Source organism: Pseudomonas sp. GL93, assembly GCF_003408955.1.
GTDB classification, from domain to species: Bacteria; Pseudomonadota; Gammaproteobacteria; order Pseudomonadales; family Pseudomonadaceae; genus Aquipseudomonas; species Aquipseudomonas paracarnis.
In genome coordinates this window covers 1-57,671 of the sequence record NZ_NKRF01000135.1, presented here as the reverse complement: position 1 = coordinate 57,671, position 57,671 = coordinate 1, and the positions used below count along the sequence as shown (strand labels likewise).

The window sequence follows — 57,671 nt, the reverse complement described above, 5'->3', positions numbered from 1 at the left end:
TCGGGGCAGCCGCTGCCGCGCTCGATAATCGACCGCTGATCCCTGCACTTGCAGACTCCGAAGTTCAGGGCAAGGTGTTGTGCATCGAAGACAACCTCTCCAGCCTGGCACTCATCGAAACCGTGCTGCAACGGCGACCTGGGATAAAACTGCTCTCGAGCATGCAGGGGCAATTGGGGTTGGATCTGGCCGTCCAGCATGCGCCACAGCTCATCCTGCTGGATGTCACGCTGCCCGACATCGACGGGCTGAACGTTCTGCAGCGCTTGCGCCAGTGCGAAATCACCCGATCCACCCCGGTGCTGATGATCACCGCCGACGCCAGCGACCTCACCCGCCTGGCCTTGAGCGACGCGGGCGCGACCGCCGTGCTGACCAAACCGATTCACATTCCTTCGTTCCTTGCCCACCTCGACCAGTACTTTCCGGAGCCCGTGTGAACCCCGACCTGCGCATTCTGATCATCGACGACAAACGCCCCAACCTCGACCTAGTGGAGCAACTGCTGGTGCGTGAGGGGCTGACCAACGTGCTGAGCAGCACCCAACCGTTGCGGACCCTGGAGCTGTTTAACAGCTTCGAGCCGGACCTGGTGATTCTCGACCTGCACATGCCTGAGTTCGACGGTTTTGCCGTGCTGGAACAACTCAACCGACGTATCCCAAGCATTGAATACTTGCCGATCCTGGTGCTCACCGCCGACGCCACCCGCGACACACGCTTGCGCGCCCTCGCCCTGGGAGCCAAGGACTTCATCAGCAAACCACTGGATGCGCTGGAGACCATGCTGCGCGTTTGGAACCTGCTGGAAACCCGTGTGCTTTACAAGACGTTGCGCACCTTGGTACCAGCCGATCAAATTGATCTGCTGCAAAGGCGAGGATCAAAGCCATTACACTGAATAGCCCGGATTGCTGAGTGTTCCGGCGGGCCAGCCAAAAAAGGAAAGTTCCTACATGATGTAGCCGCATTACCTTATAGCGTTAGAACTCAGTGCACACTCGATGCACGACAAAGCCCCTTGGAAATAAAACGATGAAACATACCGTTTTTCTTGCTGCGGCGTGCGTTCGATTGCGTATGTTGCTTGGAGCAGCCCTACTCCCGCTTGCAGGTTGCCAAAGCCATACGCCGGCAGAGGCCGCAGCTATTGCAGCAGCAACTCAACAACAGGAAGACGGCAAATTTACGAGTGATTTTCAAACAGTGCTCTACCGTAACAGCTTGGCCGCCAATGCACTCGGATTGCAGGGAGCTGTGGATATGCAGATGACTGTCGACTCTCAAAACAACGTAGTGGGCTGTTCAGCGCGTAGTAGTCGGTATGAGCAGAGAATAGCTAGTGGACAGGATGACCTCCGAATCGGTCGTTTGATTACCGACATTTGCTGGAACGCTTTATTCCCCGAGGTTCGGCCAGAAGTATTTGTTGATTCGAAAGACACCCAAACAATTATTGCCCCTGTCGTACTCGTGTCTTTGAGGGGCTTGTCGGACAAGCAGAAAGAACACCAGAAAAACAACATCGAGATGTATAAACAAATACGCTTTTTTCGCGAGAACTTAATGACTAAACAAGACATCGACAGTGTCGGTGTCGCCACGTTCCACTTTGTCTCGACTGCCGAGGGGCTAGTACGCGAATGTCTAGTCAACCTTGACCCAAGCGCCTACCGCCCGAAGAAATTCAAGATTGATAACGCCCTACAGCAGCGTCTCAGCACACAGTGCAAGCATTTGAATTTCCAGCAAATGCCCGGATTCAATCCGAATAAAGACGGGTTATTTCAAGGCTATGTCTCCGTTGAGTACAGTCCCTGGATGAACCGCCAGAAGAAACCCTGAACTGTATAAAGATCTTCGGTAACCTACCGGGAGTCAAGGGCGCTCCCCTCGACTCCCAGGCGATAAACCATGACAGATAACCAAAACTCGACTTTTAATTTTTTCCTGAAGTGCTACAAGTTATTCCTTACAAGCCTGCTGATTTTGTCGATCACGATGGCGATTTATTTCACGTTTACCGACCAACTTAAAGATGCCGCTAAAATGGCGCGTAGCGCCTTAATATTTGCAGCCCTGCTTTGGGTTGCAGTAAATTTACGCTGGATTGAAGAACGCATCGGCCCATAATCATTGCACCTCGACTTTTTTGAAGTTGGATTTATGCTAAAGCCGCACCACCTTAAAAAATCAATATAAATTTTTCACAAGCACCATTTTATTTTGTTAATAGAAGATTTCTGCTTACTGCTCCCAGCCCGCCTGAATCGCATGGGTAATTTGATCGACAAACACCCTTGTCTTCGTCGGAACCAACCGCCCCGGGGGCATCACGGCTCTGATCATTTCTGCCTTTCACAGCCCCTGGAGACTCATCCACTTCCTTTCGATGGCGTGTGCACCGAGACTGGATCGCTTTTTTTTGCACCCGTTCAGTAAACCGTCAACCGCAGGGCTTTCTCCCGCATAACCCCATCATGCGCTGGGTGTCTTGAGGCACGAAGACCAGCGGCGCCACGATCTCTTGCACGCCCGAACTGTCGGTCAGCGGTGCGGCGTTGCCCATTGTGATTCGCGACGCGGCCTTCATGACCCACGCGTCGACATTCGCGTCGCCCGAACCTGAGAGCATCGTTACTTTCGGCGTCCCGCTGTCTGACGTGAAGCGATAGGACAGCCGCACGTTCTTCGTTTCACCCGTGGCATTGACCGCTTCGAACACTTCCCGGACAGCAAGCCTGCGAGTCTGCAGCTTGAGAAAACCCGTCAGCCAGATTTGCTGATAACGTTGCATTTGGTCTTCAGTCAGCGGTTGTCCCGCCAAGCGCAGGCGATTCATGGCTTGCCACACTTCGTCGCCACAGTACTGGATTGCGCCCAAATAGAGTGCCAAGGCGCCAGGCAAATCCTGCGGGCCACCCTTGCCTTCTTCCATTAAACGCCCCAGCGCCAGCACGGCATTGTTGCCAGACAGGCGATAGAACTGGCGTGCCTTGGCATAGTCCACGGGTTCGCCCTCGCCGCGTTCGGCCATCTGACCCAGCAGCACATTGGTGGCCGGATTGATCTTGGCGGACTCTACGAACAAGGCACGGGCCTTGCGCAAATCTTGATCGACGCCGTGCCCGCCTTCCTGATACAGCTTGCCCAGCATGGCCATGCAGGTGGCGTTGCCGTAACCGGCGAAGCGTTCGATATAACGCAAGTTGTCTTGGTTGAAGGGCTCTATACCGGCAAGCCCCATGCAGCGAAAGCCAACGTGGAGGGAATCGTAATCAGCAGGTCGAAGCAGGCTCTGACAGCCCGCGAGGGTGAAGAAAAACAAAAGAAGGTAGGCTGGTTTTAGCATGGCGTCCGTGCGTCCTTGCGGTAAAAGCAGGCATTATGCCAGCCATTGACCCCATGCCCAATTCACCGCTCCCCCAGGTCAAGGCGTTTTTGCAGAGCAAAGCGGGCTCCTTTGGCGACCCGATAGCCTCTAAGCGTCGAAAGTCGGGCATGCGTGCGGCGTTATGTCGGTAACCCACGCTTGAATCCAGACCCGCGCAGGCCTACCCTGCACGCGTCGAACAATCACCCAACACGTCAGGGAAGACTTCAAATGTGGGATGGCAGCGTTACCTTTGGCGACTCATGGGCCGGTTACATTGGCCGTGCCGATCAAAACACTGCTCACTCCCATGTCGCCATCCAACTGTGCATTGGCGTAGGCCAACCCGCCACCCTGGAGCTGCCGGGAAAGGTGATCCGTGCGGCAGGCGTGATCATCGGTCCCAACGTCGAACACCGTGCCGTGGCCGAAAGTCATCCGGTGGCATTTTTGTATGTCAGCCCGGACACGGTGTTGGGCCGTGCGCTCAATGCGTTGCTGCAAGACGATGGCATCGCCCTGGCCAGTGATGAATTGCTGGAGTGTTTCCGCCGTAGCACGTCCCTGGCGCACTTTGTCGACGCCCTCTCGCGTTTACTGGCAATTACCCCTCCGATCGACCATAGGCTCCACAAAGCCTTGAATATTCTGCGTCTGGACCGCGACGGCCCAGGTTGTGTCAGTCGCGCTGCCCAGGCGGTGGGGTTGTCCAGCCCGCGCTTGCGCTGCGTCGCCACCCACCAGATGGGTGTTTCCCTCTCCCAGTGGATCATCTGGAACAAATTGGAACGGGCCTCCAAATCCCTGGCCGGGGGTTCGACGTTGTCGGACGCCGCTGCCGACGGCGGTTTCTCCGACCAGGCGCATCTGGCTCGCATGATGCGCCGCATGATTGGCATGACGCCGCGCACCGCCGCCGAGGTTTTGCGCAAGACAAGCGTTTCGTTCAAGACGCGCTGATATCAAAACGCCAATATCAATCGCATCTTATTCGCGACCACGTTAAGCGCTGAGTACCGGCTCCCAGAGCGCCTCAGCGCCACCGAAAGTGAATAGAAGAGTGTTCGCCCGGGGCACCTGTGCCTGCGATTCGGCGAAACGCACCATGAATTCTTTCGATGAATCCGCAGGATGCGCCCTACATGTCAGCACAGCAAAAATTAACCGTCCTTCTCACTGGAGGCTCAGGGGTGCTCGGTGAGTCACTGATCGACTGCCTGGCAGAGGACTTTCACCTGGTCTGCCTGGCGCGCAAAAGCCGTATCCGCCATCCCCGAGTAGAAGTGCTCAAGGGTGATATTTGCAGCGCTGACCTAGGCTTGGCCAGCGACGTTTATGCTGAGTTGCTTGAGCGTGTCGACTGGGTGATCCACGCCGCGGCGGTGACGCGACTGGACGGTGATATCGACCAGATTTTTTCGGTGAACTACCTCGGCACCGAAAACGTCGTGGCCTTTGTGCAGCAAGCCAAGGTGCCGCTGTATCACATCAGCACCGCCTTTACCCACCCTTGCGACTATTACGAAGGCGTGCAAGCAGAAACCCCTTATGAAGTCGCCAAGCGCCAGGCCGAAACGCTGGTGCGCTCGGCCGGCATCGACGTGTCGATCTTTCGTCCGTCCATCATCATCGGCGACGCCAGCACCGGGCATATGCCCAACTTCCAGGGTTTCCATATGACCATGGGGCTGATGATGTCTGGCGTACTGCCTATCGTGCCCTGCCCGCCTGCCGGCTATGTCGACCTGATCGCCCGTGACGTCGCGGCGCGAGCGATTGCCAATGCACTGCACCAGCGTTTGATCGGCGACGACTATTTTCTCACCAGCGGCCCGCAGGCCCTGGATCTGACGGGGCTCCTGGACCTGATGTGCCAGTCCATGGACACCCAGAGACAACCCTTCACACGGCCACGCTGCATGGCGCCGGACATTTATGAACGGTTGATCCGCCCGGTATTTCTACCGGCGCTGAGCGGCAATATCCAGGCCGCCCTGACCCGTGCCACCCAGTTGTGCCGCTATGCCTGCCTGCGCACGCCACTGCCCACCTCATTGCCGCAGTTACTCGGCGAGCCGGCGTTCAGCCAACGCGATGTTGGCCGTGAGTTGCTGCTCTCGCTCAACCACCTGGCGCCCAAGCTCGGGGCTCTGACGCGCATGCTCAAGCAGCCGGTGACAACGTCCACAGAAGCGAGCGTGGCATGAACCACACTGTTATCGAACCTACTCTCGACGCCGCACAGGTCGACCAATACCTGCGCCAGCACGTCAACTCCGGCTACGCACGCCTTGCGTCACTGATGAACCTGCCGATCGAGCAATCCAGCCGTGGCGTCTACATCTACGACGAGCAAGGCCGCCAATACCTGGATGCAGGCGGCTATGGCGTGTTTTTCCTCGGGCACGGCCACCCGGTCGTCGTGGAAGCGGTTACTCGGCAACTGCAGCAAAACGCTTTGGCCAGCAAGTTGTTGCTCAACCCACAACAGGCCTTTGCTGCCCACGCTCTGGCGGCACTGTGCCCGGGTGACCTGGACTATGTGTTCTTTTGCAACTCGGGCGCCGAGGCCACCGAAGCCGGCTTGAAACTCGCCCGCCTCAACGGTTGCCGCCGCACGCTGTCGACGTTCGGAGGCTTCCACGGCAAGACCCTCGGCGCCCTCGCCGTCACTGGCCGCGAGAGCTACCGAGAGCCTTTCAGCGGGTTGCTCAGCAACAGCGAGTTCGTGCCGTTTGGCGACAGCGTCGCGCTGGAGAAGCAACTGCGCGCATCGCCGGACAAGGCCTGTGTGATCCTCGAACCGATCCAGGCCGAAGCGGGGGTGATCCTGCCGCCATCCGGCTACCTCAGGCGCGTGCGCGAACTGTGCGATCAATATGGCGCCGTGCTGATTATCGACGAGATCCAGTCTGGCCTGGGTCGCACCGGCTATTGGTGGGGCTGCGATCAAGAACAGGTGGTGCCCGACATTATGCTGGTGGGTAAAAGCCTGTCCGGCGGCTGCGTACCGGTGAGCGCCATGGTGGCCCGCGCCGAGATCTACGCGCCGTTCAATCGCAACCCTACGGTCCATACCTCGACCTTCGGCGCCAACCCGCTGGCCATGGCGGCTGTGCAGGCCACGTTGCAAGTGATGGTGCAAGAAGACCTGGTCACGCGTGCCCGGCTGCTCGGCCAGGACCTGCACGCCCGCTTCAGCGCGCTGTTGCAGCAACAGGGCTTGGCCGAACGCGTGCAACTGCGCAGCGCCGGTTTGCTGTTGGGCTTTGAATTCGCCGAGGCCTCAATCGCCGCCAACATGGTCATGGCCCTGATCGAGCAACGCATCATTGTGTGCCACTCGCTCAATGACCATCGGGTGCTAAGGCTCACGCCTTCGCCACTGCTGACGGCCCAGGATTGCAACTGGCTGATCGAAGGCTTCGCCCAGGCGCTGACCACTTCGATGCCATCCCTTTAAATGGAGTTTTCCCCCATGCAAGAAGTCAACGTGCAGGCCCATATTCCCCATGCCTGCGCTGATGAAGTATTTGCGGTGATCAGCGATTTCAGCAACTACGTCGAGCTCTGCGAATCGGTGCGCAATATCAGCATCAACAAGGTCAGCGACCAGGTGTCGTTCACGTCCTGGGAGGTCAACTTCCACAGCGGCATTCTCAAGTGGCAGGAGCGTGACACCTTCAATGCCGACACCCGAGAGATTCATTTCGAGCAGATGGCCGGCGACGTCGATCACTTCTCCGGCACCTGGCACGTCTTGCCGGACGGCAAGGACGCGATCATCACCTTTAAATCACGCTTCGACCTGGGCCTGCCAATGCTCGCGGACATGCTCGACCCTGTGGCCAAACAAGCTATCCGGGACAACATCCACTCGATCATCACCGGCCTGTTTCCGGCGAGCTACTTGAAGGCCTGAACCATGTCACTGTCGTTACTCAATCGCTCACGCGATTTGCTTCAACGCTACGCCCCGGGTTTTGACGAGCGTTTGGCGGCCATTCCGAGTGCCCAGCGTGAAACGCCACAGAGCGAGGTCATCGCCCTGTTCAAGCAACATGGTCCGGTGGGGTTGCTGGTCAACCGCGAAGCCGGCGGGCTGGGCGCGAACATCCTCGACGCGGTGCATGTGCAGATCGCCCTGGGCGCCCGCTCGCCCTCGTTGGCGGTGGCCAGCACCATGCACCAATTTTCCGTAGCGAGCTTATTGGCACTCACGCAAAACGGCGGCGGCGCCGAAGGCCTGTTGCTGGCCGCCGTCGCGCAAAACCGCTTGCTGCTGTCTTCGGGGTTTGCCGAGGGCACCTCCGGAGCGGGGATTCTCGACTCGGCCATGCAGGCAGTGCAAACCCCAGAGGGGGTTTTACTCAGCGGCAGCAAGAAGCCCTGCTGCCTCGGGCAGTCGATGGACTTGCTCACCGCCAGCTATATCCGCCAAACCCCTGGCGGCGAAGAGCTGATGGTCGCATTGATTCCGGCCACGGCGCCGGGCATCAGCCGCAACCCCTTCTGGCAGAACAGCGCCCTGGCCGGCGCAGAAAGCATCGAAGTACGCCTCAATGAAGTGCTGGTGCCCGAGCGCATGGTGTTTTCCGCCGGTTACACGCACCAGCTGGGCGACGTGCAAACCGTGGGTTTCATCTGGTTCGAACTGTTGATTTGCGCATCTTATGTGGGTGCCTGCGCCGGCCTGATCGAATCGGTCACAGACGCCGCTCGCTGGACCGCGCATCACCGCGTGGACCTGGCAGCCGACCTGCAACTGGCGATCAGTGCCCTGGAAGGCGCGGCCCTGGATATCGAGCGCAACCCGCAGGACTTGCCTAACGTGTTGGCCCGTCTGCTGCTGGTGCGTTACGGCATTGAGCAACGGCTTGCCCAGCTCTCCGACCAGGCCCACGCCATGTTGGGCGGGATGGCATTCATCACCAGCAACCTGAGTTCCAACGGGCTGATGGCCTGCCGCGGCTTGCAATTTCATCCACCGGCCAGGATCTCGATGGCGACCAACCTTGATACCTACCTGTCCGCATCAACCTTCAGCATGACCGGAGCGCACTCATGAACCTGCTCGGAAAAACCATTGTTATCACCGGTACCGCGCGCGGCCTGGGTTTCGCGGCGGCCAGCAAGCTCAAGCGACTGGGCGCCACCGTGATTGGCCTCGATATCCTCGCACCGCAAGACAGCGGCCTGCTGGACGCGTTTTATCAAGTCGACCTGTGTGACCGCCACGCCGTGGCCAACGTGATCAGCGCTATTAGCACCGATTTCGGCGACATCGACATTCTGGTCAATAACGCCGGCACCCTGACACTGGAACGCGGCGAAACCGGCGTCACCGATGAGGTGACCCGCGCAGTGGACGTCAACCTGTTCGCGCCTTGGCAACTGACTTCGGGGTTCCTGCCGGGGCTACTGCGAAAGCGCGGCAAAGTGGTCAACGTGTCCTCATTGTTCGCGCTGGTGAATGCGCCCTACGTCGCGGCCTATGCCGCGAGCAAACGCGCACTGAGCGCTTATTCGGATGTGCTGCGCATGCAGTATCGCGGGGAGCTTGATGTGGTCACGGTGTACCCGGGGTTCATCGACACAGCGATCCACTTGCCCGCGCAGCGTGTGGGCCTGTCGGTCAAACGCCTGGTGACCTTCAAGTGGGGTGACAAGACCCTGCTGTCCCTGGAAGAAAAACTGGATGCCGCCGCGAACGGCCTGGTGCGCGCCTGCCAGAAAAATGGCCTGCGCAACCGTGGACTGACGTTCATGGGCACGCTGGCCATGTACACCGCGCGCAGCGTGCCGAGCGTGGTCGATGCCTTTATCGCCATGCGCCTGCGTACGCTAACGCGTGGCGGTCATCTGGTGCTCAACCCTGAACTGATCGAGTAAGCCCTCGCTAATGGCCAGCCATCTGCACCCCAAGCCCCAGGTCCGCCTCGACCGTGCTTTGTTCAAGGCTCGACCGAGGGAATCCTTGCTGATCATCGCCTACGCCTTGAGCCTGTACCTGCTGCCACTCGCGCTGTTTGTGTGGGTGGCAACCACAGCCTCCACCCTGTGGGTGCTGGTGTGTTTGCCATTGGTGGTATTGGCGGGATACGGGTTATTTCTGCAAGCGATCCTTGGGCATGAAGGTTTCCACTTCAACCTGAGTGCGAACCCCATGCGCAGTTGCTACCTGGGCATTGCTACCAGTTCGCTGCTGCCGGGGTTCTGTGTGACCGGTTACTTCGTCGACCATTGGCAACACCACCGTTACAGCAACAGCGCGAAAGACCCGGACTACCGGCTCTTTTCGCGTTATCACACACTGGCGAGCCGCATCACCCTGTCGCGCTTGATTGCCACCCTGCGTTATCTGCAGACCACCTGGCGCCTGGCGTTCGGGCCATTGGGTAATCCTTCGGCGCTGCCATTGAGTTCGGTGCAGGTGCAACGGCTGGCCCGCTGCAATATCGCCTGCCAGGTGGTATGGCTCAGCCTGTATGGGCTGGCTATCTGGCTTGTCGACGGACTGTTGTTGGGGTTTTCCTTGAGCCTGGCGGTGGCGTTCCTGCTGTCGGCGGTCAACGCCTATCAGGAGCATGCTTTCGACGCAGGCCATCAGCTGCCGCCGGCGCGTTCACGCACTTCGCGCCTCAACACCTGGTTGCACGCGGGCTCGAACTTTCACCTGGAACATCATTTTTACCCCGCGGTGCCTTGCTGGCGACTGCCCAAGGTACACCGTCAACTGCTGGAAGCGGGATGGTATGAAGGCCGGCAATACCTGCTGGAAAAGCACTTTGTGCGGTCCTTCCGGTACGCCACCGGTCGCCATCCTTATCGTACAAACACGGTAAACGACACACACCCTTAATTTCCGATGGATTTTGGGCCTGACCCTTCAGGCCGCAGGAGCACGCATGCCTTTTGATATCGATAGCCACATTGAAACCGAGCGCGAACAGCTGTTCAGCCACCCATTGTTCGCCAATATCCGCAGCGTAGAAGATGTGCGCACCCTGATGGAGTTTCACGTGTTCGCCGTCTGGGACTTCATGACCTTGCTCAAGCGTATCCAGCGCGACCTCACCTGCGTGGAGTTGCCCTGGGTGCCGCCGGTACACATCACCGCCGCTCGCCTGATCAACGAAATCGTGGTGGGTGAAGAGACCGACGAGCACCCCGACGGCGGTTTTATCAGCCACCTGGACCTGTACCTCGCCGCCATGGATGAAATCGGCGCCGACAGCAGCGTATTCCGCCGCTTCCTGGCCGCCATCCAGGCCAAGGTGCCTCTGGCTAAGGCGCTCAACGACGCGCAGATTCCGACGGCCGCCAAAGTGTTCATGTGCCAGACCCTCGATGTTGCGCAACACGGCAGCACCGAAGCGGTCCTGGCGTACTTCTTCTTCGGGCGTGAAGACATCATCCCCGACATGTTTGGTCGCCTGCTGTCGCAATGGTCGGTCAGTGAACGCGATGTACCGATGCTCACGTATTACTTGAAGCGCCACATCGAGATGGATGGTGACGATCACGGCCCGGCGGCCAAACGCATCATCGCCGAAATCGTCACCAGCCCCGCGCAACACCTGCACATGGTCGAGAGTGCGAAAACCGCAATCAACTCACGGATTGACCTGTGGAATGGCGTGCATCAGTTCCTGCTGGACAAGGCTCAGCCGACGGTGGGTCGCCCTGCGCGGGAGGTCCACACCGTTTCTGAGCCTGCTTGACCTCAACGCGCATCGACAGGGAGTACCACATGACCAAAGGCAAGTTGATAAAACTGACGCTGTGCGGCGTCGTGGTCGGCGGGTTGCTGATACTGGGCTGGCAGCGCTGGCAGTATTCCAGCACCTACGTGAGTACCGACAACGCCGAGCTCGACGGGGTGATCATCCCGGTACGGGCCAAGCTTTCGGGCGTGGTGATCAGTGTGCCGGTGGTGGACAACGTCAGGGTACAAAGCGGCGACCTGCTGTTTCAGATCCGCGACAGCGAGTACCGCTACCAGTTGCAGCAGCGCGAAGCACAGTGGCAAGCGCTGCTCGCCGCCGCCGGGCGCGCAGGCGTGCCGGGCGCGCTGGACAGTCAGGTGCTCGGTGCGGTGGCCATGCGCGAGGCCGCGCAGGCGGCCCTGGCTCAAGCAAGCGCCAACCTTGAGCAAGCGCGCAACGACTACCAGCGTGCCCGTCGCCTCGGCGCCCAAGGCGTGCTGAGCACCCAGGACCTGGAGGTGGCCAAGGCGCGTTTCGACGCCCTCAGCCACGCCCAGGGAGTGGCGCGCAGCAACGCCCAGGCCGCCGCTCAAAGCACCTTGGCCAACAAAGCCGAACTCAAGGTGCAGGACTATCGGATCGCGGCCGCGCAAGCGGAGCTGGAACAATCCAGGATCCAGCTCAACGACACCCGCCAGACCGCGCCGATGCGCAGCATTGTCTCGAAAAAAGAGGTGGAACCCGGCCAGTTTGTGGTCGCTGGCCAAAAGCTCATGAGCCTGATCGCCACCGACGCACTGTGGATTACCGCCAACTTCAAGGAGACCCAAGTGGGCCGCGTGCGCGTGGGCCAGAATGCCCGCGTCACCGTGGACGCCTTCCCCGGGCACGCCTTCGACGGCGTCGTCGAAAGCCTGGCACCGGCCACCGGAGCCAAGTTCTCATTGCTGCCCCAGGAGAATGCCACGGGCAACTTCACCAAGGTGGTGCAGCGCGTGCAGGTGCGCATCGCGCTCAACGATGTGCCAGATGACTACAAGTCGCTATTGAGCCCGGGCATGAGCGCGTTTGTCGAAGTGGCCGCACCTGACGACGCCGGCCACACGCTATGAAGTCGCCTTACCTGATTGCGCTGACCGTCACGCTGGTCTCGATGATGGAGTTGCTCGATGTCACCATCGTCAACGTAGCGATTCCCAGCCTGATGGGCACCTACGGTGCGTCGGTGGATGAAATCTCCTGGGTCTCCACCGGTTATGTGGTGGCCAACGTGGTGATTCTTCCGGTCAGTGGCTGGCTGTCGGCGTGGTTCGGCCGGCGGACTTATTACTTGGTCTCTACCGCGCTGTTCGTGCTGGCATCATTGGGCTGCGCGATGTCTGCCGAACTTTGGCAACTGGTCGCGTTCCGGGTGCTGCAAGGCCTGGCGGGCGGCGGGTTGCTGGGGATTTCCCAGGCAATCATCTACGACGTGTTCCCCAAGGAAAAGGTCAGCAGCGGCATGGCGCTGTACGGCGTGGGCGTAATGATGGGGCCCACCTTGGGTCCGACCGTCGGCGGCTACCTGATCGACACGTTGTCGTGGCATTGGATCTTCTTGATCAACTTGCCGATTGGTGCCGTGGCCTTGTTGTTGTGCTGGCTGTGTATCAACGACTCGCCCAACGAACAAAAGCCTTCCAGTGTCGACTACAGCGGCTTTTGTTTGCTGGCCCTGGGCGTGGGCAGCCTGCAGATCCTGTTGGAGCGCGGCGAGCACTGGGACTGGATGGCGTCCAACTGGACCGTGGCCTGCCTGTTGCTCAGCAGCTTCAGCCTGGTGGGTTTCTTCTGGTGGGAGCGGCGTGTGGCCAACCCGATCGTCAACGTCGCGCTGTTCCAGAACCGCGAGTTCCTGATGGGTTGCATCTGCGCGTTTTGCGTGGGCTTCGGGCTGTACAGCACGTTGTTCATGGTGCCGCTGTTCTTGCAGACCCTGCTGGCGCAGAGCGCTTACCAGAGCGGCTTGGTGATTTTCCCCGGGGCGGTGGCCAGCGCCATCAGCACCTTGGTGATCGGCAAACTGTCCCAGGAAAACAAGATCGACGAGCGTGTGTTCGTCACCCTGGGCATTGTCATGTACTGCTATGCGATGTTCCTGCACACCCAGTTCACCCTCGACAGCAACCCCGACTCGCTGTACTGGCCCTTGGTGATCCGCGGCCTGGGCCTGGGCATGATCTTCGTGCCGCTGACCAACCTGGCGATGCGCCGCCTGCCGCTGACATTGATCTCCGGCGCCTCAGGCGTACTCAACCTGATGCGCCAGTTGGGGGGCAGCGTTGGCATCGCCATCGCAGCCACCTTGCTCACACGGTTCTCGTGGGAACGCTACCGCCTGCTTTCCGAGCATGTCACCGAATCGAGCCTGGTGGCCAGTGGCTGGGGAGGTGTGGAAACCGACCCGTTGTTTCTTTCCCTGGGCCTGGCGAGCCATCAACAAGCCCTGGCCCTGATGCCTTACCTGCAAGCGCGCGAACAAGGGCAAATGCTGGCGTTCAGCATGCTGTTCGGCACCTTGGGAGCGGTGATGGCCATCGGGATTCCCATGGTGCTGATGATGCGCAAAAGCCACCTCAGTCGATAAATCTTTCAGTGGAGCACACCCCTTGCGTATTCCAGGCCTGCATCTGAACACCACCCCGCTGCTCATGCCGCTGTATTGGCTGGCACTCGCCTGCGCGCCCACTCAGGTATTGGCAGATGACTTGTACCACCTGTACCAGAAGGCGCTGACCCACGACATGCAGTTCGCGGCCGCACAGGCCCAGCAATTGGCCACGGCAGAAAAGGAACCGCAAAGCCGTGCCAATCTGCTGCCGGACCTGTCTGTCACCGGCGGCGCGGCCTGGGTCGATGCCGAGGATTCGTCCGACTATCACCGCAATCGCAATAACACCAACGCCTACGCCGTGGTCCTCACACAGCCGCTGCTGCGTTGGCAGAACGTAATCGCCCACGACCAAAGCAAACTGTTGATCAGCGCCAGTGAACTGCACACCGAACAGGCGCGCCAAGCGCTGATGCTGCGCGTCGCCCGCGCTTATTTCGACGTGCTGCTCAATCAGGAACTGTTGAACACCCGCACGCAACAGCTACAAACCCTGCGCGAGAGCCAGACGCGCAGCCAGCGACTGCTGGCCGACGGCGCCACCACCGCTAATGCGCTCGCCCAGGTGCAGGCCAAGTACGACCAGGCCTTCGCCGAACAGGTGGCCGCCCGTGGCGCACTGGACATAGCCAACGAAACACTCACCCAATTGACCGCCGCGCAGGCGGGCCCGTGGTCAGGCAAAGAGCCGCAGTTCAGTGCCCCGGTGCCCGCTGCCATCGATGATTGGGCCACGACCGCGCAACAAGGCAACCTTGCCGTACAGGCGGCGCAGATTGCCCAGCGCCTGGCCGAAATGGACATCGACAAAGAACGGGCCGGGCATTTGCCGACCCTGGATCTGATCGCCGCCCATGGCCGCTTCGCCTCTGTCGGCGGTGATGTCTACGATGTGACGTTGCCGGAAAACCGCTATAACCAGACCGTGGTCGGGGTCAAACTGAGCGTTCCGCTGTACAGCGGTGGCCGCACCAGCAGCCGCGTGCGCGAAGCCCATGCACTGCAAAGCAAGGCGGCGGACGAAGTCGAAGATGCACGCCGCAACGCCGGGCTGAAGGCGCGCCAGGCCTACCTGCAAGTCACCAACGGCATGAGCCAATACCAGGCACTCAAGCAGGCCTTGAACTCCAGCCAGATCAACCTCGCCGCTGTGACCCACGGCTTCGAAGCCGGCTCGCGTATCAACACCGATGTACTGGATGCCCAACAGAAAGTCACCGATACCCAGCAACGCCTGGCCCAACAACGCTATGCGATCCTGATGGCCCAGTTGCACCTGTTGGCATCCACCGGCAACCTGAGCGACGCGCGCCTGCGCGAAATCAGCCACACGCTGAACTGACGCGCTGGTGAATAATGCGCTGACATTCGCTCAACGTGAGGGCTGAGTTGGATTAAGCTTGGGCATCTCAAAAATGGAACGGTGCCCATGTTCGACCTCAACGAACTCTTCCTCTACGCCAAGGTGGTCGAGCACGGCGGTTTTGCGGCGGCGGGCCGTGCGCTGAACCTGCCCAAATCGACCTTGAGCCGCAGAGTCAGCCAGCTTGAAGCCAGGCTGGGGGCACGGCTGATACAGCGCTCGACGCGCCAGTTCCAGGTCACCGATATCGGCCAGGCCTACTATCGCCATTGCGTGGCGATGATTGCCGAAGCCGAGTCGGCCGAAGATGTGATTGCCTTCAACAAATCAGAGCCGCGCGGCGTGATCCGCTTGAGCTGCACCACTGCGCTGCTCAACTATTGGGTGGCGCCGATGCTTGCCCAATTCATGGCGCAATGCGCCAGCGTCGAACTGAATGTGAAGAGTTTCAACCGCAAGGTCGACATCATCAGCGAAGGCTATGACATGGCCTTGAACCTGTGTTTCCCCCCGCTGGAAAGCAGTGAACTGGTCATGAAATTGCTCGGTAAGAGCCCGCAGGTGTTGGTAGCAAGCGCGGCTTTTTTGCAGGGTGCTCCCCTGCCCTCGCTACCGGCTGACCTTGCCGGGCTGGCGACTATCCATTGGGGCAACCCGTTGCTTCAATACCTGTGGGACCTGACCGGGCCGGACGGCGCGACGGCCCAGGTCGCGCACACGCCACGCCTGGTCAGCGATGACATGTCGACCCTGAAAAACGCAGCACTGGCGGGCGTGGGCATCGCCAACCTGCCGCAGGTAGTCGTGAAAGACGAACTGGCCGACGGACGCTTGATTGCCGTATTGCCTGAATGGCAACCCGCTGAAGGCGTGATCACCGCCGTGTTCCCCTCCAGGCGTGGGCTGATGCCGTCGGTGCGGTCCTTGATCGACTTTCTGGGCGATGCGTTTGAGGCGCCGTGATGCACCCATGCCTAACTGCAAAAGTTCCTTACACCCTCAGCAACAGTCTTTTGTCATCAATCACATTGATAGCTCCCTAACAAAACCCCCATGCTAGAGGGCTGACTCCGCGCTTATATCATTCCGAATGATAGTTACCTTTGCTTCATTCGATTCGTGACATAGCACCTCCCCGCGCATGATCCGCCCATCTCAAATACATTGGCGGATGCACCTCATGGAACAGTCACTCAAACATTTGCGCTTCCCCTTGGCGATCTTGGCCGTAGTGGTGATGAGCGCGTGCGGCAAGACCCCGGAACAAGCGGCCGCCATGCCTCCTGCCAAGGTCAGCGTGGCCAAGGTGCTGGAACAACCGGTCAACGAGTGGGACGAGTTCACCGGGCGCCTTGAAGCGCCGGAAACCGTGCAGATTCGTCCGCGGGTGTCCGGCCAGATTGACCAGGTGGCGTTCACCGAAGGCGCGCTGGTGAAGAAAGGCGACCTGCTGTTCCAGATCGACCCGCGCCCGTTCCAGGCCGAAGTGCGCCGCCTGGAGGCCCAACTGGCTCAGACCAAAGCCGCCGCCACCCGCAGCGAAAACGAAGCGCAACGCGGTGAACGCCTGCGCCAGAGCAATGCGATCTCTGCCGAACTGGCCGACTCGCGCACCACCGCCGCCCAGGAAGCCCGTGCCGCGATGGCCGGGATCCAGGCGCAGTTGGACCTGGCCAAGCTGAACCTGAGTTTTACGCGCGTGACCTCGCCCATCAGTGGCCGCGTCAGCCGTGCCGAAATCACCGCCGGCAACCTGGTGACCGCCGATACCACTGCGCTTACCAGCGTGGTCTCCACCGACAAGGTCTACGCCTACTTCGACGCCGATGAGCGTGTATTCCTCAAGTACACCGAACTGGCCCGTGAAGGCCGGCGTGGCGCAACCACCCCTGTGTACCTGGGCCTGTCCAACGAAACCGGCAACCCGCACCTGGGCCAGATGAACTTCGTCGACAACCAGGTCAACCCGGCTACCGGCACCATCCGTGGCCGTGCAGTGTTCGACAACAGCAAGGGCGAATACACCCCTGGCCTGTATGCGCGCTTGAAACTGGTCGGCAGCGGTACCTATTCGGCGGTGTTGATCAATGACGAAGCCGTCGGCACCGACCTGGGCAAGAAATTCGTACTGGTGATGGACGGCGACAAGCCGGCTTATCGCGCGGTGGAACTGGGGCCGAAAATCGAAGGCCTGCGCATCGTGCGCAGCGGCCTGACCAAGGACGACACCGTAATCGTCAAGGGCCTGCAGCGTGTTCGCCCAGGCTCACCGGTCGCACCAGAAACCATCCCGATGGCCAGCAAGGAAACCCTCGCCGCCTTGGCCCAACAACGACAAGCGCTTGAAGCCAGCAACCTGGAGCAAGTAGCGCCGCAAACCGCAGCGCCCAAGCTCGCCAGCGCTGCGACTCCACGCGGTTAAGGGATACCTAAGATGAATTTTTCCAAGTTCTTCATTTCACGGCCGATCTTCGCAGCGGTGCTGTCGCTGTTGATCCTGATCGCCGGCGCGATCTCGTTGTTCCAACTGCCGATCAGCGAATACCCGGAAGTGGTACCGCCGACCGTGGTGGTGCGCGCCAACTTCCCGGGTGCCAACCCCAAAGTCATCGGTGAAACCGTGGCCGCGCCGTTGGAGCAAGCCATCACGGGTGTCGAGAACATGCTGTATATGTCCTCGCAATCCACCGCTGACGGCAAGCTGACCCTGACCATCACCTTCGCCCTGGGCACCGACCTGGACAACGCGCAGGTGCAGGTGCAAAACCGTGTGACGCGCACCCAGCCCAAGCTGCCAGAGGAAGTGACGCGCATCGGCATTACCGTGGACAAGGCCTCCCCCGACCTGACCATGGTGGTGCACTTGACCTCCCCGGATCAGCGTTACGACATGCTGTACCTGTCCAACTACGCGATCCTCAATATCAAGGATGAACTGGCACGCCTGGGCGGCGTCGGTGACGTGCAGTTGTTCGGCATGGGCGACTACTCCCTGCGCGTGTGGCTCGACCCGAACAAAACCGCTTCGCGCAACCTGACCGCCACCGATGTGGTCACGGCGATCCGCGAGCAGAACCGCCAGGTGGCAGCCGGTGCCCTGGGCGCCCAGCCTGCGCCGAGTGACACCAGCTTCCAGTTGTCGGTCAATACCCAGGGCCGCCTGGTCACTGAAGAAGAGTTCGAGAACATCGTGATTCGCGCCGGCGCCAACGGTGAAATCACGCGCCTCAAGGACATCGCCCGGGTCGAGCTGGGCTCCAGCCAATACGCGCTGCGCTCGCTGATCGATAACCAGCCGGCCGTTGCGATTCCGATTTTCCAGCGTCCCGGCTCCAATGCCATCGACATCTCCAACGATGTGCGCAGCAAGATGGCCGAGCTGAAAAAGAGCTTTCCGGCGGGCATGGATTACCGCATCGCCTATGACCCGACCATCTTTGTACGCGGTTCCATCGAAGCGGTGGTGCATACCCTGTTTGAAGCATTGATCCTCGTGGTATTGGTGGTGATCCTGTTCCTGCAGACCTGGCGCGCCTCGATTATCCCGTTGGTGGCGGTGCCGGTTTCGTTGATCGGTACGTTTGCGGTGATGCACCTGTTCGGGTTCTCGCTGAACGCCCTGTCATTGTTCGGCCTGGTACTGGCCATCGGTATTGTGGTGGACGACGCCATTGTGGTGGTGGAGAACGTTGAGCGTAATATCGAGCTGGGCCTTGAGCCGTTCCCAGCGACCGAAAAAGCCATGAGTGAAGTGACCGGCCCCATCATCGCCACGGCGCTGGTGCTGTGTGCGGTGTTCATTCCGGCCGCCTTTATCAGTGGCTTGACCGGGCAGTTCTACAAGCAGTTCGCCTTGACCATCGCGATCTCAACCGTGATCTCAGCGTTCAACTCCCTGACCCTGTCTCCTGCACTGGCCGCTGTGTTGCTGCGCGGTCACGACGCGCCGAAGGATCGGTTCTCGAAGTTCCTCGACAAGATCTTCGGTGGCTGGCTGTTCCGTCCCTTCAACCGCTTTTTCGAAAAGGCCAGCCATGGCTATGTAGGCACCGTGCGCCGAGTGATTCGCGGCAGCGGTATTGCCTTGTTCGTCTACGCAGGCTTGATGGTGCTGACGTTCTTCGGGTTTGCCCACACGCCGACCGGTTTCGTCCCGGCCCAGGACAAGCAATACCTGGTGGCCTTCGCCCAACTGCCCGACGCCGCAAGCCTGGACCGCACCGAAAACGTGATGAAGCGCATGTCGGAGATCGCCCTGAAACAACCCGGCGTGGAAGCTGCAATTGCCTTCCCGGGCCTGTCGATCAACGGGTTCACCAACAGCCCGAACAGCGGCATCGTGTTCGTGACCTTGAAGCCCTTCGATGAGCGTAAAGACCCAAGCATGTCTGCCGGTGCGATTGCCGGTGCACTGAACGGCCAATACGCCAATATCGAAGAAGCCTACATGGCGATCTTCCCGCCGCCGCCGGTACAAGGCCTGGGCACCATCGGGGGCTTCCGTCTGCAGATCGAAGACCGTGGCAACCTCGGCTATGACGAGCTGTATAAAGAAGTGCAGAACGTGATTGCCAAGAGCCACAGCGTGCCTGAACTGTTCGGCCTGTTCACCAGCTACACGGTCAACGTGCCGCAAGTGGACGCGGCTATCGACCGCGAAAAGGCCAAGACCCACGGCGTGGCGATCAGTGACATCTTCGACACCCTGCAGGTCTACCTGGGTTCGTTGTATGCCAACGACTTTAACCGCTTCGGGCGTACCTATCAGGTCAACGTGCAGGCCGAGCAGCAGTTCCGCCAAGACTCCGACCAGATCGGCCAATTGAAAGTGCGCAATAACAGAGGCGAGATGATCCCGCTGGCGACCTTTATCAAGGTCAGCGATACCTCGGGCCCGGACCGTGTGATGCACTACAACGGCTTCATCACCGCCGAAATCAACGGCAACGCCGCGCCGGGCTACAGCTCTGGCCAGGCCCAGGCCGCGATTGAAAAACTGCTCAAAGATGAACTGCCCAACGGCATGACCTACGAGTGGACCGACCTGACCTATCAGCAAATCCTTTCGGGCAATACCGCGCTGTTCGTGTTCCCGCTCTGCGTGCTGCTGGCGTTCCTGGTACTGGCCGCCCAATACGAAAGCTGGAGCCTGCCGCTGGCGGTGATCCTGATCGTACCGATGACACTGCTGTCGGCCATCACCGGGGTGATCATCTCAGGCGGCGACAACAACATCTTCACCCAGATCGGCCTGATCGTACTGGTGGGCCTGGCGTGCAAGAACGCGATTCTGATCGTCGAGTTCGCCAAGGATAAACAGCAGGAAGGCCTCGACCCGCTCGCCGCAGTACTGGAAGCCTGCCGCCTGCGTCTGCGGCCGATCCTGATGACCTCGTTCGCGTTCATCATGGGTGTGGTGCCACTGGTGCTGTCCAGCGGTGCCGGTGCCGAGATGCGCCATGCCATGGGCGTGGCAGTGTTCTCCGGGATGATCGGTGTGACCTTCTTCGGTCTGTTGCTGACGCCAGTGTTCTACGTACTGATCCGTCGCTATGTCGAGCGCAGTGAAGCGCGCAAAGCGGCCAAGGCCTTGAAGCTGGAGACACAGCAATGAGTGTGAAAGTATTCCTGCCGAGCCTGTTGGTGCTGGCGCTCGCCGCCTGTGCCGTAGGCCCGGACTATAAGACCCAGCAACTGGAGGCGGCCAACATCACGGCCGCCGCCGACAGCAAAAGCTACGACCATGCCAAGTACGAAGGCATCTGGTGGCAGCAGTTCGACGACCCGACCCTCAACCAGCTGGTGACCCAGTCCCTGAGCGGCAACCGCGACCTGCGCGTGGCCTTCGCCCGTCTGCGGGCGGCACGGGCCATCCGTGATGATGCGGCCAACGACATCATGCCGGTGGTCACCTCCCGCGCCAGCAGCGATGTGGGCAAGGGCCAGATTCCAGGCCAGACTACCAAACGCGTCAACAGCGAGCGCTACGACCTGGGCCTGGACATGGCCTGGGAAGTGGATTTGTTCGGGCGCATCCGCCGCAACCTGGAAGCCAGCGACGCTGACCAACAGGTGGCCGAAGCCGACCTGTACCAACTGCAAGTCACCATGATTGCCGAACTGGTGGATGCTTACGGCCAACTGCGTGGCGCGCAACTGCGTGAACGCATCGCCCTGGACAACCTGAAGAACCAGCAGGAGTCGCGCACCATCACCGTCAGCCTGCGGGATGCCGGCGTAGGTGATCAGCTCGACGTCGAACGCGCCGATGCGCGCCTGGCGGCGGTTGAAGCCAGCGTGCCGCAACTGCAGGCCGAACAAGTGCGCGAGCGCAACCGCATCGCCACCCTCCTCGGCCAGCGCCCCGACAAGCTGAGCGTGGACCTGAGCCCGAAAGACCTGCCAGCGATTGCCAAGGCGTTGCCGATTGGCGACCCGGGGCAACTGCTGCAACGGCGCCCGGACATTCTCAGCGCCGAACGCAAATTGGCCGCCGCCACCGCACGTATTGGCGTGGCCAAGGCCGACCTGTTCCCACGGGTGAGCCTCAGCGGTTTCCTCGGCTTCACCGCCGGGCGTGGTTCGCAGATCGGCTCGGCCGCCGCGAATGCCTGGTCTTTGGGCCCGAGCATCACCTGGGCAGCGTTTGACCTGGGCAGCGTGCGTGCTCGTCTGCGTGGCGCGAATGCCGAAGCCGATGGCGCGTTGGCAACCTACGAACAGCAAGTGCTGCTGGCCCTGGAAGAGTCCGAGAACGCCTTCAGCGATTACGGCAAGCGCCAGCAACGCCTGGTCTCGCTGATCCGCCAAAGCGAATCCAGCCGCGCCGCCGCCGACCTCGCCGCGATCCGCTACCGCGAAGGCACCGTGGACTTCCTGGTACTGCTCGACGCCCAGCGCGAACGCCTGGCCGCCGAAGACTCCCAGGCCCAGGCCGAAGTGGACCTGTATCGCGGCATTGTGGCGATCTACAAGGCCTTGGGTGGTGGCTGGCAGCCGGATACGGTGGTTGCCAGCAGCAAGTGAGGTAAAGAGCTCCTTTGGTTGGTCGCATCCAGCCAATTTTTAGCCCTGCGGTCCATTCGGTCGCGGGGCTTTTTTTTGTCAGGACTTCCTAAAATGTTGAAAGTTATTTCTGTAAGCCAATTAAGAAGTCCTTCGTAGGTAATTTCCTAGTACTGCGCTATACCTGGCTTCCAGGTTTAAATACTTCAGAAACAACAGTGCATTTTCATGTAGGCAAGCGGTACACCCACGTTAAAGTAATTGGCGCACGTGTCGACAACCAAGTGCCACTTACTAACGGAGGAAGGCGACATGGCTATCATGTTGACTGCTGAGCAGATGAGGCATACCAAGGCAACCAACGCTTACGTTATTAAAAATCCTGACCAAATAACGAATGAATTCACGATCACTGAGGAGTCCGTAGCAGCTGACACACTAAATCTTGGTGAAACAAAAAAAATCGCCGACCTGAAAGAATATTTAAAGGGCTTTGACATGACAGCCATAAGCTCAGATGACCTCAGAAAAGTAGCGCGACGATTATTCGACAATGAAATGATAGATATACATGCATTTGTAATATTCGCCGAAGGCAATTTGGCGAGTGGTGCAGATGGTCTTCCTACAGAAACAGACGTTAAATTCAACGCCATTGCTTTGTTTAATGAGCGGCTTGAGGACTACAATGATTTCCTTGAAAATAATCCTGCAGACGTGAAAGAAGATACGTTGAGGTGGCGGCGGGGGATGATAGATGCCAATCACGCGATAGGCGCATTGACCTACTTCGTCAATTCTTCCAGAAGTGATTTAAAGATTCATGAGCAAGCTTGAATCCAAGTCGTTTGGGCAGTGCGCTAAGGAGGATCTTAACGCACTGCCATTGCAGGCCTTCAGCGGCCGTATTTGGCGGTGCCTGAGTAGGATTTCACATCAGGGTCGGAATTGAACATAGCGACTCGATAGGTACCAAACGATCCAGAGTATGAAGCGCTGCTCCCAAAGCTTGTCGCAACAGATTGCCAAGAGGCTCCCAACTGCTTTTGGATAATCAACTGTGGCGCCCGCCCTCCTCCCGTGGAAGCTGAGGCATCAATAGTCGCACCCGCACATCCATTCGCGGAAGTTATTGTGAACGGGCCATACACTGTCGTTTCGACACCAGGTGGCAAAAGCCCGCTATAGCTATCACTTATATACAGACACAAGGCCGACACCTGAGCAGACAAAAGCATTAACGCGAGACACGGCAACGCAATAAGACCTTTCATGATCTCACCTCAAATCAGCAAATAGTAAATAAATACCCACTCGATATATCTGATCTTTTATTTCCCCATAAGCGCACCTCGCAGTTAAGCAACGGCTGCCAGCACATGACACTCGATATCAACCCAGCAGATATCAAGCACCCACTAATGCGGGTAGGAACACGTTGCTTACGGTGCACGAAATCAAGCGCTAAATATGCCAGCCACGTCCTAAAATATCGAAGGAGCGTTCTGTCATACTTGGGTGAAGGAATAAGTGAGAATTGTCCTAATCCCGCACGACGGAAGTTAGAGTCGACTCGACTCGTTCAAAATCAAACTTCGATAATGCCCGGGATTCGATCCAGACCACTTACGAAACGCCTTATAAAACGAACTCGCATCGGCAAACCCCAACCGCGTGGCGATTTCGGCAAAACTGATCTGGGGTTCGGCCAACCACACAATCGCCAGTTCTTTGCGCACGCTGTCCTTGAGGCCCTGATAGGTCTGCCCCTCTTCCGCCAGGCGGCGGCGTAGTGTGGACGCAGAAATACACAACCTGGCGGCAAGCCCCTCGGTTTCCGGCCAGGTGTCGGGAGGCATCTGCCGAAGGTCGTGCTTGATGCGCGTGGCGAGGCTTTCCGGGTCGCGGTATTTGACCAAGATGTTAGCCGGTGCATGAGCGAGAAAACGTTGGAGCTCCTGCGGGCTGCGCTTGATCGGCAGGTCCAGGCAGTCGGCTGAAAAGATCATGCGGGTGCGTGGTCGATCAAAGCGCAGGTTGTCAGAAAACATCACCTGATAATCGTCACAGAAGTCCGGCTGTGCGCAACGCAGTTCAATGGCGAGGATCGGGATGCGCCGCCCCGCCAGCCAGCAGGCGACACCGTGGACGATCATCCAGTAGGTGAAGTAGGTAAACGCACGCTTGGGTTCATGCTCAGGTTCGAGCAGGACGATCTCCGCCAGGCTCTGTTGGCGCACCAGCTGGGCCGGAAGGTGCTCCAGCATCAGCGAGAGAAACCCCAAGCCGGTTTCCAGGCCCGCAGCCAGGCTGGGTTGCGCCATGGCGGCGCGACACAGAAACGCCAGGCTGCCGGACTTGAGTGGGCGTGGGTCCATGCCAAAAAACTCATCGCCCCTGCGCCGCGCCAGCAAGCGCCACAGGCGTGCATAGGCCGTGGCCGCCACGCGAGCGTCGGGCTGCTCAAGCAACGCCGGATCAATCCCGACTTTGCTCAATGCCTCAACGGTGGCCGCTCCCGGCGCGCAACTCTGCAACAGCGCTTCGCGCACGAGGTGAATGGAGATGGTGTCTTTTTCCGACATGGGGCGTTGAGCTATCCGGCTGCGGTCTGATTGGCCCGCATCATAAAGGCGGTTGCGCTTCGCCACCACTGTTCAGCCCACGTTCAGCAAAGGTCAATATTTCTTGTTTGGCAATGAGTATCATTATGTTACAACTTAGCTCCCTAACTAGTTGTGCCCGGGTGCCCGATGCTTGTTCCTTTTTTAATCATGCTGCGCGAAGGCATTGAAGCGGCATTGATCGTTGGCATTATCGCCAGTTACCTGCAACAGACCGGGCGTGGCCAGTGGATGCCTGCGGTGTGGATCGGCGTTTTCCTTGCGGCGGCGCTGGCGCTGCTGGTGGGCGGCGGCCTGGAATTGGTCAGTGCGGAATTCCCGCAAAAGCAGCAGGAATTGTTTGAAGGTGTCGTCGGCCTGGTCGCCGTGGGTATTCTCAGTTCCATGGTGTTCTGGATGCGCAAAGTAGCGCGCTCGATTAAACACTCGCTGCATGAATCCCTCGACCATGCGTTGGCCGGTTCCAGTCATCAGGTGTTCGCCCTGATCGCCATGGTGTTTTTTGCCGTGGCCCGCGAAGGGCTGGAGACGGTGTTCTTTCTGTTAGCCGTGTTTCAGCAAAGCGAAGGCCCGGGCGCTCCGGTGGGCGCCCTGCTCGGCCTGGTCCTGGCCATTGTCGTGGGTTTCCTGATCTATTCCGGCAGCATGCGCCTGAACCTCAGCGCGTTTTTCCGCTGGACTGGCCTGTTCATCCTGGTGGTCGCGGCCGGCATTCTCGCCAACTCGGTGCAAGCCTTGCACGAAGCCGGCGTGTGGAACCACTGGCAGACCGTGCTGTTCGATTTCAGCGCTGCATTACCCATGGACAGCCCGCTCGGCTCGGTACTGGCCGGCATGTTCGGCTACCAGGAGGCGCCGACCGTCAGCACCCTGGGCGCCTATCTGATTTACCTGGTGGTGGCCCTGGTGATGTTCTTCCTGCCCTCGGCCCCCGCCAAGCCTGTCGCCACGACTTCTTCCGTTTCCAGCCAGTAAGGACCGTCTCTTGTCCAACCCAACCCCTCAATCGGCCCCGCCATCCCGCGCCTTGCGCTGGGGTGTGGCCGGCTCGGTGGTGGTGATGATCGCCGCCGGTGGCCTGTTCTACTACGCCTCGCAATTGGCCGCGACCAAACGCCAGACCAACCACAATGAAATCGCAGTCACGATTCACAGCCACGCCTGCGAGCCCAACGCCCTCACCGTGCCGGCCGGGCGCGCAAGCTTTCGTATCATCAACCGCTCCGACCGTGCGGTGGAGTGGGAAATCCTCGACGGCGTGCTGGTGGTCGAAGAACGGGAAAATATTGCCCCGGGCCTGAGCCAGGTGATCAATGCCAACCTGTTACCCGGCGACTACGCCATTACCTGTGGCTTGTTGAGCAACCCGCGTGGCACCTTGCATGTCACGCCCACGGCAGAGTCCGACGCCCAGGCTAAGGCCAAGCCGTCGATGGTGGCGTTTATCGGCCCGTTGTCGGAGTTCCGTGTGTACTTGAGCGGCCAGAGCGGTGCGCTGATCAAGGCGGTGACGGCGCTGCAACAGGCTATCGACGCCGGTGATCTGGCCCAGGCGCAGGCCATGTATGTGCCGGCCCGTGAGGCGTATCAGCGCCTGGCGCCTGCCTCTCAACGCCTGGCCGAATTGGATAACGCGATCAACGCCCGCGCCGACTACTTTGAAAAGCGCGAGCAAGACCCCGCCTTCAGCGGCTTCCACCGCCTCGAATACAGCCTGTTCCAGCAGCACAGCCTCGATGGCCTGGCGCCGGTCGCCCAACGACTGGTGGCCGACGTCACCACGCTCAAGCAACAGTTACTGGCCCAGTCTCTGCCACCGGAGCAACTGGTGAGCATTGTGGTGCGCAACCTCAACAGCCTGGCAGACGTTCGCGCGGCGAGCGGTGAAGAGGAACGCTACAGCCACATCGACTTGAACGGCTTTGCCGCCAATCTGCAGGTCGCGCACAAAATCGTCGACCTGATGCGTCCATTGCTGGGCAAGTCCGCCGCCGACCTGTTACCCACTATCGACAGCGCGCTCAGCGCCTTCGACACCGAACTCAACGGGCTCAAGGTGAATGACCGCTACCCCAGCTACGACAAGGTTACAGCTGATCAGCGCAAGCAGATCGCCGACAAGGCCAAGGCACTGGCCGTTGCACTCGATGGAATCGACCCCGCCCTTGGCCTTTCCGGCCTGCAGTGAAGACGACCGCATACATGAGTGATAAAGAACAGTTTGACCTCCAACGTCGCCGCGTCCTGTTGGGCATGGCGGCCACCGGCGCTGCGATTGCCGGCAGCAGCCTGTCCTGCCCGGCGATGGCAGCAGTGGCCGAGCAAGTCACCACGGCCCCGCGCAGCGACAAGACCCAGGACCACCAGGCGTTTTTCGGCAAGCACCAAAGCGGCATCGTCACCCCGCGCCCGGCCTGCGGCATGGTCGTGGCGTTCGATGTACTGGCCAGCGACCGCGAAGACCTGGAACGCCTGTTTCGCACCCTGAATGAGCGCATCGCGTTCCTGATGACGGGCGGCACCGTGCCCCAGGTCGACCCGAAATTGCCGCCCACCGATTCCGGTATCCTCGGCCCGGTGGTCACGCCGGATAACCTGACCATCACCGTGTCAGTCGGCGAGTCGTTGTTCGACGAACGCTTCGGCCTCGCGGCGGCCAAACCCAAGCGCTTGAGTCGCATGGTCGGTTTTCCCAATGATGCGCTGGAACCGGCGCAGTGCCACGGCGACCTGAGCCTGCAGTTCAGCTCCAACACGCCGGACACCAATATCCACGCCCTGCGCGACATCGTCAAAAACCTGCCCGACCTGTTGCTGGTGCGCTGGAAGCAAGAAGGCAGCGTGCCGCCCCAGGCACCGTCCAAGCCCGGCGAACCGGCGCAGAGTGCGCGCAACTTCCTGGGCTTTCGCGATGGCTCGGCCAACCCCAACTCCAACGATGACAAGGCCATGGACCAGATCGTCTGGGTACAACCCACCAGCGACGAACCGGCCTGGACCGCCCATGGCAGCTACCAGGCCGTGCGCATCATCCGTAACTTTGTCGAGCGCTGGGATCGCACCCCGTTGCAAGAACAGGAAAGCATCATCGGCCGTGTCAAACCCACGGGCGCGCCCATGGACGGCCAGCATGAAACCCAGGTCCCGGACTACAGCAAGGACCCTGAAGGCAAGTTGACCAAGCTCGATGCCCACATCCGCCTGGCCAACCCGCGCACCCCGCAGACCCAGGCCAACCTGATCCTGCGGCGGCCGTTCAACTACTCCAACGGCGTCAACAAAAACGGTCAACTGGACATGGGCTTGTTGTTCATCTGCTACCAGGCTGACCTGGAGAAAGGCTTTATCAGCGTGCAAACCCGGCTCAACGGTGAACCATTGGAGGAGTATCTCAAGCCGGTGGGCGGCGGGTATTTCTTCACCTTGCCAGGGGTCACCGGGCCCAAGGATTTCATCGGGCGCACGCTGCTCGCGGCAACGCACCCTCACGAACCTGCCAAGACCTAAAACACACCAGAGCGGAATGTCTCCCATGAAGAAGTCGTCTATCGCGTTGTTGTTACTCAGCCTTTCGCCACTGGCAAGCTTCGCCGCTACTGCGCCGTTGGACCTGGTGGGCCCGGTGTCGGATTACAAGATCTACGTCACCGAAGAAATCGGCGAACTGGTCACCCAGACCCAGGCGTTCACCGACGCCATCAATAAAGGCGACCTGGCCACCGCCAAGAAGCTCTATGCGCCAACCCGCGTGCACTATGAGTCCATTGAGCCGATCGCCGAGCTGTTCAGCGACCTCGACGCGTCCATCGATTCGCGTGTCGACGACCATGAAAAAGGCGTGACGGCCGAAGATTTCACGGGCTTCCACCGGATCGAATACGCGCTGTTCTCGCAGAACTCGACCCAGGGCCTGCAAGCGCTGACCGCCAAGCTCAACGCGGACGTGAATGACCTCAAGACCCGCGTCGACGGCCTGACCTTCCCGCCGGAGAAAGTCGTCGGTGGTGCCGCTGCCTTGCTCGAAGAAGTCGCGGCCACCAAGATCTCCGGTGAAGAAGACCGCTACAGCCACACCGACCTGTACGACTTTCAGGGCAACATCGACGGCGCGAAGAAAATCGTCGACCTGTTCCGTGGCCAGATCGGGCAGCAAGACCAGGCCTTCCTGGCCAAGGTCGACAAGAACTTTGCCAGCGTCGACAAGATCCTGGCCAAGTACAAAACCAAGGACGGCGGCTTTGAGACCTATGACAAGGTCAAGGACAACGACCGCAAGGCCCTGGTCGGCCCGGTCAACACCTTGGCCGAAGACCTCTCGACCCTGCGCGGCAAGCTGGGCTTGAACTAACTGCCGCACACAGAAAAACACCCAGTCCCTGTCGAGGGGCCTGGGTGTTTTTTTGCCAGCCAGTTGCTCGGCTAGAGGATGCGGTACAGCAAGCGCTCGATCCGCACCCGGCTGACACGCCGCAGGAATTTGCCGACGGCGGGCGGGTAATCCACCAGCGTCTGCAATTGCTGGTAACCCTGGATACGCGTGGTGTGCTGGAAAATATTCGCAAGCTCAGCGCCTCGCGGCTCTAGCCATTGGCCTTGAGGGTCGTCGATCAGCAAGCCGTTTTCCAAGTCGAGGCGAAACGCCCGCGGGTTGAGGTTGTTGCCGGTGAGCAAGGTGTAGCGCTCGTCCACCCACATGCCCTTGAGGTGATAGGTGTTATCGCCGTCGCGCCATAAGTGCAGGTTCAACTGGCCGCTGTTGATCATCGGCTGGTGCCGCTTGGCAAAGCGCCGCAGGCTGATCTCGTACAGGTACGGCAACGCCGCAATCACCTTGAAGGGTTCAGTGGGCGGGATATAGAAGTCGTTGGCGGTCTTGTCACCCACCACGATGTCGATCTTCACACCGCGTGCCAGGGCGCGGTTGATCTCGCGGGTCACCGGCAATGGCAGGTTGAAATACGGCGTGCAGATAGTCAGTTGCTGCTGGGCGCTGGCGATCAGTTCGAGGATCACCCGGCTCAACGGGTTGTTCTTGCCGACGCCCAGCAAGGGGCTGACCGACAGATGGCCATTGGGCAACTGCCCGGCGGTGGTGTCGTAGGTCGCATGCTTGAGACGGCTGCGCAGGTCGCCGATATCGTTGCGCAGGCTGCGGGTGGTGGGCGGGTTTGGCAGGTCCAGCCGATGCACTGCCTTGGATGCCACCAGGCCGTGTTCCACCAGGTGCTGCATCGAATCGGCCAAGGGTTGGCTATGGATCAGGTGATAACGGTCGAAGCGGTATTTGTCGAATTTGTGCAGGTACACATTGTTCAGGCTGGCGCCGCTGTACAGCACGCTGTCATCGATCACGAAACCCTTGAGGTGTAACACGCCGAACAGCTCGCGGGTTTGCACCGGCACGCCGTACACCGGTACTTCGCTGGCGTGGCGCTGGGTCATCGCCTGGTACCAGGCGCTGTTGCCCGGTTGCTTGCCCGCGCCGATCAACCCGCGCTGGGCGCGCAGCCAATCAACCATCACCACGATATCCAGTTCGGGCCGTGCGGCTTTGGCGGCGTGCAAAGCGTCGTAGATTTCCTGCCCCGCCTCGTCCTGCTGCAAGTACAAGGCAACGATGTAGATACGCCGGGTCGCCTGGGCGATTTTCTCCAACAGGCAGCGACGATAGGCGTCGGCGCTGGGCAGCACCTCAAGGGCCTCGGTGGACAGCGCAAAACCGCGCAGCTTGGGCAACAGGGAGCGTTTGAAGAACGACGGCATAGGGCTCGCAATGGGTCGAATCCGAAGAGGCCCAAAGCTTACACCATGAGGCTGCTCAGGTCTCGTAACGGGCAATCGAAAAAAGACTGTTGACCATGAAGAACGATCGTTCTACTGTGCTTGACATGAACGATATAACCCAGAATGAAACCCGCGACATTATCCTCGACGTCACCGAGAAGTTGATCTATCGCCACGGCATCGCTGCCACCGGCATGGACTTACTGGTGAAAACCGCCGGTGTGTCGAGAAAAAGTATCTACCGCTACTTCGCCAACAAGGATGAGTTGGTGGTGGCCGCCCTGCAACGCCGCGACGAGCGCTGGATGCAATGGCTGCGCAGCGAAGTGGAACGCAGCGCCGACAGCGGCGAGCGCCTGCTGGGGCTGTTCAGCGCGCTCAAAGGCTGGTTCGGCTCGGCAGACTTTCGTGGCTGCGCCTTTATCAACACCAGTGGTGAAACCGGCGATGCCCAAGACCCGGTGCGCCTGTTGGCCAAGGCCCATAAACGCAAACTGTTCGAGTACGCACTTGAACTGTGCCAAGCACATGGCACCCCCGACCCGGAGCAGCAGGCCGCGCAACTGCTGATCCTGATCGATGGCGCCATTACCGTTGCCCTGGTCATGGGTGATTCAACAGCTGCCGATAATGCGCAATGCATGGCGCGGACCTTACTGCAACTTTGAACCCACAGCCCAGGCAACTTTCGACCCAACCTTTATTGCATTGAGGAGTCGCCCATGTCAGCCCAAGAAGAAGTCCGCCCGCCCCTGCCGCCGTTTAGCCGCACGTCTGCCATCGAAAAAGTCCGCCTGGCCGAAGATGGCTGGAACTCCCGCGACCCGCAGCGTGTATCCCTGGCCTACACCCTGGACACGAACTGGCGTAACCGCGCCGAATTTGCCCATAACCGCGAAGAAGCCAAGCAGTTCCTGAGCCGTAAATGGGCCAAGGAACTGGATTATCGACTGATCAAGGAATTGTGGGCCTTTACTGATAACCGCATCGCCGTGCGCTACGCCTATGAATGGCACGATGATTCGGGTAACTGGTTTCGCTCGTACGGCAATGAGAACTGGGAGTTCGATGAGAACGGCTTGATGGCCAACCGCTTTGCCTGCATCAACGATATGCCGATCAAGGAAAGCGAACGCAAGTTTCATTGGCCGCTGGGACGGCGCCCGGATGAGCATCCGGGCCTGACTGAGCTGGGGCTATAACCCCGACTCTGCAGACAGAATGAGATCCAATGTGGGAGCTGGCTTGCCTGCGAAGACGGTGTATCAGTCGCTGCATCTGTTACTGAACCACCGCCTTCGCAGGCAAGCCAGCTCCCACAGTTGGATCGCGGGGCATCAATTAGATCTGCGTCTGCTGTCAGCCCCCTCCCACACGTTTAGTCCTGATTCAGCCCAACCCGGTACAACACACCATCATCCTCATCGGTCAGCACATACAGAAAGCCATCCGGCCCCTGCCGTACATCGCGGATCCGCGCTTTCAATTCGCCCAACAAGCGTTCCTCGTGGACCACCTTGTCGCCCTCGAACTGCAACCGAATCAGCTCCTGACTCACCAGCGCACCGACAAACACGTTGTGCTGCCATGCCTTGAACCGGTCGCCGTCATAGAACGCCATGCCACTGACGCCCGGCGACTTCTCCCACACATGATGGGGCGCCACAGTGCCCTCTGCCGTTTTGCCCTTGGCTTCGGGAATCGGCAGCAGGGAATAGTTGATGCCATGGGTCGCCAACGGCCAGCCGTAGTTCTTGCCGCGCTCGATGATATTGACTTCATCACCGCCACGGGGCCCGTGTTCATTTTCCCAGATCGTGCCGCTCCAGGGGTTCAGGGCCAGCCCTTGCGGGTTACGCTGCCCATAGGACCAGATCTCGGGACGCACGCCGGGTTGACCGACAAAAGGGTTGTCGTCCGGCACGCGCCCATCCGGGTAGATGCGCACTACTTTGCCTTGCAACTTGTCCAGGTCTTGGGCCGTGGGGCGGTCGTTGTTCTCGCCCAGGGTCACGAACAGATAGCCGTCCCGGTCGAAGGCCAGGCGCGAACCGAAGTGGTTGCCGGTAGACAGCTTGGGCTCCTGGCGCAGGATCACGTTGAAGTCCTCCAGGCCACTCAAGTCAGCTGCCAAGCGCCCACGCCCTACGGCTGTGCCGGCCTTGCCGCCCTCGCCACCGCCTTCGGCGTACGACAGGTACACCAGGCGGTCCTGCTTGAAGTCTGGCGACAGCACCACATCCAGCAACCCGCCCTGCCCTTTGGCCCATACCTGCGGCACGCCCTTCAAGGGCGCAGACAGCTTGCCGTCCGGGCTGACAAACCGCAGGTTTCCAGGCCGTTCGGTCACCAGGAAACCTTGCTGGTCGGGCAAAAACGCCAGCGCCCACGGATGGTCCAGGCCCTTGGCGACTGGCGTGGCGGTGATGCTGCCTTGCTCACTGGGGAATTGTTGACTATCGGCGGCATACACCGCGCTCAACGGCAGCAACGCGGTGGCGCACAGGGCGGCTAGCAGGGTTTTACGTACAAACATAAGGCGAAATCCTCAGCGGCGATTGCCGTTGGCATCATAGGTGGGCGCTTTGGGTGCGGTGGCCGGGCGGCTGGGGGCCGCCTCCTGCTTGGGGTAGCGGTTGCCGATGCCGCCGTTTTCCAGCGTCGGCCGCGGGTTGGCCGGGACGGGCTGGATACTGCGAACCTCCGGTGCATTGGGCTGGGTGCCCTGCATGCTATTGGGGTTGGCCCGGTGAATAGGGCCGTGGTCGCTACGCCCTGGCAAGTTTTGCGCCTGGGCCAACGGCGCAAGGGCCAGGCCCAGCGCCAGTGCTGCAAGATGACGTACACAACGGTTCATGGCCAACCTCTCTATGCCAAGCACTACGTGCTTTCGATAACACGCTACGCCGTGGGTTCGCGTTGTGACACTAAATAGTTTCTGATCAGGTGTAACACGATCTGTCCGAGCATCTATCCGCCGAAACTTTTGCCCTGCCCTGCGAGTCACCAGCACACAGGCTCTTCGTTGAGGAATCACACCTATGCCACGGGCAATCTGGAAAGGCGCCATCAGTTTCGGCTTGGTTCACATCCCGGTATCGCTGGTCTCGGCGACCTCTTCACAGGGCGTCGACTTTGACTGGCTGGACAAGCGCAGCATGGACCCGGTGGGCTATAAGCGCATCAACAAAACCACCGGCAAGGAAGTCACCAAGGAAAATATCGTCAAGGGCGTGGCCTTTGAAAAAGGACGCTACGTGGTGCTCAGCGAAGACGAAATTCGCTCGGCCCACCCCAAGTCCACCCAGACCATCGAAATCATCGCCTTCGTCGCCAGCGACCAGATCCCCCTGCAAAACATCGATACACCCTACTTCCTCGCTCCGGATAAACGCGGCGGCAAGGTCTATGCACTGCTGCGCGAAGCGCTGAAAAAAACCGGCAAGGTCGCCCTGGCCAATGTGGTGCTGCACACCAAGCAACACCTGGCCGCATTGATGCCGCTGGAGTCGGCCCTGGTGCTGGTCATGCTGCGCTGGCCCTTAGAGGTGCGCAGCCTGGATGAGTTGGAACTGGGCAGCGATGTGACAAAGCCGACCCTGGCCAAAGGTGAATTGGACATGGCCAAGCGCCTGGTGCAAGACATGAGCGCCGATTGGCAGCCCGATGAATACCGTGACAGCTTCCAGGACAAGATCAGGGCGCTGGTGGCGAAGAAGGCCAAGGCCGGCAAGATCGAAGATGTGGAAACGGTCGAAGGCGGCGAAGAGCGCAAATCCGCGGATGTCATCGACCTGACCGAACTGCTCAAACGCAGCCTGGCGGGTAAACCTGCGGCGAAAAAAAGCGCCGCGAAAAAGTCCAATAACAAGGCCTCTTGAGCCTGCCATTGACGGGAGAACGACATGGCAAAGCCCCTGAGTGAGTACAACCGCAAGCGCGATTTCAAGATCACCGCCGAACCCGCCGGCAGCTCACCCGCCAGCAAGCGGAACGTCTCGGCCCTGAGCTTTGTGATTCAAAAGCACGATGCGCGCAACCTGCATTACGACTTTCGCCTGGAACTCGATGGCGTGCTGCTGAGTTGGGCGGTGCCCAAGGGCCCAAGCCTGGACCCGAGCCAGAAACGTCTGGCGGTGCATGTTGAAGACCACCCACTGAGCTACGGCAGTTTCGAGGGCAGCATTCCCGCCGGCCAATACGGTGCGGGGGATGTGATCGTGTGGGACCGAGGCATCTGGCAGCCCCACGATGACCCGCGCAAAGCCTACGCGGCGGGCAAACTCAAATTCACCCTGGTGGGTGAGAAACTCTCCGGTGACTGGGCCCTGGTACGAACCCGGCTCAAGGGCAGCGGCGACAAGGAGCAATGGCTGTTGATCAAGGAAAACGATCAGCAGGCGCGCCCAGCCTCTGAGTTCGATATCGTCCAGGCCGAGCCCGCCAGCGTGCTCAGCGATGCGGTGGTGGGTAAGCCAAAGGCCAAGGCGAAGGCCAAACCCAAGGCCGCGCCAACAGCCAAAGCGCCCAAGCGCAACGCTGTCCTGCCGGATGAGTTCGCCCCCCAATTGGCAACCTTGGTGGACCGGGCGCCCGAAGGTGATTGGCGCTACGAGATCAAGTTCGACGGCTACCGCATTATGGCGCGCATTCGTGACGGTCAAGTGCGCCTGTTCACCCGCAACGGCCACGACTGGACCGAGCGCCTGCCGCGTCAGTGCAAAGCCTTGCAAGCCCTCAAGCTCAAGGACAGTTGGCTGGATGGCGAAGTGGTCAGCCTCAATGGCGACGGGCTGCCGGATTTCCAGGCGCTGCAAAACGCGTTCGATATCGGCCGCAGTTTGGATATCGTCTATTACCTGTTCGATGCACCGTTTTTGAACGGCCGCGACCAACGTGAAGACCCGGTCGAAGACCGTCGGGCCGCGCTTAAATCTGCACTGTCCGGCAGCCGAAGCAAACTGCTGCGCTTCTCCGAAGCCTTTGCCGCCAGCCAACGCGATATTTTCGAGAGCGCCTGTGACCTGGCGCTCGAAGGCGTGATCGGCAAACGTGCCGGCAGCCCCTACGTGTCGCGGCGTAGTGACAATTGGATCAAGCTCAAATGCCGCCTGCGCCAGGAATTCGTGATTGTGGGCTACACCCGCCCCCAAGGTTCGCGCAGCGGCTTTGGTGCGCTGCTGCTGGCGGTCAACGATGAGGCGGGCCTGGTGTATGCCGGGCGCGTGGGCACGGGCTTTGACCAGGCCGCGCTGAAAAGTATCTATGCCCAGCTCACCCCGCTTGAGCGCAAGGACTCGCCACTGCAAAAGCCATTGACCAGTGCCCAGGCCCGTGGCGTGCACTGGGTTGAGCCGAGCCTGGTCGGTGAGGTGCAATTTGCCGAATGGACCCGTGAAGGCGTGGTGCGCCAGGCAGCGTTTGTGGGCCTGCGCACCGACAAGCCAGCGTCGCAGATCATTCATGAACAGCCGCGTGCGGCCAAGTCGGTCAAGGCATCCGGGGCATCGAAAGCCGGTAAAGCCCAGGCAACGGTGAAGAACGTGAAAATCACTCACCCCGATCGCATTATCGACAAGCACAGCGGCACGCAAAAACAGCAACTGGCGCAGTTCTACACCGATATCAGTGAATGGATACTGCCCTTCCTGCGTGGACGTGCCGTGTCATTGTTGCGGGCGCCGGAAGGGATCGAAGGTGAGCAGTTCTTCCAGAAGCACTCAGAGCGTATGGCCATCCCACACATCAAGCAATTGGACCCGGCGCTGGACCCAGGCCATGCGCGCCTGATGGAAATAGACAGCGTGGACGCACTGGTCGGTGCCGTGCAAATGGGTACGGTCGAGTTTCACACCTGGGGCGCTACCGCAGACAAGATTGAAACGCCCGACCTGTTCATCCTTGATCTCGACCCGGACCCGGCCCTGCCCTGGAAAGCCATGCTGGAAGCCGCCCAACTGACCCTGTCAGTACTCGATGAGCTGGGCTTGCAAGCTTTCGTCAAAACCAGCGGCGGCAAGGGCCTGCATTTGATCGTGCCGTTGGCCCGGCGCGACGGCTGGGACACCGTGAAGGCGTTCGCCAAAGCTATTGCCCAATTCATGACCCGGCAACTGCCCGAACGCTTTACCGCCACCAGTGGCCCCAAGAACCGCGTGGGCAAGATCTTTATCGATTACCTGCGCAACGCCCGTGGCGCCAGCACCGTGGCGGCGTATTCAGTGCGGGCACGCCCAGGCCTGCCAGTGTCGGTGCCGGTGAGTCGAGAGGAGTTGAAAGGATTGCGTGGCGCCCAGCAGTGGACAGTGGCGAACCTGCACCAGCGGCTGCAGGCGTTGAAGGATGACCCCTGGGCGGGGTATGCCAATCGACAGAAGATCAGCAAAAAGATGTGGGACAAGTTGGGCGCGCAACCCCCTGGGTGATCCGCGCCCTGAGCCAGGTCAGATAAGAATGAAGATCAGCGCCAGACCGGCAAAGATCGCCCACTTTTCCAGGTAGTAGCGCGTGCGATTGCGCTTCTTGAGCTCTTTGCCACGCAGGCGAATCTTATACAGACGGGTGAAGGCACGGTTGAGGCCGCCGGTCTTGTCGCCCTCATCGTTGGGCGAACCCGCGGCCGCCATCACATTGCGGCTGAACCAACGGTTGAACGCTGCTGCCCAGCGGTACTTCATCGGCCGTTCGATGTCGCAGAACAGAATGATGCGGTTCTGTTGGGTGGTGTTTTCCGCGTAGTGAATGTAAGTCTCGTCAAACATCACCGGCTCACCGTCGCGCCAGTAATAGTTTTCACCATCCACGTTGATATAGCAGCCTGGGTCATTAGGCGTATCCAGCCCCAGGTGATAACGGTAGGAGCCTGCATACGGGTCTCGGTGACGCACCAGCTTGGAGCCCGGAGGCAGCTCGGCGAACATCGCCGCCTTGATCGAGCCGATGCTCTGCACCAGCTCGGTGGTGCGCGGGCACAACTTCATCGCCGACGGATGACTGTCGCCGTACCACTTGAGGTAGAAACGCTTCCAGCCGGTCTTGAAAAACGAGTTGAAACCTACGTCGTTGTATTGCTCCGAGCGCTTGATCTCCCCCGCCCGCATCAGATTCTGGCCTTCTTCGCGGATCTCTTCCCAGTGCTCCTGCAATGGGCTCAGGTCTGGGAAGTCGCTGGGCGAGAGAAAGGGACGGCTGGGCTGCTTGGAGAACAGGTACAGGAAACAGTTGATCGGCGCCAGGAACGTCGAGTGATCGCTAAGCTGGCGACCCAGCTTGTGTCGCACCCGACCGCGCAGGTGTACATACGCAATGGAAGCAACGTAGAGAGCAACAATGATGAGTTTCAAGGGATTCGTCACACGTCAGGGAGAGAACAGGCTGCTCCTGCGGGCCCACAACGGCCGAGGATGGATAAGCAGCACCTGAAATCACAATTCACATACAGGCGACACGGCCGGCGGGATAACCGCCTGCGTGCGTCCATTGGCAGTTATTTAGCCACACTTTGTAACCAAAGGTTAACTAAGAATTGTGAAAAGCTGTCTACTGAGTGTGCTGGGGGTAGGAGCAGGCAGGCCCATGAGCCTGCCTGTTTGAGGGCGTTTGAAGGGTTACAGCGGGGTGTCTTTATCGTCGCGGCGATCCCCTAATGCCGTATAGGGAACGGCCTGGGTGCGGCTGCGAACGAAGTAGCGGATCAGCGCAATCATCAGGCCCAGCAACAGGCCGCCGACGAGGCTCAACGCGATGACCAGCGGTTTTTTCGGCTTGATCGGCGACAGAGGCTCCTGGGCTCGACGGTCAATCGTCACCAGCTTGAGGTTGCTCATGTCGATGTTCAAACCACGCAACCTGGCGACTTCAGCCCGAAGCGGCTCGACGTCCTGCAAGAAGATGTCTTCATTGCCACGCTTGCGCAGCACCTCAACCTCGCGGTTGCTTTCCAGCAGTTGCAGCTCTTTGCCGATCTCGGCAATGCGCGGGTTGGTAAAGTCATCGCTGGTACGCTGCTGCAATGCAGCGCGCTCGGCTTCCAACGCCTCGGTCCCCATGAAATACAGCGGGATCTTCTGGTTGTTCACCTCGGTACGCATGACCTGGCTCGAACCCGTGCGGGTGGAGTCAGCCATAGAGGACGGCGTTGTCGGCGTACGGATGCCCATGGACTTGGCAATGCTGATCGCTTCGGCCAATTCGGCCAGGCGGTTGGTGCGCTCCATCTTCATCTGCAAGCGCAAAGCGCTGAGCTCGTCCTGCAGTTGGGCACGCTTGAGCCGGTCAGCTTCCAGCAGCTTGGCGATTTTCGATTCTTTATCGGTATCGTAGTTGGCGCGGGCGGCGTCGATCTTGCCCTTGAGCTCGCTCAAGCGGTTATTGACGATCACCTTGAGGTCGGCCCCCACTTGCTGACGCTCGGCGGCAATGGCGTAGTCCACAAAACCGTTGAGGATCGCGACACCATCGACGTCGGTCGGGTATTGCAGCTCCAGACGGATGTAGCTGCTCAACGAATCGGATTTCTTGGGGTCGGGCAAAATCAGATTGACGGAATTACGGTTGAACGCCTCAAAGCTCTGCTCAAGGGTTTGCCCCGGTTTCTTGAACGCCTTGAACAGCTCCTCATGATCTTTGAAGAATCCCAGACGCGCATCATAAGAGTCCAACTGCGCGCCCACTTTGAGCAACGCATCGGCAGGCGGCAATTTATACACTTCCGAACGGTTCAAGGCGTCTAGCTCGTTGATTGCCGCAGGCCGTAACACACTGCTGACTTCATACGTCTTGGGTGCCAGGAAGGCATAACCTGCGCCTAATACCCCGGCCAGAAGCGTACACCCGACCACCAGCTTTTTTTGTCGCCAGATGGCGTGAAACAATTCAAATAAATCAATTTCATCAGACGCTGCGGAAGGCGGAAGCGGGGAAGTACGATTCAAAATAAGAACACCTTAAAATAATACTAAAAGGCCATCATTCTCAGAAGTCTGAATGACTTCAAAAATCAGGGGCAACGCCCTGGATACGGCAGACCAATGGCGATGTGACCACTCAGTCCCCTGAAATATCCCACAGACTTAGGGATTATTTCGGTTTCATTTCGGTGAGTAAGTCAAATGACACAGCCATGTCAGACTGATCTGGTTGCAAGCGTAGTCAATACAACATGAAAAAGCTGTCAAATACCTGTCTTATAAAGAAAAAAATTTCGCCTACAGGTGGGACAGTGTCAGCCTCAATACAATTGAACATTTTTTTGAACAGCAATAAGGAGTTTGCATGTCACCGCTTTCAGCCTCGGACTTTCACGCACTGCAAGGCACTTGGGAACAAACAGCTCTTGAAGACGGTGGCGTGCTCAACCCCGTGGATGCCCACAGCGCGCCGGGAGCGACGACGACAATTGCGGGGGATCGCTTCGAAGTGACCACGGTCAGTGGCGAAGTATTATTGGCGGGACGCTTCGTACTGGACGCCAGTACCACGCCCAAAAGCATTACCTGGACGGACGACATGGGTGATGATGCAGGCAAACAGCTCCCCGCCAGTTACCGGCTCGACGGCGATGATTTCGTATTTATCGCAGCGGATGAAGGCATGCCCAGGCCCACCGTGTTCACCGCCGGCCCAGGGCAAACCATGCGCACCTTCGTACGGCGCTCTTGATCAAATGTGGGAGCTGGCTTGCCTGCGATAGCGGTGGGTCAGATCAACTAACCTGTCACTGATACACCGCTATCGCAGGCAAGCCAGCTCCCACATGTTGGAACGCGGGGCGTCAGGCAGATAGGCGGTGGCTGGCAGGCCGTTACGGGAGCAAGCTCCCTCGCCACAGGTGGACACATAAGACGTGATTATCCGATTTGATCACGGCATTTTCACAAGGCCTTCACTTTTCAACCTATAAGGTCAGCCCTACCTACTCCAGTGAATCACTTGGCCCGCCCTCTCCTCGCGGGCCTTTTTTTGCGTGCGCAAACCTTGATCAGCCATCACGCCTGATCGCGGTCATGGTAAAGCACAGGGGCAGTTGCGCGGCCTGATGCTCATATTGATCGTAGAGTTCTTCTCGGTTGGAATGCGGGTATTCCTGCAAATCAGCGATCTGCAACTGCGCTGCGATAGCCCCGCTGACCACACTGCCCAGGGTATGTACATACCAATAGGAGGTCGGCCCGGGCCGCTCATCCTTCCCTTCATAGACAATTGCCTCCTGCAGCACAAAGGGTTCGCGCTGGAAGTAAGAACTGGCAGGCAGCATCGGGTTGGCCCCACAGGGGTCAAACATCTCGAGAAAGGGATGGGTTTCGTACATGACCAACGTACCGCCGGGCTTCAGCACACTGGCAACCTGCTGCATGAACAACGCCACATCCGGCATCCAACCCAGCACGCCAATGGTCACCAGGGCAATATCGAACCGTGCCTGCAAACGCTCGGGCAAATGGTGGATATCGGCCTCAATAAACTCAGGGCTGTGTGGCGAGACCTCGGCCAACTCCCGCGCCTGTTCAAGAAACGCCCGGGATTGATCAACCCCCACCACCGAACGGGCGCCCAAGCCATACAACGAAAGGCTTTCGCGCCCGTTGTTGCAGCACAATTGCACCACGTCCTTGCCCACCACGCCCACCTCTTGCAGCAAGGTGGTGATGGTCGGGTCAAGGCAGGAAAAATCAGGCTCTGCTACCGAGGCCAGCAGTGCCGCCCAGGTCGCGGTATCTTTGTGCAACCCGGCGGATTCGTCCCAGGCATTTCTATTGCTGGCGATCGCCTCTTGCGCTGAGGGCATGTCCATTGCTTCTCCAAAAATTCATTACAGTGGGCTTTGGAAAGTAAATTAAATGCGCGCAGGAGGAAACCCTGGCCCACCGCGAAACTTATCACCCAGCCCACCGGTCATTAACTCAACGCGCGCTCAGCCCCTGAACGCCGCTCTTGAAGGTCGCCTCGTGGCCCGTCATTCAGACCTGCGCATCGCTCTATCGCTGGACAGCTTGAACTTCTTTCTCGCCGATGTGCGCGACGGTCTCGGACCGTACCTGGCGATCTACCTGCTGGCCGTGCATCAATGGGAGCCGGCCAGCATTGGTGTGGTCATGACCCTGGCAGGCATCGCTGCCTTGCTGACCCAAGGCCCTGCGGGTGCGCTGATCGACCGCACTCGCAGCAAACGCGCGGTGGTTGCCATTGCCGCGCTGTTGGTAACGGGCAGTTGCCTGATGCTGCCCTTCGTCAGTTCGTTTGGCTGGGTAGCGTTGACCCAGGCTGCCAGCGCCGTAGCCGCCTCTGTCTTTGCCCCGGCCATTTCCGCGATTTCGCTGGGGATCACCGGGCCGCGCGCCTTCACCCGGCGTACCGGGCGCAACGAGACCTTCAACCACGCCGGCAATGCCGTGGCCGCGTTGCTGGCCGGCGGGCTGGCCTACCTGTTCGGACCGGTGGTGGTGTTCTACCTGATGGCGTTCATGGCCGTCGCCAGTGTCATTGCGGTCAGTTGCGTGCCGGCCAAGGCAATTGACCATGAGGTCGCCCGTGGTTTCGATCCGGCCCATCACAACGACCATGAACAGCCCTCGGGCCTGAAAGCATTGCTGGCCAACCAACCGCTGCTACTGTTCGCCATCTGCTGCGCACTGTTTCACCTGGCCAATGCCGCGATGCTGCCGCTGGTCAGCCAGAAACTGGCGCAGATCAATCTGCAGATGGCCACCCCGCTGACGTCAGCCTGCATTGTCGCCGCCCAATTGGTGATGGTGCCGATGGCCTGGCTGGTCGGGCTCAAGGCCGATATCTGGGGGCGCAAGCCGCTGTTGCTTGCCGGTTTCCTGATACTGCCACTGCGTGGCGTGCTCTATACCCTGTCCAGCGACCCCTACTGGCTGGTGGCCGTGCAGATGCTCGACGGTATCGGTGCCGGCATATTCGGCGCCCTCTTCCCGGTAATCGTCAAAGACCTGACCCAAGGCACCGGGCGCTTCAACGTCAGCCTGGGGGCCCTCTCCACCGTATTCGGCCTCGGCGCGGCGCTCAGTAGCAGCCTGGCCGGTTTCGTGGTGCAGCAAGCTGGCTACAACGCGGCCTTCCTGACGTTGGCGGCGGTTGCAGCCGTTGCCTTGATGCTGTTGTGGCTGGCCATGCCGGAGACATTGGCAAAACCATCCTTCGCTCGCCATACAACTGTCGCCTGACATATGCGACAATGCGCGCCAAATTCCAACACACATCCCAAATTTTGTGCTCAGCGACCGGGTTTCGCGCCTTGATGTCGCTGTTGACGCACGCCTGAAGGCACCTGCCGTCACGCTCGCAACCCATTGATAGGTAAAGTAATTGATCTCCACAGCTAACATCACCATGCAGTTCGGCGCCAAGCCGCTCTTCGAGAACGTCTCGGTCAAGTTCGGCGCCGGCAACCGCTATGGCTTGATCGGTGCCAACGGTTGCGGCAAGTCGACCTTCATGAAAATCCTCGGTGGCGACCTCGACCCGTCCGGCGGCCAGGTAATGCTGGAGCCGAATGTGCGCCTGGGTAAACTGCGCCAGGACCAGTTCGCCTACGAAGAATTCACCGTACTCGACACCGTGATCATGGGCCACGAGGAGCTGTGGAAGGTCAAGGCTGAGCGCGACCGCATCTACTCGCTGCCGGAAATGAGCGAAGAAGATGGCATGGCCGTGGCCGAACTGGAAACCGAGTTCGCCGAGATGGACGGCTACACCGCCGAATCCCGCGCCGGTGAGCTGCTGCTGGGCCTGGGTATTCCCCTGGAGCAGCATTTCGGCCCGATGAGTGAAGTGTCCCCCGGCTGGAAACTGCGCGTACTGCTGGCCCAGGCGCTGTTCTCCGACCCGGAAGTGCTGTTGCTCGACGAACCGACCAACCACTTGGACATCAACACCATCCGCTGGCTGGAAAACATCCTGACCCAGCGCTCCAGCCTGATGATCATCATCTCTCACGACCGTCACTTCCTGAACAGCGTGTGCACCCACATGGCTGACCTGGACTACGGCGAACTACGCCTGTTCCCGGGCAACTACGACGAGTACATGACCGTGGCGACCCAGTCCCGCGAGCAGTTGCTGTCGGACAACGCCAAGAAGAAAGCGCAGATCTCCGAACTGCAATCCTTCGTCAGCCGCTTCTCGGCCAACGCCTCGAAAGCCAAGCAGGCGACCTCCCGTGCCAAGGCGATCGACAAGATCCAGTTGGCCGAAGTCAAACCGTCGAGCCGTGTGAGCCCGTTCATCCGTTTCGAGCAGAACAAAAAGCTGCACCGCCAGGCGGTCATGGTCGAAAAAATGGCCAAAGGTTTCGACGGCAAGCCGCTGTTCAAGGACTTCAGCTTCCAGGTTGAAGCGGGCGAACGCGTGGCGATCATCGGCCCGAACGGTATCGGCAAGACCACCCTGCTGCGCACCCTGGTCAACGAACTGACCCCGGACGCCGGCAGCATCAAGTGGACCGACGCCGCCGAGCTGGGCTACTACGCCCAGGACCACGCCCACGACTTCGAAGACGACGTGAGCCTGTTCGACTGGATGGGCCAATGGACCCAAGGCGAGCAAATGATTCGCGGCACCCTGGGCCGTATGTTGTTCTCCAACGACGAGATCCAGAAGTCGGTCAAAGTAATCTCCGGTGGTGAACAAGGTCGCATGCTGTTCGGCAAGCTGATCCTGCAAAAGCCCAACGTGCTGATCATGGACGAACCGACCAACCACTTGGACATGGAATCCATCGAAGCGCTGAACCTGGCGCTGGAGAACTACCCGGGCACGCTGATCTTCGTCAGCCACGACCGTGAGTTCGTATCGTCCCTGGCCACCCGCATTATCGAGTTGAGCCCTAGCGGCGTGATCGACTTCAGCGGCACCTATGACGACTACCTGCGCAGCCAGGGTGTGGTGTTCTAAGAGCCGCACTTAGCTGCAAGCTACAAGCTGCAAGAAAAAGCCCTGTCCCTGTGACAGGGCTTTTTGCATCCGCACTGTGCCGGGCGCTGATTTTATGGGCGATGCACGAACAGTGTGGGAGCTGGTTTGCCTGCGATAGCGGTGGTTCAGTTAAAGATGCAGTGACTGACACACCGCCTTCGCGGGCAAGCCCGCTCCCACAGGGAATCGGTGCCAGACGCTGATTTTATAGGCAATACATAACCAGTGTGGGAGCTGGTTTGCCTGCGATAGCGGTGGTTCAGTTAAAGATGCAGTGACTGACACACCGCCTTCGCGGGCAAGCCCGCTCCCACAGGGGTCTCTGTAGGCGCCCCCTCGCTCCTACAGGCAGGCGGGATATGCCATGATGCTGTACCGCCCGCCAGCGATTGACTATTCATGCCTGCCGCCCCCTCCTCCCTGTCGATCACCCTGCAGATCGTTTCCATCGTCTTCTACACCTTCATAGCCTTTATCTGCATCGGCCTGCCGATTGCGGTGATTCCAGGCTATGTGCACGAGCAACTGGGCTTCAGCGCCGTGGTGGCCGGGGTGACCATCGGTTCTCAGTACCTGGCTACACTGCTCAGCCGTCCGATGGCTGGGCGGATGTCGGATAACGTCGGTACCAAACGTGCGATCGTGCTGGGCCTGGCCGGTATTCTGATCAGCGGTGTACTGACCTTTATCGCCACACTGCTGGAAAGTCTGCCCAGCTTGAGCCTGGGTATTCTGATCGCCGGTCGCCTATTGCTGGGCGTGGCCCAGGGCCTGATTGGCGTGGGGACCATCAGTTGGTGCATGGGCGCGGTGGGCGCCGAGCACACCGCACGCTCGATTTCCTGGAATGGCATCGCCTCCTATGGCGCCATTGCCATTGGTGCGCCACTGGGTGTGGTGATGGTGGCTGATTATGGCTACGCCAGCCTGGGTATTGCCCTGGCGGTGCTGGCGGCGTTGGGCCTGGTGCTGATCCGCAATAAACCGTCGGTGCCGGTGGTGCGCGGAGAACGGCTGCCGTTCTGGGCGGTGTTCGGGCGAATCGCACCATTCGGCGCCAGCCTGTGCCTGGCCTCGATTGGCTACGGCACGCTGACGACCTTCATCACCCTGTATTACCTGAATCGTGGCTGGGCCGGTGCAGCGTATTGCCTGACGGTATTTGGCGTGTGTTTTATTCTCTCGCGCCTGGTGTTTATCTCAGCCATCAGCCGGTTTGGCGGGTTCACCGCTGCCATCGCCTGCATGCTCATCGAAACCCTGGGCCTGACGCTGTTGTGGCTGGCGCCGTCTACCGGCGTGGCCTTGATCGGCGCAGGGTTGACCGGTTTTGGTTTGTCGCTGGTTTACCCGGCACTCGGCGTGGAAGCTATCAAGCAAGTGCCGGACAGCAGCCGCGGCGCGGGGCTGAGTGCGTATGCGGTGTTTTTCGACCTGGCACTGGCGATTGCCGGGCCGTTGATGGGCGCCGTGGCATTGAACCTCGGCTATGGCTGGATCTTCTTCTGCGCGGCGTTGCTGTCGGTCAGCGCGCTCGGCCTGACCGTACTGCTCAAGCGCCGAGCCTACTGATCAGCGGTCTGCAAGCCGGCGCGCGTGGCCTCGCCCAGGGTATGGCTGAAAAAACGCCCGGCCTCAGAGACCAGATCGCGGTGGATGCCTTCGCGGTCGACGCCATCGGCATCCGTGCAAATGGCTGGCATGCTCGCCAGTTGATCGCTGTCACACGGCGCCATGAACACGAAGTGCCCGGCCCCGGCCAACAGTTTGAAATCCGGTGGCTGCGGCAGCTTGCGCGCCAGGGCGGCGGCGTTCTTGTCCACGGCCACCAACTGGTCGCCATCGCCACTGTAGAGCAGCACCGGCACATGCACGTCCGCCAGGGTGTGGCGGCCGAACATCAAGCTCAGCGGCGCCATCAGCATTAACGCATGGATGCGCGGGTCGGCCTGGGGTTGCAGGTCTTCGCGATCGACCACCAACTCGCCCTTGGTGGTGCACGCGTCGCGGTCTTCGGGGCGTTCGTGGCAGTAGCGACGCAGACGTTCGAAATCCGGCTTGGCGCCCGCCAGAATCAATGCTGTCTCGCCACCGGCGGAATAACCGATGACGCCGATCTGATCGATATCGACAAAGGGCGACAGCATCGGCTCGGCCAAGGCGGCGGTGATCGCCTGGGAGATCTGGATCGGCCGCCCATATAAATTGCTCACGGTGCCCAGGCGGCTGTGGTCCTTGTAGTTGTCACCGGGATGCAGCACCGCCACCACCACAAAGCCCTTGCGCGCCAAGGCGGTGGCCAGGTCATGCAGGGCCAGCGGCGTGCCGGTATTGCCGTGGGACAACATCAACATCGGGAAACGCCCGATCGCCACCTTGGCATCTTCGCCGGCCGCCACATGGTAGGCGCCCAGCGCGGTGGTGCGCTCGGCATCGGTGGAGGGGTAAAACGCGATGGCTTTCATCGGCTGCGCATCCAGCGGGTCGAGAAAACTCATGCGATGAAACCCCACACTCCAATGCGGGTGCGGTGCCGGCGCGGCGTGCACTGAAACCAGGCCGCCCAACAGCGAAAGAACCAAAACAGCACAAAGACGCATCATGGGGATGTCCACCTTTGCTGCACAAAAACCGGCCTGTCGAATAAAAAGTCCAGGGTATCGAATGGATGTCTGCATAACCTGGGCCACAACGAAAAAACTCCGTACTCCGCTCGCGTTCAGGCGATCAGAATACAGAGTTTAGGCGCTCGGTTTCAGAATGAAACCGAGGACAGGGCAAATTTACATAAGCCTTACGCAGCGGCGAACAGTTGCTCGTTGATGCGCACGTTGGCGTCGCTCATGGCTTTGCTGCGCACTTCATCACCGTAGGCCAGGCCTTCAGCACGAACAATCTCAATGTCGGTGATGCCCAGGAAGCCGAACAGCAGCTTCAAGTAACCTTCGTGGGCTGCGCCCGAGGCTTGGTCGGCATGCAGGCCACCGGCGGTGGAAACAATAATGACTTTCTTGTTGCCGCACAGGCCTTCAGGGCCTGCTTCGGAATAACGGAAGGTCTGGCCGGCGACTGCGATGCGGTCGATCCAGGCTTTCAATTGGGTTGGGATGGTGAAGTTGTACATCGGCGCACCCACCACCACAGCATCGGCGGCGAGAAACTCAGCCAGCGACGATGCACTCAGTTCAGCCTCGTGCTTTTGCGCCGCATCGCGCAGTTCAGCGGCAGTGCCCAATGCACCCAGAGTAGCGCCGGAGAAATGGTTGATGCTTTCGCTGGCGAGGTCGCGGTAGGTCACTTCCACACCCGGCTGGGCGGCCTGCCAAGCCTTGACCACACCGGCGCTGAGCTGACGGGAGGCCGAGTTGTCGCCGAGGATGCTGGAATCGATGTGCAAGAGTTTCATGGGGGATCTCCAAGTGAGGATCGCCACCGGGCGATCAAGTAGGGTTAATCCTACAGATAGAACCAATGCTCGATTAGACGGTTAAAATGTGATTATTCGTCCTATTAATGGGACGAACACAGTCGAGTGGTCCTCATCGCTCATTCAAGGCTCCCGTTTTGCGCAGTGGCCGTGGCGCCCTCAGCCAGAAAAATCTGCTGCGGCAAGGTGAAGTTGCGCAGCGCCAGCAAGGCCAGCGGCCCGGTGCTCATTTCGGTGCGCAAGTTCCAGGTCAGGTCCAGGCCATCCGGGGCCTTGAGCACCATGCGAAAGCGGCTGTCGCCGTCGTCCAGCGGGGTGAGCGTGGCTTTTTCCAACAGGCGGATCAGGCCCCAGGTGCCTTCGAAATCCCCGAACAGGCGCTCGCCACTCTGCACGCTGGTCCAGCTCAAACTCGCCCCCGGGTCGTCGCTGAAGCCCGGCCAGTTGAAGCGCTGCCACGCCTGGCGCTGGTTGAAGTACTGGTGCTCTTCGCCATTGAGAATGAAGTTGGTCTGCACCACGTTGCGCGACGGTCGGCCTTGCAATTCGAAGCTCATGCCCATGCCGCCGTCGGTGTACATCACGTCGGCCAACTGGCTGAGCTGGTTGATCGCCGCCAGAAATTGCGGGTTGAAGCGCAGCCCCTGACTGTGGCGCGGGTCGGCCACCCAGCGGCTGCCTTCCTTGCGCAGCACGCCGCCCAGTTGGTTCTGCAAAAACTGCTCGATGCGCCCGGAGTCGGCGCGGATCATCTGCCCCAGCATCGGCAGCGAGGCGTCGCTGGTGGTGTTGGCGAACGGATAACGCCCGGCAAACGCGCCCTGCCAGTCGGTGACGATTGCCCGCCGCCACTGGTTGTTGAGCCCTGCCGCCGAAGGTTGCAGCACCCGCTGCCAGGCTTGCGCCAGCGGCTGCACGAACAGCGTCTGGCCAACCACGCCCCACTCCGCACCCAGGCTGGCGGCGATCAGGCTGCCGTAGGACTGGGTGTCGGTGAGGTCGACGCTCTTGCCCTGGAACACCGTCTGCGCCAGGGCCTGGGTCATTTCCCGTGGGTCGGAGGCGCTGCTCACTTGTTGCAGTTTCAGGCGCACCCGCGTCACGCGGGTAAGGAAGGCTTGCAGGCTCAGGCGCTCGCTGTCGGCCTGGCCTTCGGCGTCCTTGCCAAGCAGGGTCAGCAGCGGCCCGAAGGTGCCGTCCAATGGACTGCGCGGTACCTGGCTCTGCTGGTCGATCAACGGCACCTTGTCCTGGTCGAGCAAGTCTTTGGCCGACTTCATCAGAGAATCGGCCAATGCTTGCGTGCGCGTGCCGGCCTGGCCCTGGTAAGCCAGGGTGTTCATCAGCGCGATCAATGGCGACTGGCGCACGTCGGTCATCAGGGTCAGCTGGTCGATCACATCGCCCATGCCCTCGGCCTTGCGCCAGCGCAGGCTGTTGAGAAAGTCCAGCCAGGCACTGGCGTAGTCCTGGAAGTAACGTTCGGTGAGTTGCTCCTTGAGCATCTGCGGGGTCAGCTCGCTGGCGATGTCGGTCTGACTGTCGCTGAGCACCCAGTCGATCTCCTCGCGGCGTGCTTCGGCGATCTCATTGATGGCCTGGCGCACCCGGCCTTCCCACGCCTGCCGGGTAAACACCCCCGCTACGCTGGCCGTGGTGGTGAACAGCGCCGAGGCATCGGTTTCACCGACCATGCCGTGCAGACTCAACGCCGGGTATTGATTGGCCGCAATGTCGAGCACTTTGCGATACAGCGCGGCCTGCGCATTGCGCTGGCCCAACTGGCTGAGCAACACCTGACGGGCCTGGGCCACCAGCGCCGGGTCGGCCGTGATCGCCCAGTCCGGGTGCGCGGCCAACTGCTCACCATAGAAACCCCACAAGACCGGCGACAGCCCTTGCCAAAGCCCATTCGTCACGCCGCTGCGCGCGGGTTCGGCGTTTACCAGCGCCTTGCGCAAAAAGGTCGCATCGGCCTTCTGCGGCCGGGCCAGCATCAGGTACGCCTTCAAATTTTCATAAGCTCCCGCCGCGGCCCCCGCACGCTGTTCGCTGCCGGGTGGCAAGGCGATAAATGCCTTGATCCGGCCTTGCAGGTTGGCCACCACCGGGTCGCGCATCAAACGATTATTGGCCTGCACGTAATGCGGCCACACCGCTGCCAGCAGGTTCTGGTTTTGCTCCAGGCCGAAGCGCTGATACCACGGCACGCCGTTTTTGGCGCGGTAATCCAGACGCGCCAGCTCACGGGTCAAATCGTTGAGCGCGGTCAACTGCACGTCGCCGCTGCCGGGCTGCTGCAAGGCCGCTACCGAACGCTCGACCTCGCCAATCTGCACGCGGTTGGTCACGAACGACAGCAACAACCCCGCGCCCCACATCAACGCCAACCCCAGCACCAACGCATAGCCGACGCGCACCACGCCCCAGCCCAAACGCCGAGCCGTGCGGTTATCGTCAAGCACACCCTGCCACGGGGTAGGCGCGGACCAGTCGTGGGTTTTTGAAGCAGACTTTAGCGGCGCCACCGGCAGGCTGAACCATAACCCACGCAACGGCACGCCCCGGGAAAACTCGGGCGTCAGCGGCTCCAACACCTGCCGCCAACGGGCGATCCCCTTGGCCTGCAAATCCCGCGACAACCGCAGCAGAAAATCGTGGGCCAACGTCTCATTCATCTGCCCCAGCCCGGCGCGGCGCAACGGCGTGAGCAACTCGGTCAACTGCTCCTGCAGTTCCTGCGCACTGAAACGCTCGGGCAATACACAGCCCACCGGTTGCACCGCACGGCCAGTTTGCTCCCAGGTGCTGGCGCACACTTGCCACAGGTACAAGGGCAACTGCCAACCTACGTGATGCGCCAAGCGTTTTAACAGGCGCACGCCGGTGGCCATCGCGGCATCGTCGGCGGCCTGGGTGTTGTCCAAGGCCCAGACTACGCCGTCCAGGGAGCGCCAGCGGCTCAGGCCGGACCAGTGTGCGGTGAAGGTTTGTTCCAGGGATTCATGGGCGTTGCCGCCCCACAGCAGGACGGTGCCCTGGCCTTCCAGCCAGTGGCGGGTGGTGAGGTTGGGGGCGATGGCGTTGACGGTGTCGGGGTCGCCGATGAGGAGAAGGAGGCGGACTTTTTGGCGCCAGAGGGGGCCGTAGTGCTCACGCAGGTGAGCGCGTAACGCCTTTACCCGATCAGCGCCGGCATCAGTCGGTGGTGGGTTTAACGCTGAGACTGGAATTGACGGAGCCACGCCCACCACCCGCTCAGCCTGACGAGCCGCCAGGCGATCCCAGGCCAGCAACACCACCGGGCATAACCAGCAGAGCGCGAACCACACACCCAGCCCCCACAACGCCAGTTGCTTGAGCGGCAACTGCGGCCAGCCCAACGCGTCGCCGCCCAAGCCGTAGACCAGGCAACCCAACAGCACCAGCAGTGTAATAAGCAGTAGATAGCCCAGCCCCACACGCGCCAACGAACCTTTCCCCAAGTCCTTAACTATTGCCATAAGGCACCGCCACTCCAATCGCCAACCGTTTATTTGCATCCTGACTCAACCAACCACAGGGCTGCCCAGCCGCACCGGCTTGCAGCAATGCCAGGGACATCCCGATAAACGGCGCCAGATCCCCCAACACACCCCACTGCCCGGCCAGTTGATGCCCCGCCGCCGACCAACCGCCTTCCACGAAAGCGTCCTGGCTGGCTTTGTCCAATGCCAGGCAGTCGGAGGGAGGTTGTTCCAATCCGGCATAACGCTGCATCTGGGCGCAGAGTTCGACGGACGCGCCATCAGCGAGGTATTCGCCTCGGTGTAACAGCTGCTGCCCGTGTCGGCTGACTCGCCAGTAGAAGCCCGCCTCACCCGGCAACTCACCCTCTTCAGCGACCGCTACCGACGAAACGCCAGCACACAACAACCAGTCGTTTTCACCAGAGCAGTCACGATGAAAAACATCGATCAGGTGGTCCATATCCGCCAAATTCTGCAAGGGCAAACGCGCCGACGGCAGCACAATGCCGCCCTTGGTCAACACCTCCTCAAAGGCGGTTTGGCTAGCCTTGCTGCCCACCCACACGACAGCCCGTAAATGCGGCCAGCACTCGTTCAACTCCGCAGACGCCAACACCAACCGCCCCATGTGTCTAGCCAATGCCGGGGCTCGCTCTGAGATCACGCTCAATGACACCTGGCAACGCAACCGAGGGCGTATGGCACCCGTCACTTCGAATACCTCTGGCGGTGGCGCGTCTTTCATCAAATGCAGGTAATTGGCTTGCACATCCCCCGCCGGCCCCAGCAACACCACGTTCTGCACCGGCAGGCCAAGGCTATGCCGTTGCCACCAGGCGTTCGTGGCCACTTGCGAGGTGCGCAGGTACACCTGGCGGTTGAACAGCAGGATCTGCCATACCAACACCCGCACGGCCAACACCGCTCCCCAGCCCAAGGGCAGCAATGCACTCCAGAGCAACATCTCCAGGCGCGGCTGCTCTTTGGGCCAAAGCATCAACAGAAGCACCGATTGCACGCCGACGACCGATCCCAACACCAACGACCAGTGCCCCCAGCGCGGCTCGCCCGGCTCAGGATAATCGGGGTACTCGGGCGGGCGGTTCATGGTGCGACACTCATCGAACTCGCCGGCAAGGTACTCACCAACTGACAACCGCACTCACACCGATGCCCATCCAGCGCCACGGCCCTACCATCCATGGTCGAACCCGAAGCTCCCTGGGCAACCCGGGTCAAGCCGTGCAGGTTGCACCGCACCAGGTCACCCACGCAGGCCACCGGCTTACCGAACGCCAGGTAATGCCCTTCCAGGACTTCACCACCAAAGGGCCGCAACGGATCGCCCACCCGCACCAACGGCATCATGCGACCACCGCCTTGATCTGCTCGACCTGTTCGACCAGGCTACCGGCCTTGCGCAACATGTCGCTGGTCTTGGCGATGCGCTGGCGGTAGTCATCCTGCGCGATCTGGCGCTTCTGCTCGGCCACCACCTTGCCGATATTGTCGGTGGGCTTGAGCAACTCCTCGGCGCCCGGCAAGAACGGCACCACCAGCCCGGTAGCCTTGTCGATCACCTGATAACCAATGGTCGCCACACCGATACCCGCTGCCAGCCCGCCGACTCCGCCCAGCCCGCCGGCGCGCTTGATGCCATACACCGTGGCCCCGGCGATCATCGCGACGCCCAATATCCGACCAGCCACCACCACCGGGGACAGGTCGCGGCTGTTTTCGTTACCGAAATAGGTCATGCGGTAAAAGAAGTAACCGGCCCACATTTCGCGGCTCTTCAACGCGTCGTACATGAACCAGGCGCGAGAGTCGTGAATCTGGTCATCGAACAACGCCACCAGCAAGGCCGAGTCCGGGTCGGTGCTGGGTGTGCCTTGGGTGTCACGGAATAGTACGTCGTGGCGAACCTTACCTTCTTTGGCAATGCGGTCGTGGTCCTGGCGTTCGTCATTCTGGTTGAGCAGGTACACCGCATCGCGCAGCACCACATCAAACGTGGTGCCCTTCCAATCGGTCTGCTTGCGCTTTTGGCCCAGGTAATCGCTCTTGAATTCTGCGGCGGCCTGGCTGAGCTGGGTCTGGTCGATGGTTGGTTCGTAGATTCGGGGGCCAGGCAGCGCAGGGTTTTTCAGCCGTTCACTCGGCAAGTCTGCGAGCTTTTTCTCATAGGCCTCGCGCTCCTGACTCTCGTCATAGGGCGTGACATCTTTGGCCCCTCTGAAATACGGCTGGCGCTTGTAGCTGTCGTTATTACCTTCGCGGTCGTTGACGTAGCGGCCGATACGCCAGCCGGTGATCCAGTGCAACTGCTCGGCCAGCGTGTCTTCCACGGTGGTGTGGAGGGGGAAGGGTTTGTACTCCCAGGCAGGTAACTTGGCGGAGGTGTCGGTTTGGATGCCGGGTAGGGTTTTGCGGCGCCAGGCGTTGAAGCGTTCAGCTACCGTTGGGTGAACCTTAAATTCGGTGAACGTCGACTCCAACATCATTCGCCATGACTTTTCCGGCTGTAGCGTCTTCGGCAATACCTCTTCGGGCACCTGAAAAGGCGCACCAATCGCGAAGGCCGCGGCATACATATCATGTAGCGTAATCTGCGAGATCAGCTCGTTGGTACCACCTCGTGCCTTGCCCTGATCATTCATTGGGTAACCACCACCCACATCCGAATGCACGCCGGGATACACCACTTCATAGGAGTTGGCTGGATAGCTGCCATCCTCATTGCGGATGGAGTCCAGAGGAAAGCAGGAACGTTGCTCAAAAGCCGCGACAAAGTGTCGGCAGTGCTTGACCAAGTTTGGAAAACGCTTGGCATCGGGCAGCAGTTGGCTGTCGTCAGCCCAGTCCATGTGGCCGTCGAAAAACGGCACTGCATGGGCAATGCCCACCGAGGCCACGGTGTCCATTATTCCCAGGAACTCAACGCTGATAGGCAGCCCGGCCAATCGTTGCACCGGTTGTTCTGCCCCGGGTGGAGTTTCAAACAACTGGCTTAGCCAGGTAACAAAGGTGCGGGCTTCGGCGGCGCCACGGGAGAAACCGTATACGTAGAGTTTGACACCTAGCACTTCGGGGGCTGGCGGTTTTTTTGCCGCAGCAGCTTGCAGCGAGTTAAATATTTCGCTCATTACAGCCCGGCGCCTGCCTGCGCCGAAAGCACTGCCTAGTGGTCCGCGCCATGTACTCATGGCTTCAACTTTTGTATTGGCAATGGAATCATCAACTACCTCGTTGATCAGCGCGAATGACACCGCGCTGGCGACTTGGATCAAAGCCCAATTGATACGATCTTCGCCGCCGGTGGCATATTTCAACCCGTCTTCGTTGTAATCCAGTTCGCCGATTTCCGGGAATGGGGTACCGACGCCAGGCATGTAGTAAGAGAAATAACCGTTTTTTTCTGCCGTTCGCCCCCTTAACGAAGCGTGAAACAGCTTAGCGACATTACTGGGATGTTCGTTCTTAGTGTCATTATGCTCATTGTTATTGGTGCCATCGAAAAACAGGCTGACATGCAAACTCTTACAGCATTTCGAGTATTGCTTCTGCCCACCCGCATTAGCTTTCTGTCGTTCATTATTTTCTTCGGCTGTTTGGCGTTCATAGTTGGCGCTCACCTTCGAAAGATCGGAAGGCAAACGACCTGCAGGAGGAAAATCTGGCGGCGCCCAAGATTTTTCTTTATGTTCGTTTTTTACTTCGGACATAGCGCAGGCTCCTTCATTTCCATAGGATCTTTAATAGGGTAATTAGGTGAGCTCGGCGCCCAGCATGAACTCGTGACCTTGACTCCATTACAAACCAAAAAATGCACGGACAAGCCACATCGCTTTGTTCCTGGCCACTCAGGAATATCTACCGTGGCACTGTGGCGTTGGTAATTGGCTTTGTGCTTTGTTTGAGCATCCCAGTACCCTTTCTCATCTGTTGGCCATTTTGAGTACGCATAAGGATCAGAATCAACTTCCCATTCGATATTCGCCTTTAAACCAGGACGCCACTTCGCTGGCATTACGATACAACATGACCTCCCCCCGCCTCCATCAGCTCTATATCCATTAACCGACAACCAATTAATACCATGCAAGGTATGATTAACCGCTTGTATATTCCCACCGGTCATTTCATTATCCGCTGACGAACAGCCAAACAAAGTCAGTCCGAGGAAGCCCAACATTCCTTGTGCAAAAGCTTTACTTATCAATCTTCTCATACGTTGCAACCCCACTAAGTCAATCAAGTAGTGCAAGCCTTACCCCAGCGAACTATGTACGACCAACCTCATGAGTTTTTCGGAAGCCCGCTCACAAGAAGATCTAAGCAGCAAGCATTCACTCAAAACCCCTTTATTCCCAGACAAAAATCCACATCAACCTTTCGCAATTTCGGTTCATCTTTTACTTCCCCATCAAGACAGTACTTATCTCGAAGATACGCATTGAGCTTTCGATCTTCGATGAGTTTGTTTTTATGATCGCTGTACAGCATCAGCGTATCGACAGCCAAATCGACTGGCATACTGGCTAGCGTAATGAATGGGCAAACAATACTTAAATAACAAAGCGTCGGTATGGGATCGTAAGAACCCTGCCCCTTCAACGTGAGCAAGTTCCAGTCGTATTTCACACCGAGGTAGTAATCTGAGTCGTGATATGTTTTCGACGACGCGCCCCGTTCAACTAATGTCCCACACCCGGCGATCATAGTTATTAGACCAAAAAATGTAAGCGTAATCAGTCGTTTAAGCACACCTACCTTAAACCGCCACGAACAATTTCTTCTCGCGATATTGCCCCACGGATTGCTTTCGTTGAGGCTCATAATTTCTGCCTTACATATTCGGTCAGATCACCAAAATAATTTTCCTGGCTGGCCTGCACGACAAGTGCATACAACCGGGCGAAGCGCAGTTCCTGGTTTTTTTCCAAGTGGTCAAAATTACCTCCATCCAGCAGTCTCTGTGCATCAGAGATACAACCAATCAGGCTGCATTGCTGATCACTCAGCTCCAGGCAGCCATTGACGTTGGGGCTGTTTTGCTGGGTTTGATCGATGCCTTGCAACCACTGCGGCTGATTATCTCGATCCAGCCAGCCCCAATAGCAGGCTACACGCAGGTACTCGGACAACTGTTCGCTGCTGAGTATCGAAGACACCAGCAATGGAAAAACTCGCGGGTCGTAGTAACGCAACAAACCGCTTTGCCCGCCCCATGTCATTTGCGAAAGCAACTGTAGGGCGCGGCTCAATGCTTCAAAAGGCAATGGCGAGACAAGTACCAGCAAGCGGGCATCGGCGGCACAGTGCGTCATCAGTTCTTCCAGCCAGGCTTTATGCTGCCAATGCGTGAGGTCCAGGCGCATCAATAACGGGGCCTGCTCCAACAGGTTTTCCTCGGGCATGCCGGTGAACAAAGAGAACCATGGGATCTGTGGTCGCAATGTCTGCAGCGCAGGCACTGCACAGTTATCCCAGGCGGTTTGGTCGAGCAATAGATCAACTTGGTGGATACCGACGTTGGCACATACCTGCTCGATCTGTTCTTGCCATTCTGTTGCGGTTGCCATGTATGCCCCTCTCTGATCAACCTTGGCGCATCACTAAGCCGAGGGCTTTTTTCCGGGCCTTTTCAAGGCACTCCTCACACACCGACTGCGGCAACTCAGGCATCGGGAAACTCTGGCTGGTGGTGGTTTCCCACACATGCTGCCCCTTCAGGTTGAGCATGCCGGGGGTGTGGATATCGATGGTGCCGGCGGGGTTGATACGGATGTATCCGCCACCGCAGCCCAGGGTGATGCCGTTTTTCGCGGTCAGTTGCAGGTGCCCCTGCACCGATTGCACGGTGATGTTTTGCTGAGCAATCAGGTTCAGCAAATCGCCGTGGGATTCGATTTCCAACGGGCCTTTGCCCGAGACCAGGCGCAAGCCTTCCTGTTGCGCCAGCAGTGAGATGGCCTGGTTGGCCTGAATGGACAGGCGTTGAGCGGCAGCCAGGTTGATTTCATCGTTGCTTTGCACATACAGCGCTTCACCGCTTTTGAGCAGCAGGCTGGCGGGGGTTACCGCGCCGATGCCTTTGGGGGCGCTGAGCAGGATGGCCGGGGCGGTCAGGTCTTTGGCGTCTTTTTGCAACTGTTGCAGGCCTTCGATGGCGGGCTCGCGGCTGTGGTGGGCGCGGGCGATTTCCTGCCAGTCGGCGATTTGTTGTTTTGCGCCCTGGACCTGGCTGGTGGCCGGTTGCATGGCCAGGACATCGCCCTGCGCCTTGCCC

Annotated in this window: 50 protein-coding genes (1 of these 50 running past the window's edge); 32 read left to right on the top strand and 18 right to left on the bottom strand. The window is 59.6% G+C overall.

The window, feature by feature from the left end:
• The 4 genes from CER19_RS27980 to CER19_RS27965 all read left to right on the top strand — a co-directional run.
• Positions 1-440: the 3' portion of an ATP-binding protein gene (locus tag CER19_RS27980; RefSeq protein ID WP_116668739.1), read on the top strand. It extends 1,888 nt beyond the left edge of the window; the window shows 440 of its 2,328 coding nt (coding positions 1,889-2,328); the start codon falls outside the window, past its left edge; its stop codon occupies positions 438-440.
• Positions 437-901: a response regulator gene (locus CER19_RS27975; protein ID WP_116668738.1), complete on the top strand. Its 465-nt coding sequence runs from the start codon at positions 437-439 to the stop codon at positions 899-901. Before CER19_RS27980 ends, CER19_RS27975 begins: the two co-directional genes overlap by 4 nt.
• A gap of 134 nt (positions 902-1,035) precedes the next feature.
• Entirely contained in the window at positions 1,036-1,845 is an 810-nt protein-coding gene (locus CER19_RS27970) for a hypothetical protein (RefSeq protein ID WP_116668737.1), read from the top strand.
• 69 nt (positions 1,846-1,914) lie between these two features.
• Positions 1,915-2,133, top strand: a complete 219-nt coding sequence (locus CER19_RS27965) for a hypothetical protein (protein WP_116668736.1) — start codon at positions 1,915-1,917, stop codon at positions 2,131-2,133.
• 313 nt (positions 2,134-2,446) lie between these two features.
• Here the strand turns inward: CER19_RS27965 and CER19_RS27955 are convergent, their stop codons facing one another.
• Complete coding sequence (locus tag CER19_RS27955) at positions 2,447-3,352, bottom strand: tetratricopeptide repeat protein (RefSeq protein WP_116668735.1); 906 nt, start codon at positions 3,350-3,352, stop codon at positions 2,447-2,449.
• Positions 3,353-3,604: 252 nt separating this feature from the next.
• Here CER19_RS27955 and CER19_RS27950 point away from each other — a divergent pair, with 252 nt between their 5' ends.
• The 16 genes from CER19_RS27950 (at position 3,605) to CER19_RS27875 (ending at position 22,937) form a co-directional block, all read left to right on the top strand.
• On the top strand, positions 3,605-4,333 hold the full coding sequence (locus tag CER19_RS27950; protein ID WP_116668734.1) for an AraC family transcriptional regulator: 729 nt from the start codon (positions 3,605-3,607) through the stop codon (positions 4,331-4,333).
• Positions 4,334-4,515: 182 nt separating this feature from the next.
• Entirely contained in the window at positions 4,516-5,580 is a 1,065-nt protein-coding gene (locus CER19_RS27945; RefSeq protein WP_116668784.1) for an SDR family oxidoreductase, read from the top strand.
• Entirely contained in the window at positions 5,577-6,836 is a 1,260-nt protein-coding gene (locus tag CER19_RS27940) for an aspartate aminotransferase family protein (RefSeq protein ID WP_116668733.1), read from the top strand. Before CER19_RS27945 ends, CER19_RS27940 begins: the two co-directional genes overlap by 4 nt.
• Positions 6,837-6,851: 15 nt before the next feature.
• A complete protein-coding gene (locus CER19_RS27935; RefSeq protein WP_019820107.1) occupies positions 6,852-7,295 on the top strand; it encodes a type II toxin-antitoxin system RatA family toxin in 444 nt (147 codons plus the stop codon).
• Between the two features lie 3 nt (positions 7,296-7,298).
• Positions 7,299-8,441, top strand: coding sequence for an acyl-CoA dehydrogenase family protein (locus tag CER19_RS27930; protein ID WP_116668732.1), 1,143 nt, complete (start codon positions 7,299-7,301; stop codon positions 8,439-8,441).
• On the top strand, positions 8,438-9,265 hold the full coding sequence (locus tag CER19_RS27925) for an SDR family oxidoreductase (RefSeq protein ID WP_014718383.1): 828 nt from the start codon (positions 8,438-8,440) through the stop codon (positions 9,263-9,265). The genes CER19_RS27930 and CER19_RS27925 overlap by 4 nt, the downstream gene beginning before the upstream one ends.
• Before the next feature lie 10 nt (positions 9,266-9,275).
• A complete protein-coding gene (locus CER19_RS27920) occupies positions 9,276-10,235 on the top strand; it encodes a fatty acid desaturase (RefSeq protein ID WP_116668731.1) in 960 nt (319 codons plus the stop codon).
• Between the two features lie 46 nt (positions 10,236-10,281).
• A complete protein-coding gene (locus CER19_RS27915; RefSeq protein WP_116668730.1) occupies positions 10,282-11,097 on the top strand; it encodes a DUF3050 domain-containing protein in 816 nt (271 codons plus the stop codon).
• A gap of 29 nt (positions 11,098-11,126) precedes the next feature.
• Positions 11,127-12,194, top strand: a complete 1,068-nt coding sequence (locus tag CER19_RS27910) for an HlyD family secretion protein (protein ID WP_116668729.1) — start codon at positions 11,127-11,129, stop codon at positions 12,192-12,194.
• On the top strand, positions 12,191-13,708 hold the full coding sequence (locus tag CER19_RS27905; RefSeq protein ID WP_116668728.1) for a DHA2 family efflux MFS transporter permease subunit: 1,518 nt from the start codon (positions 12,191-12,193) through the stop codon (positions 13,706-13,708). Before CER19_RS27910 ends, CER19_RS27905 begins: the two co-directional genes overlap by 4 nt.
• A gap of 22 nt (positions 13,709-13,730) precedes the next feature.
• Positions 13,731-15,074 (top strand): TolC family outer membrane protein, encoded by a 1,344-nt coding sequence (locus CER19_RS27900; protein WP_116668727.1) that lies wholly within the window; start codon positions 13,731-13,733, stop codon positions 15,072-15,074.
• A gap of 87 nt (positions 15,075-15,161) precedes the next feature.
• Entirely contained in the window at positions 15,162-16,058 is an 897-nt protein-coding gene (locus tag CER19_RS27895) for a LysR substrate-binding domain-containing protein (RefSeq protein WP_116668726.1), read from the top strand.
• A gap of 217 nt (positions 16,059-16,275) precedes the next feature.
• Positions 16,276-17,517, top strand: coding sequence for a multidrug efflux RND transporter periplasmic adaptor subunit MexE (gene mexE / locus CER19_RS27890; protein WP_116668783.1), 1,242 nt, complete (start codon positions 16,276-16,278; stop codon positions 17,515-17,517).
• A 12-nt stretch (positions 17,518-17,529) separates the two neighbouring features.
• Positions 17,530-20,709 (top strand): efflux RND transporter permease subunit, encoded by a 3,180-nt coding sequence (locus CER19_RS27885; protein WP_116668725.1) that lies wholly within the window; start codon positions 17,530-17,532, stop codon positions 20,707-20,709.
• The gene (locus tag CER19_RS27880; RefSeq protein ID WP_116668724.1) at positions 20,706-22,121 is read left to right on the top strand and encodes an efflux transporter outer membrane subunit; all 1,416 of its coding nucleotides are present in this window, start codon (positions 20,706-20,708) and stop codon (positions 22,119-22,121) included. The genes CER19_RS27885 and CER19_RS27880 overlap by 4 nt, the downstream gene beginning before the upstream one ends.
• Before the next feature lie 291 nt (positions 22,122-22,412).
• Positions 22,413-22,937, top strand: a complete 525-nt coding sequence (locus CER19_RS27875) for a hypothetical protein (RefSeq protein WP_116668723.1) — start codon at positions 22,413-22,415, stop codon at positions 22,935-22,937.
• Positions 22,938-23,662: 725 nt separating this feature from the next.
• On the opposite strand, the gene CER19_RS27870 is transcribed toward CER19_RS27875, so the two are convergent.
• Complete coding sequence (locus tag CER19_RS27870; RefSeq protein WP_116668722.1) at positions 23,663-24,685, bottom strand: AraC family transcriptional regulator; 1,023 nt, start codon at positions 24,683-24,685, stop codon at positions 23,663-23,665.
• Positions 24,686-24,853: 168 nt separating this feature from the next.
• On the opposite strand from CER19_RS27870, the gene efeU reads away from it, so the two are divergent.
• Genes efeU through efeO (CER19_RS27850) form a run of 4 tightly spaced genes read left to right on the top strand, consistent with a single transcriptional unit; the run spans position 24,854 to position 29,072 of the window.
• Complete coding sequence (gene efeU / locus CER19_RS27865; protein WP_116668721.1) at positions 24,854-25,699, top strand: iron uptake transporter permease EfeU; 846 nt, start codon at positions 24,854-24,856, stop codon at positions 25,697-25,699.
• A 10-nt stretch (positions 25,700-25,709) separates the two neighbouring features.
• The gene (gene efeO, locus CER19_RS27860; protein WP_116668720.1) at positions 25,710-26,912 is read left to right on the top strand and encodes an iron uptake system protein EfeO; all 1,203 of its coding nucleotides are present in this window, start codon (positions 25,710-25,712) and stop codon (positions 26,910-26,912) included.
• A 14-nt stretch (positions 26,913-26,926) separates the two neighbouring features.
• Positions 26,927-28,231 (top strand): iron uptake transporter deferrochelatase/peroxidase subunit, encoded by a 1,305-nt coding sequence (gene efeB / locus CER19_RS27855; RefSeq protein ID WP_116668782.1) that lies wholly within the window; start codon positions 26,927-26,929, stop codon positions 28,229-28,231.
• Positions 28,232-28,256: 25 nt separating this feature from the next.
• Positions 28,257-29,072, top strand: a complete 816-nt coding sequence (gene efeO / locus CER19_RS27850) for an iron uptake system protein EfeO (protein WP_014718370.1) — start codon at positions 28,257-28,259, stop codon at positions 29,070-29,072.
• A gap of 71 nt (positions 29,073-29,143) precedes the next feature.
• Here efeO (CER19_RS27850) and pssA read toward each other — a convergent pair whose 3' ends face one another.
• A complete protein-coding gene (gene pssA, locus CER19_RS27845; protein WP_116668719.1) occupies positions 29,144-30,487 on the bottom strand; it encodes a CDP-diacylglycerol--serine O-phosphatidyltransferase in 1,344 nt (447 codons plus the stop codon).
• Between the two features lie 125 nt (positions 30,488-30,612).
• Here pssA and CER19_RS27840 point away from each other — a divergent pair, with 125 nt between their 5' ends.
• Together CER19_RS27840 and CER19_RS27835 are read left to right on the top strand one after the other, a co-directional pair.
• Positions 30,613-31,176: a TetR/AcrR family transcriptional regulator gene (locus CER19_RS27840; RefSeq protein WP_116668718.1), complete on the top strand. Its 564-nt coding sequence runs from the start codon at positions 30,613-30,615 to the stop codon at positions 31,174-31,176.
• A 54-nt stretch (positions 31,177-31,230) separates the two neighbouring features.
• Positions 31,231-31,710, top strand: coding sequence for a nuclear transport factor 2 family protein (locus CER19_RS27835; protein ID WP_116668717.1), 480 nt, complete (start codon positions 31,231-31,233; stop codon positions 31,708-31,710).
• 176 nt (positions 31,711-31,886) lie between these two features.
• Here CER19_RS27835 and CER19_RS27830 read toward each other — a convergent pair whose 3' ends face one another.
• A complete protein-coding gene (locus CER19_RS27830; RefSeq protein WP_116668716.1) occupies positions 31,887-33,044 on the bottom strand; it encodes a PQQ-dependent sugar dehydrogenase in 1,158 nt (385 codons plus the stop codon).
• Positions 33,045-33,056: 12 nt separating this feature from the next.
• A complete protein-coding gene (locus CER19_RS27825) occupies positions 33,057-33,365 on the bottom strand; it encodes a hypothetical protein (protein ID WP_116668715.1) in 309 nt (102 codons plus the stop codon).
• 184 nt (positions 33,366-33,549) lie between these two features.
• On the opposite strand from CER19_RS27825, the gene CER19_RS27820 reads away from it, so the two are divergent.
• Both CER19_RS27820 and ligD read left to right on the top strand, forming a co-directional pair.
• Entirely contained in the window at positions 33,550-34,389 is an 840-nt protein-coding gene (locus CER19_RS27820) for a Ku protein (RefSeq protein ID WP_116668714.1), read from the top strand.
• A 24-nt stretch (positions 34,390-34,413) separates the two neighbouring features.
• Complete coding sequence (gene ligD, locus CER19_RS27815; RefSeq protein WP_116668713.1) at positions 34,414-36,933, top strand: DNA ligase D; 2,520 nt, start codon at positions 34,414-34,416, stop codon at positions 36,931-36,933.
• Between the two features lie 18 nt (positions 36,934-36,951).
• On the opposite strand, the gene lpxO is transcribed toward ligD, so the two are convergent.
• The gene (gene lpxO, locus CER19_RS27810) at positions 36,952-37,851 is read right to left on the bottom strand and encodes a lipid A hydroxylase LpxO (protein WP_044273650.1); all 900 of its coding nucleotides are present in this window, start codon (positions 37,849-37,851) and stop codon (positions 36,952-36,954) included.
• Positions 37,852-38,115: 264 nt separating this feature from the next.
• The gene (locus CER19_RS27805; RefSeq protein WP_116668712.1) at positions 38,116-39,441 is read right to left on the bottom strand and encodes a Wzz/FepE/Etk N-terminal domain-containing protein; all 1,326 of its coding nucleotides are present in this window, start codon (positions 39,439-39,441) and stop codon (positions 38,116-38,118) included.
• A 340-nt stretch (positions 39,442-39,781) separates the two neighbouring features.
• Between CER19_RS27805 and CER19_RS27800 the strand changes: the two genes are divergently transcribed.
• Positions 39,782-40,168, top strand: coding sequence for a TIGR03067 domain-containing protein (locus CER19_RS27800; protein ID WP_116668711.1), 387 nt, complete (start codon positions 39,782-39,784; stop codon positions 40,166-40,168).
• A 319-nt stretch (positions 40,169-40,487) separates the two neighbouring features.
• Here the strand turns inward: CER19_RS27800 and CER19_RS27795 are convergent, their stop codons facing one another.
• Positions 40,488-41,300 carry a bifunctional 2-polyprenyl-6-hydroxyphenol methylase/3-demethylubiquinol 3-O-methyltransferase UbiG gene (locus CER19_RS27795; RefSeq protein WP_116668710.1) on the bottom strand — a complete coding sequence of 271 codons (813 nt, stop codon included), beginning with the start codon at positions 41,298-41,300 and terminating at the stop codon, positions 40,488-40,490.
• A gap of 154 nt (positions 41,301-41,454) precedes the next feature.
• Between CER19_RS27795 and CER19_RS27790 the strand changes: the two genes are divergently transcribed.
• From CER19_RS27790 to CER19_RS27780, 3 genes are all read left to right on the top strand, one after another.
• Positions 41,455-42,693, top strand: a complete 1,239-nt coding sequence (locus CER19_RS27790; RefSeq protein WP_116668709.1) for an MFS transporter — start codon at positions 41,455-41,457, stop codon at positions 42,691-42,693.
• A 142-nt stretch (positions 42,694-42,835) separates the two neighbouring features.
• Positions 42,836-44,422 carry an ABC-F family ATPase gene (locus CER19_RS27785; RefSeq protein WP_003191057.1) on the top strand — a complete coding sequence of 529 codons (1,587 nt, stop codon included), beginning with the start codon at positions 42,836-42,838 and terminating at the stop codon, positions 44,420-44,422.
• Between the two features lie 420 nt (positions 44,423-44,842).
• Positions 44,843-46,015 (top strand): MFS transporter, encoded by a 1,173-nt coding sequence (locus CER19_RS27780; RefSeq protein WP_116668708.1) that lies wholly within the window; start codon positions 44,843-44,845, stop codon positions 46,013-46,015.
• On the opposite strand, the gene CER19_RS27775 is transcribed toward CER19_RS27780, so the two are convergent.
• From CER19_RS27775 to CER19_RS27730, 10 genes are all read right to left on the bottom strand, one after another.
• Positions 46,009-47,046, bottom strand: a complete 1,038-nt coding sequence (locus CER19_RS27775) for a dienelactone hydrolase (protein ID WP_116668707.1) — start codon at positions 47,044-47,046, stop codon at positions 46,009-46,011. The genes CER19_RS27780 and CER19_RS27775 overlap by 7 nt on opposite strands.
• Before the next feature lie 191 nt (positions 47,047-47,237).
• Positions 47,238-47,849 carry an FMN-dependent NADH-azoreductase gene (locus CER19_RS27770; RefSeq protein WP_116668706.1) on the bottom strand — a complete coding sequence of 204 codons (612 nt, stop codon included), beginning with the start codon at positions 47,847-47,849 and terminating at the stop codon, positions 47,238-47,240.
• Positions 47,850-47,989: 140 nt separating this feature from the next.
• Entirely contained in the window at positions 47,990-51,373 is a 3,384-nt protein-coding gene (locus tag CER19_RS27765; RefSeq protein ID WP_116668705.1) for an ImcF-related family protein, read from the bottom strand.
• A complete protein-coding gene (locus CER19_RS27760; protein WP_116668781.1) occupies positions 51,360-52,343 on the bottom strand; it encodes a hypothetical protein in 984 nt (327 codons plus the stop codon). The genes CER19_RS27765 and CER19_RS27760 overlap by 14 nt, the downstream gene beginning before the upstream one ends.
• A gap of 140 nt (positions 52,344-52,483) precedes the next feature.
• Complete coding sequence (locus tag CER19_RS27755) at positions 52,484-52,747, bottom strand: PAAR domain-containing protein (protein ID WP_116668704.1); 264 nt, start codon at positions 52,745-52,747, stop codon at positions 52,484-52,486.
• Positions 52,744-55,104 (bottom strand): DUF2235 domain-containing protein, encoded by a 2,361-nt coding sequence (locus CER19_RS27750; RefSeq protein WP_116668703.1) that lies wholly within the window; start codon positions 55,102-55,104, stop codon positions 52,744-52,746. Before CER19_RS27750 ends, CER19_RS27755 begins: the two co-directional genes overlap by 4 nt.
• The gene (locus CER19_RS27745; RefSeq protein WP_116668780.1) at positions 55,092-55,610 is read right to left on the bottom strand and encodes a DUF3304 domain-containing protein; all 519 of its coding nucleotides are present in this window, start codon (positions 55,608-55,610) and stop codon (positions 55,092-55,094) included. The genes CER19_RS27750 and CER19_RS27745 overlap by 13 nt, the downstream gene beginning before the upstream one ends.
• A 122-nt stretch (positions 55,611-55,732) precedes the next feature.
• Positions 55,733-56,218, bottom strand: coding sequence for a YceK/YidQ family lipoprotein (locus CER19_RS27740; RefSeq protein WP_116668702.1), 486 nt, complete (start codon positions 56,216-56,218; stop codon positions 55,733-55,735).
• Entirely contained in the window at positions 56,215-56,964 is a 750-nt protein-coding gene (locus CER19_RS27735) for a DUF4123 domain-containing protein (protein ID WP_116668701.1), read from the bottom strand. The genes CER19_RS27740 and CER19_RS27735 overlap by 4 nt, the downstream gene beginning before the upstream one ends.
• 16 nt (positions 56,965-56,980) lie before the next feature.
• A partial coding sequence (locus CER19_RS27730; RefSeq protein ID WP_133298371.1) for a DUF2345 domain-containing protein occupies positions 56,981-57,671 on the bottom strand: 691 nt, incomplete at its 5' end.

Coding starts and splice junctions, on each gene's coding strand:
- CER19_RS27970 (WP_116668737.1), top strand. CDS start 1,036: ATGAAACATACCGTTTTTCTTGCTGCGGCGTGCGTTCGATTGCGTATG.
- CER19_RS27965 (WP_116668736.1), top strand. CDS start 1,915: ATGACAGATAACCAAAACTCGACTTTTAATTTTTTCCTGAAGTGCTAC.
- CER19_RS27955 (WP_116668735.1), bottom strand. CDS start 3,352: ATGCTAAAACCAGCCTACCTTCTTTTGTTTTTCTTCACCCTCGCGGGC.
- CER19_RS27950 (WP_116668734.1), top strand. CDS start 3,605: ATGTGGGATGGCAGCGTTACCTTTGGCGACTCATGGGCCGGTTACATT.
- CER19_RS27945 (WP_116668784.1), top strand. CDS start 4,516: ATGTCAGCACAGCAAAAATTAACCGTCCTTCTCACTGGAGGCTCAGGG.
- CER19_RS27940 (WP_116668733.1), top strand. CDS start 5,577: ATGAACCACACTGTTATCGAACCTACTCTCGACGCCGCACAGGTCGAC.
- CER19_RS27935 (WP_019820107.1), top strand. CDS start 6,852: ATGCAAGAAGTCAACGTGCAGGCCCATATTCCCCATGCCTGCGCTGAT.
- CER19_RS27930 (WP_116668732.1), top strand. CDS start 7,299: ATGTCACTGTCGTTACTCAATCGCTCACGCGATTTGCTTCAACGCTAC.
- CER19_RS27925 (WP_014718383.1), top strand. CDS start 8,438: ATGAACCTGCTCGGAAAAACCATTGTTATCACCGGTACCGCGCGCGGC.
- CER19_RS27920 (WP_116668731.1), top strand. CDS start 9,276: ATGGCCAGCCATCTGCACCCCAAGCCCCAGGTCCGCCTCGACCGTGCT.
- CER19_RS27915 (WP_116668730.1), top strand. CDS start 10,282: ATGCCTTTTGATATCGATAGCCACATTGAAACCGAGCGCGAACAGCTG.
- CER19_RS27910 (WP_116668729.1), top strand. CDS start 11,127: ATGACCAAAGGCAAGTTGATAAAACTGACGCTGTGCGGCGTCGTGGTC.
- CER19_RS27905 (WP_116668728.1), top strand. CDS start 12,191: ATGAAGTCGCCTTACCTGATTGCGCTGACCGTCACGCTGGTCTCGATG.
- CER19_RS27895 (WP_116668726.1), top strand. CDS start 15,162: ATGTTCGACCTCAACGAACTCTTCCTCTACGCCAAGGTGGTCGAGCAC.
- mexE (WP_116668783.1), top strand. CDS start 16,276: ATGGAACAGTCACTCAAACATTTGCGCTTCCCCTTGGCGATCTTGGCC.
- CER19_RS27885 (WP_116668725.1), top strand. CDS start 17,530: ATGAATTTTTCCAAGTTCTTCATTTCACGGCCGATCTTCGCAGCGGTG.
- CER19_RS27880 (WP_116668724.1), top strand. CDS start 20,706: ATGAGTGTGAAAGTATTCCTGCCGAGCCTGTTGGTGCTGGCGCTCGCC.
- CER19_RS27875 (WP_116668723.1), top strand. CDS start 22,413: ATGGCTATCATGTTGACTGCTGAGCAGATGAGGCATACCAAGGCAACC.
- CER19_RS27870 (WP_116668722.1), bottom strand. CDS start 24,685: ATGTCGGAAAAAGACACCATCTCCATTCACCTCGTGCGCGAAGCGCTG.
- efeU (WP_116668721.1), top strand. CDS start 24,854: ATGCTTGTTCCTTTTTTAATCATGCTGCGCGAAGGCATTGAAGCGGCA.
- efeB (WP_116668782.1), top strand. CDS start 26,927: ATGAGTGATAAAGAACAGTTTGACCTCCAACGTCGCCGCGTCCTGTTG.
- efeO (WP_014718370.1), top strand. CDS start 28,257: ATGAAGAAGTCGTCTATCGCGTTGTTGTTACTCAGCCTTTCGCCACTG.
- pssA (WP_116668719.1), bottom strand. CDS start 30,487: ATGCCGTCGTTCTTCAAACGCTCCCTGTTGCCCAAGCTGCGCGGTTTT.
- CER19_RS27840 (WP_116668718.1), top strand. CDS start 30,613: ATGAACGATATAACCCAGAATGAAACCCGCGACATTATCCTCGACGTC.
- CER19_RS27835 (WP_116668717.1), top strand. CDS start 31,231: ATGTCAGCCCAAGAAGAAGTCCGCCCGCCCCTGCCGCCGTTTAGCCGC.
- CER19_RS27830 (WP_116668716.1), bottom strand. CDS start 33,044: ATGTTTGTACGTAAAACCCTGCTAGCCGCCCTGTGCGCCACCGCGTTG.
- CER19_RS27825 (WP_116668715.1), bottom strand. CDS start 33,365: ATGAACCGTTGTGTACGTCATCTTGCAGCACTGGCGCTGGGCCTGGCC.
- CER19_RS27820 (WP_116668714.1), top strand. CDS start 33,550: ATGCCACGGGCAATCTGGAAAGGCGCCATCAGTTTCGGCTTGGTTCAC.
- ligD (WP_116668713.1), top strand. CDS start 34,414: ATGGCAAAGCCCCTGAGTGAGTACAACCGCAAGCGCGATTTCAAGATC.
- CER19_RS27800 (WP_116668711.1), top strand. CDS start 39,782: ATGTCACCGCTTTCAGCCTCGGACTTTCACGCACTGCAAGGCACTTGG.
- CER19_RS27795 (WP_116668710.1), bottom strand. CDS start 41,300: ATGGACATGCCCTCAGCGCAAGAGGCGATCGCCAGCAATAGAAATGCC.
- CER19_RS27780 (WP_116668708.1), top strand. CDS start 44,843: ATGCCTGCCGCCCCCTCCTCCCTGTCGATCACCCTGCAGATCGTTTCC.
- CER19_RS27775 (WP_116668707.1), bottom strand. CDS start 47,046: ATGATGCGTCTTTGTGCTGTTTTGGTTCTTTCGCTGTTGGGCGGCCTG.
- CER19_RS27770 (WP_116668706.1), bottom strand. CDS start 47,849: ATGAAACTCTTGCACATCGATTCCAGCATCCTCGGCGACAACTCGGCC.
- CER19_RS27765 (WP_116668705.1), bottom strand. CDS start 51,373: ATGGCAATAGTTAAGGACTTGGGGAAAGGTTCGTTGGCGCGTGTGGGG.
- CER19_RS27760 (WP_116668781.1), bottom strand. CDS start 52,343: ATGTTGCTCTGGAGTGCATTGCTGCCCTTGGGCTGGGGAGCGGTGTTG.
- CER19_RS27755 (WP_116668704.1), bottom strand. CDS start 52,747: ATGATGCCGTTGGTGCGGGTGGGCGATCCGTTGCGGCCCTTTGGTGGT.
- CER19_RS27750 (WP_116668703.1), bottom strand. CDS start 55,104: ATGTCCGAAGTAAAAAACGAACATAAAGAAAAATCTTGGGCGCCGCCA.
- CER19_RS27745 (WP_116668780.1), bottom strand. CDS start 55,610: ATGAGAAGATTGATAAGTAAAGCTTTTGCACAAGGAATGTTGGGCTTC.
- CER19_RS27740 (WP_116668702.1), bottom strand. CDS start 56,218: ATGAGCCTCAACGAAAGCAATCCGTGGGGCAATATCGCGAGAAGAAAT.
- CER19_RS27735 (WP_116668701.1), bottom strand. CDS start 56,964: ATGGCAACCGCAACAGAATGGCAAGAACAGATCGAGCAGGTATGTGCC.